Source organism: Dactylosporangium sp. NPDC000244 (genome assembly GCF_040300725.1).
GTDB lineage: Bacteria > Actinomycetota > Actinomycetes > Mycobacteriales > Micromonosporaceae > Dactylosporangium.
Genome location: NZ_JBEPEH010000051.1, coordinates 1 through 57,671, shown reverse-complemented (window position 1 = coordinate 57,671; position 57,671 = coordinate 1). Strand labels below are relative to the sequence as shown.

Below are 57,671 nucleotides of genomic sequence, written 5' to 3'. Positions count from 1 at the left end.
CCAGGCGGCGGCGCAGTGACAGGCGGCCGGAGAGGCGGGTGAGCATGTCGTCGGGGGTCACCAGGAGTATCCCTTCTGCACGAGGGCGTCCCGCAGCAGGCGGCGGGCTCGGTTCAGGCGGGACTTGACCGTCCCGATCGGTACGGCGCAGATCTCCGCGCAGGTCTCCAAGGACAGGTCCTGCAGGTAGAACAGGATCAGGATCTCGCGCTCGCGTGGCGGCAGGGCCGAGAGCGCCCCGGCCAGCTCGGCGCGGTCCAGCACCTCCGCGACGGCGTCGGGCGACGCGACGTCGGACAGTGGTTCCTCCGGGCGGGCGTACTCCTCGCGCAGCCGGTTCGTCACCGCGCGCCGCGCGATCGTGAACAACCACGGGGTGAAGCGGGCCGGGTCGCGCAGGCGCGGCAGGCCCCGCAGCACGGCCACCCACACCTCCTGCGCCACGTCGTCGGTGACGGCCGGCGGGAGCATCCGCCGCACGTACGACCAGATCGGGTCATGCCAGGCCCGCACCAGCTCGGCGAAGGCGTCGCGCTCGCCGAGCTGGCAGCGGACGACCAGGCGTTCATCGGTCATCACTGCCTCCTCACCCAGCACAGTCGGGACCCAGGGTCGCCAGGTTCACGCCGGTCGGCGCGATTCGCGGTGCCACGAGCAACGCACGGGTCTCAGTCTGCGCAACATCGCGCCCGGATCGTGGAATGACGGCCCGTTCGAGCCCGGATCGCCGCAGGAGCACACTGGGCGGTGGCCGCCGACGACGAGCGGGCCGCGGCTGTGGCGCAAAGCGGCGGCCGGCGAGCCACGGCTGCGGCGCACGGCAGACGGCACAAAGCGGCGGCCGACGAGCCACGGCTGCGGCGCAAGACAGAGGCGGCCGACGTGCGCGCCAAGGTCGGCCGGTCTCGGCCGGGGTGCGGGAAACCCGTAGCAACTGTGCGGCTTAGGGCGGTCACCCGAGCCCGCCGCTGCGGCGACGCTGGGACGTCGGTCGCGGCGAAGGGAGCGCAATGCGCGGCAGGAGCCCGTTGTGGGCGCGGCTGTGCCTGATCGCCGGTGCGCTGCTCCTCACGGTCAGCGCCGGCTCGCTCGTCGGCGGCAGCATCCTGCTGGCGCACTACGGTGGCCAGGTCACCCACCCCGGCGGCCTCGGCTCGGCGGCGGCCGGTCACGACATCGACGGACCGCTCGACCTGCTGCTCGTGGGCATCGACGAGCGCGACGGCAACGCGGCGATGGGTGCGCGAGCCGACTCGATCATCATCGCCCACGTGCCGGCGAGCCACGACATGGTGTACCTGACGAGCATCCCCCGCGACACGCGGGTCGTGATCCCGGCGGACGCCCGCACCCAGTACCGCGGCGGCACCGACAAGATCAATGCCGCCTTCGAGTTCGGCTACCAGCACGGCGGCGGCCGCGACGAGGGGCTGACGCTGCTCGCCGAGACGGTCAGCGGCCTCGCCGGGGGCCTGAAGTTCAGCGGGGCCGCGATCGTCAACTTCGACGGGTTCAAGGACCTCGTCGACGCGCTCGGCGGCGTGCACATGTGCGTGGACGAGCGCACCACGTCGATCCACACCGGATGGAACACGCGGACCGGGCAGGAGGGGGAGCCGTACAACTTCAACGCCGCCGGCATCCCGACCACCCTGAAGCCGAACATGCGCCCGCAGGTGTACGAGCCCGGCTGCTCGGACATGGCCAGCTGGCAGGCCCTCGACTACGTGCGGCAGCGCGACAAGCTCGCGGACAACGACGGCGACTACGGCCGGCAGCGCCACCAGCAGCAGTTCATCAAGGCGATGCTCACCAAGGCCACCAGCGCCGGCGTCCTCACCAACCCGCAGAAGGTCGACCACATGCTCAACTCGATCGGCAAGGCGGTCTCGTTCTACAACAACGACATACCGCTCGCCGACTGGATCCTCACGCTGCACGGCATCACGCCGGAGCACCTGGTGACCCTGAAGGCCAACGGCGGCCACTTCAACAGCGAGGTCGTCGACGGCCAGTCGTACGAGGTCCTGGACGCCACCACCAAGGCGCTCCTCGCCGCCATCGGCCAGGACCGGGTCGCCGAGTTCGTCGCCGCCCACCCCGAGCTCGTCGGCGACGCCCCGGGCACCGCGTGAGCGCGAAGGTCTCCCGGCGCTCGCTGCTGCTCGCCCTGGGCGGGATCGGGCTGCTGGCCGGGTGCGGCGAGGACCACGCGAGCTGGCACGGCGGCGACATACCCGGCGACTCGCGCCCGGGCGACGCCGCCTCGCCGGACCCGTCCGGTTCGCCGCTGGTCATCCCGCCGGCGAACCCGCCGACGCCCGGGGTGTGCCCGTCGCCGGGTGGGCTCGGGCCCAAGGGCCCGCAGTACACCCTCCCCTGCCACGGCACCGAGATCGCCCTCACCGTGGACGACGGGCCCGACCCCGCCTACACCCCGAGGATGCTGGCGCTGCTCGCCCAGCAGGGGATCCGCGCCACGTTCTGCATGATCGGCCGCAGCGCCGCCGCGCACCCCGACCTCGTCCGGCGGGTCCTCGACGGCGGCCACCACATCGCCAACCACACGTTCAGCCACCCGATGAACATCGCGAAGCTGCCGGCGAGCGCGGTGCGCGCCGAGATGGCGAAGGCCACCGACGCGATCGCCAAGGCGTCGGGCAACGGATACCGGCCGACGCTGTTCCGCGCTCCCGGCGGCGCCTGGTCCCAGACCGTGCTGGCGCAGTGCGGCACCCAGGGACTGCGCGCGCTGGACTGGACCGTGGACCCGCGCGACTGGAGCCGCCCCGGCGTCCAGCACATCGTGTCCACGATCCTGAAGCAGACCCATCCGGGCTCGATCATTCTCGAGCACGACGGCGGCGGCAATCGCGAGCAGACTCTCACCGCGCTGGGTGTCGTCCTGCCCCGGCTCCGTGACGCTGGGTATACCTTCGCCCAGCCGTGAGGGGGACGTGCGGCCGGCACCGGCGTGCCGGCCGCACCTTTCCCGGAAGTGGCGACGGCTAGAAGTGGAAGTCCTGCGTCGTCACTTTGCCCGAGCCCATCGACGCGATAGCCGGCGCCCCGACCGACATCATCACGGCGAGCAGCGCGGCGGCCGCGATCCGGACCAGCTTGCGTTGCACGTGTACCTCCTTCTCGTGTGCGTTGCCGAGCCCGCAGCGTGCGACGCCCCGCTTAGCGGCGAGTTGGAGGCCACTTGCAGCGGACCTGGCGCCGTGCCCCGGCCGGGGTCTCACCCGTCCGCCAGGTCGCGGCACTCGCCCCGGTCGTAGGGCAGGCCCACCTCGCGGAAGGCCCGGTTGACGGCGCCGAGGCCCGGCGTCCACACCTCGTCGTTGTCGGCGAGGGCCGTGAGGAAGCGACGCTGGACCGGCGACAGCGGGCCGGGCTCGCGGCCGGCGAAGAATGGCCGCAGGAACGGTCCGACGTCGAAGGCGGCCGTGTGACGGCTCGCGACGGGCGCGACGGCAAGGGCCGCGGGCAGCAGGCGTTGCGGGTCATCGGTGCGCGCCGTCGCGGCGGCGATGAGGGTGAACCGGATGTGCTGGTCGAACTGCGGCGGAGGCTCGGCGAACCAGGTCTCCGGGGCCAGCGGGTCGGCCAGCGCCGCGAGGATCTCGTCGAGGGCGGCCGGGTCGTCGGCCAGGGCGGGCGCCAGCGCGGCGCAGGCCCGCACGCCCGGGTGCGGATCACGCAGATGGGCGCGGGGCGCGCCGCCGACCTCGCCGATGGCCAGGACCATGGCGGCGCGCTCGTCCGGGCCGGCCTCGGCCACCCGCGCCGCGAGCTGCCGCTCCAGCGGGGCCGGATCGGCCAGGCCCGCGCCGCAGGCGGCGACGGCGCGGGCCGCCTGCACACGCACCGCCGATGCCGGATCGGACAGGGCGGCGACGGCCACGGTGAGCAGGAGCGGCGTCACCTCCCGGCAGCCCAGCACACCGCGGCGGAAGAGCGCGTAGGACAGCGGGCTGTCGGCGTACACCTCCGAATAGTCGTCTCCGGACGCCAGCACCGCGGCCAGGGCGGCGTCCGCGTCGAACCCGGGCGGCGGGGCCAACGCGTCGCGCCACGCGTCGAGCCAGGCGTCGGAGTACGACCGGCCGGCCGTGGCCACGTCGGCGAGGAAGTCGACCAGGCCGGCGCGCAGGTCCGCGTTCGCGGCGCCGGACAGCCGCGGATCGTGCACCAACCCGGCGACCGTGGCGGCGGCCGGGGCGGTGGCGGTCAGCGGTATGCCCTGGTGGATCACCTTGTTCCGCAGGTGCCCGAGCGCCGCACGCCGGCGGTCCGCGTCGGCGCCGACCAGCGCCGCCAGGTGTCCGGGTGTGTCCACGGCCCGCCCCAGGGCATGAAACAGCGTGGCGAACCGGTCCGCGTCGGCCTCGATCACGGCGCGAGCCTAGCTGTCCGCCGCCTGCATCGATTCGTCCTGGTCGAGGGCGGTCACGGTCAGGCCGAGCTGTTCGGCGATCACCGCGAGCGACCCGTCGATCAGCTGCAGGTCGCGCAGGGCCAGCTGCGGCGCCGCGGTGTCGGGCAGGGGCAGGGCCGCGGCGAGGGCGGCGAAGCGCGACGCCGAGCGCACGTACGAGCCCGGCGAGTCCCGCCGCAGCGCGGCGACGAGCGCCTCGATCGAGGCCTGCAGCGTGTCCGCCGCGAGCCGCAGGGCCTCCGGCGGCAGGGCGGCGGGAGTCGCGTCGGCCAGGAGGTTGCGGGCGTAGTTGCGCGAGGCCGAGAGGCTGTTGGCGAACAGGATGCGCGCCGACGGGACCGGCAGCAGCGGCACGCCGAGCGCCGCCAGGGTCGCCGTCAGCGCCTGGTAGGCGGCGTCCAGGCGGCGCACCTCGGCCCGCAGGTCGGAGCCGGTGTCGAGGACCCGCGGGTCGGAGCCGGTGCCGAGGACCCGCGGGTCGGAGCCGGTGTCGAGAACCCGCGGGTCGGAGCCGGTGCCGAGGACCCGCGCGTCGGAGCCGGCGCCGAGGACCCGCGCGTCGGAGCCGGTGCCGAGGAGCTGCCGCACCGCGGAGTCGACCACGGCGGACAGCGCGGTCAGGTACTCGCGCGTCGCGACCCGCACGACCCGGCCGGTGCGCAGGGGCATTACGGCGAGCACGGTGAGCAGCGCCACCGCGGCGCCGATGGCCGTCTCGCCGAGGCGCAGCAGGAGCAGGTCGTCGGAGTACTCCCCCAGCTCGACGTAGAGCTGGGAGACCGCGATCGTCACGGCCATGACGAACCACGCGTAGCTGGAGCGCATCAGGTAGAGGCCGAGGAACAGCGCCGCCACGATGACCGCCAGGGCGGCGTACACGTGCGGGCCGATCGCGTGCGCGAGCAGGGCGCCGACGAGGACGCCAGCCACGGTGCCGATCACGCGTAACGAGCCCTTGCGCAGCTGCTCGCCGGCGTTGTGCGCGCCCATGAACGTGACGAAGGCGGCGATGACGGCCCAGTACCACCGCCGATGGTCGACCGCGTAGCCCAGGACGAGCGCGACGGTCGCGGCCACGGCCATCTGCCCGGCGACCCGCACGTTCGGGGGGATTCCGGAGCGGCCGAAGCGCCGGACGGTCTGCGGCTCCTCGGAGGCGGTCTGGCTGACCCCGGCCGAGCCCGGCAGGAAGCCGCCCGCGAGCTCGGCGGCGGCGGCGAAGAGCACGTCGGGCTCGTCGGAGGGGAGCCCGCGCAGGCCGTACAACGCCTCCGCCCCGGCGCGCAGACAGCCGCCGAACCGGTGCGCGACGATGCGCTGCGGCCCCTCGGGCAGCTCCTCCAGCACGGCGCGGCCGGCGGCGTCGGCGCGGGCGGCGTCGAGCTCGCCGACGGCCGCGAGCCCCTCCCGCACCAGGTCCCGCAGCGCGGGCGGCAGGTCGGCGCCGGCGAGGGTGACGGCGAAGCGGGCCAGGTTGGTGACGGCGAGCTCGAGGTCGAACAGGCGCTGGTGCACGATGCCGGGGCTGGTCCCGGCCGGCAGCGCGCCGGGGCGCTCGAGGTAGGCGTCGGCCATGAGCGCGGCCTCGTTGAACGCCAGGGTGCGCCGGCGCAGGCGCCGGACGAGCCGCTCCCGGCGGCGGGGGGCCGGGGACTCGGTGAGCGCGAGCGCGGCGGCGGCCACCGCGCGGGAGCGGGCGCCGAAGGAGCGGCGCAGCCGGGCCAGGGTGCGGTCGTTGCGGATGCGGAACAGAGTGAGCTGCAGGCCGACGGTGACGATGACGGCGAGGACGACCTCGACGGCCAGCCAGCCGAGGGACCGCAGCGTGATCACGCCGTGCAGGAAGAGCCCGAAGAAGGTACCGATGAACGCGAAGCTGCCCCCGAAGAAGCCGCGGGGGCCGAACCGCCGCAGGTAGGCGCCGCCGGTGAGCACGACGATCACGGCTACGAAGCCCCAGAGCTGGTACGGGGCCAGGGCCAGGCCGAGCGTCATGCCGCCGAGCACCGGGATCGGGATGAGCGCGAGGTTCAGCGCCTGCTGCCGCGGGGTGTCGAACATCGGCGCGGCGAACACGCCGCAGAGGGCGATGACCGCGCCGAGCATGAGCGGGACGACGGGCACCGGATCGTGCCGGGCCTGGACCAGCAGCCACTCGGCGGCCATGGCGGCGATCATGGTCACGGCGACCTGGGCCGCGAGGCGCACTCGGATTCCGCCCGGATCGTACGCCCGCAGGCGATCGATGAGCGGGTTCACCACCCGAACCTACCATCGCGGATCTTCACCGGAGCCAATGATTAGGTTAGCCTAACCTCGTGGATGAGGCGTTCTCGGCGGTCGTGCGGCGCAGCACCGAGGGTCGGCACCGCGAGGCCGAGCGGGCGGCGTTCCTCGGGGACCTCGTGCGCGGGCGGCTGCCGCTGGCCGCCTACACCGCGATGGTCGCCCAGCACCTGCACATCTATGCGGTACTGGAATCAGCCGCGACAGTCATGCGCGACGACCCGGTCGCGGCCGCGTTCATCCACGACGAACTGACACGGCGACCGGCGCTCGAGGCCGACCTGCACGCGCTGCTCGGCGACGGCTGGCGGGACCGGACGCCGCCGAGCCCCGCGACGCAGCGGTACACGGCCCGCCTCCGCGAGGTGTGTTTCGACTGGCCGGGCGGGTTCGTGGCGCACCACTACACGCGGTACCTCGGCGACCTCTCCGGCGGGCAGTACATCGCCGCCGCCGTGCGCGCGGGCTACGACACGACCGCGACGAGCTTCTACGCGTTCGACGGCCTCGGCCACCCGGCCGCGTTCAAGACCCGCTACCGCGAGGCCCTCGACGCCGCGCCGTGGACGGCCGCGGAGCGCACCCGGATCGTGGAGGAGATCCACATCGCGTACGAGCTCAACATCGCCGTCCTCGTGGACCTCGGCCGCGAGTACGCCGCGGACCAGGCCGCCTGACCGGATGAGGAGAGCCATGACACAGCCGTTCACCCCGGAGGTCGTCGAGGCCGTCAGCCGGCACATGAACGCCGACCACGCCGCCGACAGCCTGCTCATCGTGCGGGCGCTGGGTGGGCGGCCGTCGGCGACCGCGGCGGCGATGACCGGCCTGGACGGCGACGGGATCGACTTCACGGCCGTGGTCGACGGGGCCGAGGTGGCGGCCCGGGTGCCGTTCGGCCGCCCGCTGACCGAGCGCGCCGAGGTCCGCCCGGAGGTCGTGCGCCTGTACCGCGAGGCCTGCGAGGCCCTCGGGGTCGCCCCGCGCGCGAAGGAGTGACCTTCGACGGCTCGCGGCGCCGAGCGGTGGGCCGGCGAGGGCGAAGAAAACCGTGACGATCTCGCCGCCCGGTGGTTCGAGGCCACCGGCCGGTGGGTAGCGCTCGGGCGATGCCGCCTGGCCCGGGTCCGCCGCGCGCGGATGGGTGAGGTGCTGCTTCGGGAGGGCGGTGGTGGCAATGGGGCAGACCGCGCGTCTGGGCCGGATCGCCGGCATCCCGGTCGGCGTGCACTGGTCCGTCTTCGTGATCATGCTGCTGCTCGTGCAGGGGCTGGCGGTGGTGATCCTGCCCGGCGGCGCGCCGGGGCACGCGACGGCCGTGTACTGGGGCGTCGCGGTGCTCGTGGCGGTGGTGTTCCTCACCGCCCTGCTGGCCCATGAGCTCGGCCACTCGCTCGTCGCCCGGCACTACGGGGTGCGGGTCCGCGCCATCACCCTGTGGCTGCTCGGTGGCGTCTCGCAGCTGGACGGCGAGGCTCCGCACGCACGCGCCGACCTGCTGATCGCGCTCGCCGGGCCGCTGGTCAGCCTGGCCGGGGCCGGGGTGTTCGCCGCCGCGGCGGCGGTGGTGCGCGCTCTGGGCGGCGGTGCGCTGGCGGTGACCGGGCTGGTCTGGCTGACCGTCGTCAACGTCCTGCTCGGGCTGTTCAACCTGCTGCCCGGCGCGCCGCTGGACGGTGGCCGGGTCCTGGCCGCCGTCCTGTGGTGGGTCCGGGGCGACCGGGCGGCCGCCCGCCGCGCCTCGGCCCGCGCGGGGATCGTGCTCGGCGGCGTGCTGATCGCCGCGGGCTTCCTCCAGGTGCTGCTGACCGCCAACTTCCGCGGGTTGTGGCCGGTGTTGCTGGGCTGGTTCCTCGTCCTGGCCGCCCGGGCGGAGGCCGTCGACGCGGTCGTGCGCAACACGCTGGCCGGCGTTCGGGTCGGTGACGTCATGACGACCCCGGCCGTGTGCGGCTACACGAGCCAGTCCGTCGCCGACTTCGTCGCCACGGTGGCCCGCCGCCACCCGCACCGCACCTTCCCGGTCCTGGACCTCGACGGCCACGTGGCCGGCCTGGTCAGCCTCACCCGGCTGGTCAAGGTGCCCAGCGCCGACCGGGAACGGGTGCGGCTGGCCGACGTGTCGGCGCCGGTCGACCCCGCTCGCCTGCTGAACCCGGCCACGACGCTGGTCGACGCCGCCGCGGCGCTGCCGTCCGGCGGGCACCGGCTGGCGCCGGTCGTGACCGATGGCCGGCTGACCGGGATCGTGACCCACGGCGACGTGGCCCGCGCCACCGAGCTGGCCGAGCTGGGCATCGCGCCGCACCGCGACGGCCCGGCCGAGCAAGATCGCCCGTAGGGGCATCCTGAGCCGTCGAGCCCGGGTCGAGCTCGATCCCGCCGAGGAGCCCCACCGGGGGCGGGCGCCGCGGTCAGATGCTGCGCAGCTCGCGGTCGCGCCACGCGGCCGACCAGGAGGTGCGGCCGTTGGTGCGCAGCAGCGAGCCCTCGTAGATGCGCGCGCCCAGCAGCAGCGCCCCGGCCGCCGCCGCGGCGAGGATCACCAGGGCCACGAACGGTTCCCAGGTGGCCGCGGAGCCGTCGAAGAGGCGGACGGGCATCGCGGTGGGGGCGGAGAACGGGACGTACGACAGGATGCGCATCGCCGTCGGGTTGTCGCCGAGGAAGATGACCGCGAAGAACGGCAGCATCACGAGCAGCTGGACGGGCATGCCGGCGTTCGACACGTCCTCGAGGCGGTTCACGAGCGCGCCGACGGCGGCCCAGAGCGCGGCCAGCATGATGAAGCCGAGCACGAAGAACGGAATGAACCAGCTCATCGCGGGGGCGAGCAGCGGCAGCAGGTCGCCGGCGTCGTCGGTGAACTGGGAGCCGACGATGCTCACGACCGCGATCAGGGCGACCTGGGCGAGGGCCAGGAGGCCGCCGGCCGCGACCTTGCCGATGAGCAGGGCCCGGACCGGCACCGCCGCGACCAGGATCTCCACCATGCGCGTCTGCTTCTCCTCGACCACGCTCTGCGCGATCTGGATGCCGAAGGTCAGCGAGGTGAAGAAAAACACCAGGGCGAACATGAACGGGACCAGGAACTTGGCGAGCTCGTCAACCGCATCAGGATCCAGCAGGTGTACCTCGGGAGCCACCGACAAGGACCGCACGACATCGCCGGGCGCGTCCCGCATCGCGACGACCTGAGGCTTGCCGCCCTGGTCCACGACGGCGGCGTCGGCGTCCCCGTCGCGCACGGTCTTCTCGGGATCGGCGACGACCTTCACCTCCAGGCCCGCATCGCGCAACTTCTGCTCGTACGGCGAGGCCTGCACCACCGCGACCGAGGACGCGCCGGAAGCGAACACGGCCGGCAGCACCGACGAGCCGAGCGCGAACAGCAGGAAGAACAGGGTGCTGAACAGGAACGTCTTGTCGCGCAGCTTCACCTTGAGCTCGCGCGCGGCGACGAGCCGGACGGCCTCCAGCAGGTTCATCGGGTCACCTCTCGGAAGATCTCGGCCAGCGAGGGTACGACGGGACCGAACGAGCGCACCGGGCCGCGGGCGAGCGCGGCCTGCAGTACCACCTGATCGTCCGCGGTTTCGGCGAGGTCGAAGACGGCCCGGTCGCCGTCGAGGTCGACGACGGTGACCCCGGCCTGGTCGCGCAGCCAGCCCGTGTCGCCGTCGACGCGCAGCTCGTAGCGGGGCTCGGAGAACTGGGTGCGCAGCTGCTCGCGGGTGCCGGTGGCCCGGATGTGCCCGCCGGCGATGATGACCAGGTCGTCGCAGAGCCGTTCGACGACGTCGAGCTGGTGGCTGGAGAACAGGACCGGCACACCGGCCGCGGTCCGCTCCCGCAGGACCCCGACGACGGTGTCGACCGCGTGCGGGTCGAGGCCGGAGAACGGCTCGTCGAGCACGAGCAGCAGCGGGTCGTGCACGAGGGCGGCGGCGATCTGGGCGCGCTGCTGGTTGCCCAGCGACAGCTGCTGCAGCGGGTCGTCGGCGCGCTCGCCGAGGCCGAGGCGGTCGAGCAGGTCGGCGGCGTTGCGCTTGACCCGCTCCAGCGACAGGCCGTGCAGCCGGCCGAGGTAGACGAGCTGCTCTCGGACGCTCATCTTCGGGTACAGGCCGCGCTCTTCGGGCATGTAGCCGACCTGCCGCCGGAACTGCGTGCTCAGCGGCGTGCCCTGCCACGTGACCGAGCCGGAGTCGGCCGCGAGGACCCCGAGGATGATGCGCATCGTCGTGGTCTTCCCGGCGCCGTTGGCCCCGACGAAGCCGGTCATGCGACCGGCCCCGACGTCGAACGTGACGTCCGAGAGCACCTGCCGGTCGCCGAAGCGCCGGTTGACCCCCTCCACCCGCAGTGCGTCGCTCATGACCATCACGGTAGGCGCCGCGCGGCCCCGGCGAATCCGGCTGGCGATTTACCCCCGGAGTCCGTCGCGCGACGGACCCGGCCTCACCACGCCGTGCTCGTAGGCGAAGACGACCGCGGCGGTGCGGTCCCGGAGCTGCAGCTTCGTCAGGACCCGGCTCACGTGCGTCTTCACGGTGGCCTCGCCCAGGTGCAGGCGCGCGGCGATCTCGGCGTTCGTGGCGCCCCCGGCCAGCTCGACCAGCACCTCGCGCTCGCGCGGCGTCAGCTCCTCCAGCCGCGCGTCGGCGCCGCCCGCGGGCCGCCGTCCGGGCCGCGCGAACGCCGCGATGACCCGCCGCGTCAGCTCCGGCGCGAGCAGCGCGTCCCCGCGCGCGACGATCCGCACCGCGTCGATGAGCGCCTCGGGCGTGCCGTTCTTGAGCAGGAACCCGCTGGCCCCGGCCTCGAGCGCGGCGAAGAGATAGTCGTCACGGTCGAACGTGGTGAGCATGAGCACGGCCGGCGCCGGCCCGGCCGCGGTGATCTCCCGGGTCGCGGCGAGCCCGTCGACGCCGGGCATCTCGACGTCCATGAGCAGCACGTCGGCGGGGGTGCTTTGGGCCAGCTCGACGGCCTGCCGGCCGTCGGCCGCCTCCCCGACCACGCTCAGGTCGTCCTCCGTCTCGAGGATGACCCGAAACCCCGTGCGGACGAGCTGGTGGTCGTCGGCGAGCAGCACCCGAATCATGCCCGCGACCTTAGTATCCTCTCGCCTCATGGGTGCGATGGTGTTCACGGGCGGGCCGATCTGGACCGGCGACGGCTCCCGGCCGCAGGCGCTGGCCACTGCTGGTGACCGCATCATCGCCGTCGGCGATCTTGCGGACGTGCGCGCGGCGGTGCCGGGGGCGCACGAGCTCGTCGACCTCGCGGGCCGCCTGCTCATCCCCGGCCTGCACGACGCCCACGTGCACCCGGTGCAGGGCGCCCTCGAGCGGCTGCGCTGTGACCTGTCCCACCTGCACGACCGGGCGGGCTACCTGGACGCCGTGGCCGCGTACGCCGCGGCGCACCCCGGCCGCGCGTGGATCACCGGCGGCGGCTGGTCGATGTCCGCGTTCCCGGGCGGGCTGCCGATCCGCGAGGACCTCGACGCCGTCGTGGCCGACCGCCCCGTGTTCCTGCCCAACCGCGACCACCACTCCGCGTGGGTCAACTCGGCCGCCCTGCGCGCGGCGGGCATCGACGCGTCCACCCCGGACCCGCGCAGCGGGCGGATCGAGCGCTCGGCCGACGGCTCCCCGTCCGGCGTCCTGCACGAGGCCGCGATGGACCTCGTGACCCCGCTGCTGCCGCCGGACACCGCGGCCGACTACGACCACGCGCTCATGGAGGCGCAGCGGTACCTCTTCTCGCTCGGCGTCACCGGCTGGCAGGACGCGATCGTGGGCTCGTACGCGGGCTCCCGCGACCAGTTCGGCACCTACGTGTCCGCGGCCGAGTCGGGCCGGCTGCGCGCGCGGGTCGCCGGGGCGCTGTGGTGGGACCGCGACCGCGGCCTCGACCAGCTCGAGGACTTCCGCGCCCGGCGCCGGCTCGAGGGCCGGTTCGTCACCCGCACCGTGAAGATCATGCAGGACGGCGTGGCCGAGAACTTCACCGCCGCGATGCTCGAACCCTATGTCGGCAAGGATTTCTGCGGTACGTCCAATGTGGACCCGAGCCGCCTGTCGTCCTATGTGGACGCGCTGGACGCCGCGGGGTTCGCGGTGCACTTCCACGCCATCGGCGACCGGGCCGTCCGCGAGTGCCTCGACGCGGTGGCGGCGAGCGGCAACACCCAGCGCCACCACATCGCCCACCTGCACGTGGTGGACCCGGCGGACGTGCCCCGCTTCGCGGCGCTGGACGTGACCGCGAACATCCAGTCCCTGTGGGCCACGCACCACGAGCAGAACGACACCCTCTGCGCGCCGTTCTTCGGGCCGGGGCGGGTCGGGCACCAGTACCCGTTCGGGGACATCGCGCGGGCGGGCGGCCGGTTGGCGGCGGGGAGCGACTGGCCCGTGTCCACGCCCGACCCGTGGCCGGCCATGCACGTGGCGGTACACCGGACGGAACCTCCGGGCTCGGCGGAGTCCGCGTGGCCGATGGCGCAGACGCCGATGCTGCCGGAGCAGGCCCTGACGCTGGAGCAGGCGCTGCGGGCCTACACCGCCGGCTCGGCGTACGTGAGCCACCTGGACGAGCGGATCGGCACCCTGGAGCCGGGCAAGGCCGCGGACCTGGTCGTGCTGGACCGCGACCCGTTCGCGCCGGGCACCACCCTGCACGACACCCGGGCCGACCTGGTCTTCGTGGACGGCTCGCCGGTCCACGAGCGCTGAGGCGTCCGATCCTGTCCGGCCGTGTCCGAGATCGCGGGCGCGGCGGCGCGGTCATCGTCCACGATGCCGCCATGACCAGACATCGCCTCGCCCGGGGCCTCGCGTGCGTGCTGGCGTCCGCCGCCGTGCTCGCCGCCGCCCCGGGCCCCGCGTCCGCCGACCCCACGCCCGCCCCGTCCTGCCAGGTCCAGCTGATCGCGTTCCCGCCCGGCTTCGAGGCCGTGATGACCGTCAAGAACACCACCGCGGCCCCGCTCACCGGCTGGCGGCTCGCCTTCCGGGTGGACCCCGCGGTGACGATCTACAGCGGCTTCGGCGGCACCATCGCCCGCGACGGCGCCTCCGCGACCGTCACGCCCGCCCCGTGGTTCACGACCCTCCAGCCCGGCGTCCAGGCGAACATCGGCTTCGGCGGCTCGGCTGTACCTTTCACGCCACCCACCGCCTTCACGCTCAACGGGGTGCCCTGCGCCCCCTCCGGCTGGTAGCCCGCCCGTCCCCACGCCGGGTACCGTCCCGGCATCGGTCCCCACGCCGCTCCGGCCGCCGGCATCGCAACGCTCGCCGACCTGGGCCGGGCCCTCCGCGACCTGCGCCGCCGGCACGCCCGGGCCGGCGGCGCCGGCGAGCTGACCTACCGCGAGCTGGCCGCCGCGACGGGCTGGTCCCGCGGCGTCATCGGCGGCTACCTCTCCGGCCAGGTCCTGCCGCCGACGGACCGCTTCGACGCGCTCGTCCGGCTGCTCGGCGCGACCCCGGCCGAGCAGGGCGCCCTGGCCACGGCCCGGGACCGGGTGGCCGACGCCCGCCGCCGGGCGCCGGTGCGGCCCGGCGTACCGCGGCAGCTCCCCCTCGACTGCGCCGGCTTCACCGGCCGCGAGGCCCCGCTCGCGGCGCTCTCCGACGCCGGCGGCAGCGTCGCGCTCATCGTGGGCACCGCCGGGGTGGGCAAGACCGCGCTGGCGGTGCACTGGGCCCACCGGTCGGCCGGCCGCTTCCCCGACGGCCAGCTCCACGCCGACCTGCGCGGCTACGACCCGGGCCGGCCGCTCCCGGCCGCCGACGCCCTGGCCGGCTTCCTGCGCGCCCTGGGCGTCGACGGCCCCGGCATCCCCCGCGACGAGGCCGAACGCGCCGCGCTCTACCGCACCCTGATCGCGGGGCGCCGCCTGCTCGTGCTGCTCGACAACGCGGCCGGAGCCGACCACGTGCGCCCCCTGCTCCCCGGCACCGGGTCGTGCCTGACGCTCGTCACGAGCCGCGACGACCTGACGGGCCTGGTGGTCCGCGAGGGCGCCCGCCGCATCCGCCTGGACCCGCTCGCCGCCCCCGAGGCGACCCGTCTCCTGCGGACCCTGCTGGGCGCGCGGGTCGACGCCGAGGTCGAGGCCGCCCACGCCCTCGCCCGCCGGTGCGCGGGCCTGCCGCTGGCGCTGCGCATCGCCGCCGAGTTCGCCTCCGCCCACCCCGGCCTGGGCCTGGACGAGGTGGTCGCCGACCTGGACCGCCTGGACACCGGCGACGCCCGCAGCGCCGTGCGGACCGTGTTCTCGTGGTCGTACCGCCACCTGACCGCGCCCGCCCGCCGCCTCTTCGCGCTGCTGGGCCTGCACCCCGGCCCGTCCCTGAGCACCGCCGCCGTGGCCGCCCTGGCCCCGGACGCGCCCATCGCCGAACTGGTCCGAGCCCACCTGGTCACGAGGGTCGGCGCCGACCGCTACGGCATGCACGACCTGCTGCGCGCGTACGCCGCCGAGTCCGCCCGGGTCGCCCTCTCCCCCGACGAACGCCGCTCCGCGCTGACCCGGCTGCTGGACCACCACGTCGTCGAGGCCCGGGCCGCCGCCGCGACGCTGTTCCCGCACGACCTTCCCGAAGTCCCGCCCATGCCCGGCGGCGCGGGCACCGCCCGGCGGGCCCTGGACCAGGAGCGGGCCGGCCTCGTCGCCCTCGCCGGGCACGCCGGCGCCGAGCACGCCATCGCCCTGTCCGAGGCCCTGTGGCGCTATTTCGAGGTCGGCGGCCACGCCCGGGACGCCCTGGCCGTGCACGGCGCCGCCGCGCGGGCGGCCCTGCGCACGGCCCCGGCGGGCGCGCCGGAGCGGATCGCCCGGGTCCTGACCAACCTGGGCGGCACGTTCTGGTGGCTCGGCGAATACGCGAGGGCCCGCACCTGGTACGAGCACGCGCTGGCCTGGCACGACCGCGGAACCGACGTCATCGGACGGGCCCGCACCCGGGCCCGGCTGGGGCTGGCCCACGAGCGGCTGGGCGAGTACCCGCAGGCCCGGGCGTGCCTGATCGGCGCCCTGGCCGGGTACCGCGCCGCCACCGACCCCCACGGCGAGGCCTCGCAGCTGCTCAACCTGGGCGGCCTGCACCGCCGCCTGGCCCGCTACGGGCTCGCGCGCCGCCACCTGCGCCGGGCCACGGCCCTCTTCGCCGCGCTCGGCGACGTCCGGCTGGAGGGCTACGCCCTGGGCAACCTCGGCGTGGTGGAGAGCCTGGCCGGCCGGCACGAGGAGGCCCTGCATCACCTGCGGCGCGCCCTGACGGCCTGCCGCGCGGCCCGGGACCGCGGCGGGGAGGGCAGCGCGCTGGCCGCCCTGGCCGCGGCCCAGCTGCGCCTGGAACGGGGGCCGGAGGCGCTGGACGCGTTCGAGCGGGCCCTGTCCATCGCCCGCGAGACGGGCGAGCGCAGCCTGCACATCGAGGCGCTCAACGGCCTCGGCGCGACGCTGCACGCCCTGGGCCGCCCCGCCGCCGCGGCCGCCCGCTACCGGGCCGCCCTGGATCTGGCCCGCCGGGCCGGCGACCCCGACGAGACCGCCCGCGCGCTGGCCGGCCTGGCCGGCCTCGGCGAGCGCTGAGGCGTCACATGCCGGTGCGGGTCCAGCGGCGGACGGTGTAGTGGATGCGCGCCTCGCCGGCGAGCGTGCGCGCGGCCACGCCCGCGAGGGAGCCGAGCAACCACACGCAGGGCACGAGCACCAGCCCGGCCGTTACCGACAACACCACGTCGACTCCTGTTCGCAAGCTTCTGGGCACCGACCATCGTCGCGCCGACGCGTGACCATACCGGGTGCCGGACGGTCGCCTCCAGGGTGCTATCGATCACTGCAAGATGGGCCAAGAAGCTGGTCGGCATCGTGCGCAAGCGGATCTGACCCGTCGGCGCGCCGACGGCCCCGGGCCGGACCGTACGATCGGCGGATGGAGCTGTGGGAGCGGTCCGCGGCCCTCGACCGGCTCGATGACCTGCTGCGCCGGGCCGGCGACGGCGGGCGGGTCGCGGTCGTGTCCGGCGAGGCCGGGCTCGGCAAGTCCGCCGTCGTCGCCGAGTTCGCCCGGCGCTGCGGCAGCCGCGCCCGAATCCTGTGGGGCGCGTGCGACCGGCTGGTCACGCCGCGCGTCCTCGGGCCGCTGCGGGACATCGGCCGGCAGACCGGCGGCGCCCTCGCCGCCCGGCTGGACGCGGGCGCGGCCCCGGGCGAGGTGTTCGCCGCGTTCCTCGACGAGCTGTCGGGGCCGCGGCAGCGGGCGCGGCCGGTCGTCGTGGTCGAGGACGCGCACTGGGCCGACGAGGCGACGCTGGACTGGCTGATGTTCCTCGGCCGGCGCGTCGACCGGGTCGCGGCGTTGCTCGTGCTGACGTACCGCGACGACGAGCTCGGCCCGGAGCACCCGCTGCGCGGCGCGCTCGCCTCCCTGCCGAGCCGGGCCGTCGACCGGATCGCGCTCGCCCCGCTGTCGCCGGAGACGGTCGCCGAGCAGGCCCGCCGCGCCGGGCGCGATCCGGTCGTGGTGCACCGGCTCACCGGGGGCAATCCGCTGCTCGTCACGGAGTTGCTCAAGACCGGGGCGGCCGAGGTGCCGGCGGCGGTACAGGATCTGATTCTGGATCGGATGCGGGCACTGCCCGCGGCCGCCCGGGAGCTGGCGCAGCTGGTGTCGGTCGTCCCGACCCGCGCCGACGGGGCGCTCGTCGCGAACGCGCCCGACCAGGTCGACGAGGCGATCGCGGGCGGGGTGCTGGTGCCCTCCGGCGACGGCGTGGCGTTCCGGCACGAGCTGCTGCGCGGCGCCGTCGAGGACGCGCTGTCGCCGGCGCGGCGGGCGGCGCTGCATCGGCGGGTGCTCGAGGTGCTGGCCGGGGTGGCGGGCGTCGACCCGGGCCGGCTGGTGCACCACGCCGTCAACGCGGGCGACAGCGGGGCGGTGCTGCGGTACGGCCGGATCGCCGGGGCCGGCGCCGGGCGGCAGGGCGCGCACCGCGAGGCCGTCGCGCACTACCGGGCCGCCGTCGAGCACGCCGCGCGGCTCGCCCCGCCCGAGCGGGCCGCGCTGCTGGAGGAGTACGCCGGGCAGGCCTACCTCGCCGGGCCGCACGACGAGGGCCTGCGCGCCCTCCACGCCGCGCTCGCCCTGCGCGAGACGCTGGAGCAGCCGGACCGGGTCGGCGAGAACCTGCGCTGGATCTCCCGGCTGGCCTGGTGGACCGGCGACGCGCGGCTGGCCCGGCGGGCGGCCGGCCGGGCGGTGACCGTGGCCGCCGAGCTGGGCGGGGAGCGGCAGCTCGCCGCGGCATACGGGAACCTGGCGCAGCTGTCCTGCCTGACGTACGAGCTCGACAAGGCCGTCGCCTGGGGCGAGCGCGCCCGCGCCGTCGCCGAGCGGCTGGGCGACGTCGACACCGCGCTGTCGGCCACGATCAGCGTCGAGACGGCCCGGCTCGCCCTGGGCGCCCCCGGCGCGCGGCAGGCCCTGGAGACCGCGCACCGCACCGCCGCCGATCACGGGCTGACCGAGCACGCCTCCCGCGCGCTGGGCAACATCGCCGGCATCCTCGCCGACGAGCTGGCGCAGTACACCGACGCGGTGGCGGCCACCGAGGCGGTCGACGCGTACGCGGCCACGCAGGACCTCGACGGCTGGGCCCTCTTCGGGCTGGGCGTCCGATGCCGGCTCCGGCTGGAGCGCGCCGAGTGGGACGACGCGCTCACCGACGCCGACGAGATCATCGCGCGCTGCGGCGGGGCCGGCATCAACGCCGTGCTGCCGCTGGCCGTGAAGGGCCGCATCCTGGCCGCCCGCGGGCACCCGGACGCGCCGGCGACGCTCGACGCCGGGCTGCGGGAGGCGCTGCGCGTCAACGCCGTGCAGTTCGTCGCGCCGGTCGCCGACGGCCGCTCGGAGTACTTCCTGTGGGCCGGCGACCCGCAGGCGGCCCAGCGGGAGGCGCTGCGCGGGCTGGAGCTCGCCGCGACCGTCGACGGCCAGCCCTTCGTCACCGGCCGGCTCGCCTACCGCTACCGGCGCGCCGGCGGGACCGGCCCGCTGCCGGAGAGCATCGCCCGCCCGTACCGCCTGATGATCGACGGCGAGTGGCGCGCGGCCGCCGACGAGTGGGCGAGCCGCGGCGCGACGTACCTGCGGGCCGAGGCCCTCGCCGCCGGGGACGAACCGGCCGCGCTGGAGGCGCTGCGCCTCTACGACGACCTCGGCGCCGCGAGGCCCGCCGACCTCCTGCGGGCCGAGCTGCGCCGGCGCGGCGTCGCCCGGGTGCCGCGCGGCCCGCGCCGGGCGACCGCCGCACACGCCGCCGGCCTGACCCCGCGCCAGGCCGACGTCCTCGGCCTGCTCATCGAGGGCCTGACCAACGCCGAGATCGCCGCCCGGCTCACGCTGTCGGCGAAGACCGTCGACCACCACATCTCGGCGGTGCTGGCCAAGCTCGGGGTGACCAGCCGCGCCCAGGCCGTCGCGGTCGCACACCGCCGCAACCTGGGCGGCGCCGGGCGCCTCCCCTGACCCGCTACCGTCCGCCGCCGGCGGGGATGTCGATGACCACCTGTCCCTGCGCGTCGACGGTCGCCGGGTAGACGGTCAGGTTCGGCTGGCCCGTGGTCGAGCACCCCGTCGCCAGGTCGAACGCGTGCTGGTGCAGGGGGCACACCACCTGCCGCAGGTCGGTCAGGCCGTCGGCCAGCGGGCCGCCCCGGTGCGGGCAGATCGCGGACACGGCCCGCACCGAGCCGCCGCGCAGATGGAAGACCGCGACCAGCGCGCCGTCCACGTCGTAGGCGCGGCCCTCGCCCGGCGGGATCGACGTCAGCGGGCCGAGCACCGTCCGCACGATCACGGCCGCCTCACCGACTCGAACTGGCCGGGCGTGGCCGTCGCGTGGCGTTCGAGCCACGGGTCGCGGTAGGCCGCGACCGAGTCGGCGATGGCGGCGTCGAGGCGCTCGGCCCAGCCGAAGGCGTCGTCGACGATCGCGAGGCGGAGGTGGTCGATGCCGAGCCGCGGGACCCACGCGTACGTGCGCTCCAGCCAGTTCGCGCTCTCCCGGTAGTACTGGATGAAGCGCCCGGTCAAGGTGAGCACCTCGGCGGGGGTGGACACCGTGGCGAGCAGGTCGCCCTTGCGCACGTGCGCGCCGGCCGCGCCGCCGACGTAGATCTCCCAGCGGCCGCCCTCGATGGCGACCACGCCGAGGTCCTTGACGTAGGCCTCTGCGCAGTTGCGCGGGCAGCCGGTCACCGCGAGCTTCAGCTTGCCCGGGCCCTCGATGCCCTGGTACCGCTCCTCGATCGCGATGCCGAGGGCCGTGGAGTCGCCGAGGCCGAAGCGGCAGAACTCGGCGCCGACACAGGTCTTCACGGTGCGGAAGGATTTGCCGTACGCCCACCCCGACGGCATCCCGAGGTCCTCCCACATCGCCGGGAGGTCCTCCTTGCGCACCCCCAGCAGGTCGATGCGCTGCCCGCCGGTGAGCTTCACCATCGGCACCTCGTACTTCTCCGCGACCTCGGCGATGCGCCGCAGCTGGGCGGGGGTGGTGACGCCGCCCTTGAGCTGCGGCACGACCGAGAAGGTGCCGTCGCGCTGGATGTTGGCGTGCACGCGGTCGTTGATGAACCGCGCGTCGCGCTCGTCGACGTAGTCCGCGCCCCACATCATGCGCAGCAGCGAGGCGAGCCCCATCTTGCTCTTCGCGTCCTCGGCCCCGCCGGGCGCGAGCGCCGCGAACACGGCCGACACCGACCGCAGCCCCTGCGCACGGATCGCCGCCATCAGCGATGCCTTGTCCATCGGTACGCCCGGCACGTACCACGACGCCGAAGGATCCTCGTCCGCCGCGCCGCCCGCGGCCCACTCGACGATCTGGGCCACCCGCGTCTTGCACGAGCCGCAGCCCTTGCCGGCGCGGGTGGCCTCCATCGCGGCGCCGACCGACCGGGCGCCCGACGAGACGGCGTCGCCCAGCGCGCGCTTGGTGACCCCGTTGCAGTTGCACACCTGCAGGTCGTCCGGGAGCCCGGCCACGTCGTCCGGGGCCGAGCCGAGGTCGAACAGCAGCTCGGCGCGTTCGGGCGGCAGGGGGAGGCCCTCGTGGTACGCCTGCGTCAGGGAGGCCGCCTTGCGCACGTCGCCGACGAGGGTCGCGCCCACGAGCCGGCCGTCGCGGATCACGACGCTGCGGTAGACACCGCGGCGCGGCTCGGCGAACACCACCGTCTCGTCGTCGTCGCGCTCGCCCTCGCGCAGGCCCATCGAGGCCACGTCGACGCCGGCCACCTTGAGCCGGGTGGCGGTGCGGGTGCCGTGGTACTCGGCGGCCGGGTCGGCCCCGGTGATCTGGTCGGCGAGGACGCGGGCCTGCTCCCACAGCGGCGCCACGAGGCCGTAGGTCTCGCCGCGGTGCTGAACGCACTCGCCGACGGCGTAGATGTCGGGCTCGTCGAGGGCGCGCATCCGGTCGTCGACGACGATCCCGCGCTCGACCACGAGCCCGCTCGCGGCGGCGAGGTCCGCGTTGGGCCGGATGCCGGCCGCGACCACCACGACGTCGCAGGGGATGTCCCGCCCGTCGCCCAGCCGGACGCCGGTGACCGCGTCGCGGCCGAGGATCTCGGTGGTGCGGGCGCCGGTGACGACCTCGATGCCGAGCGCCTCGACGCTGCGGCGCAGGATCGCCCCGCCCTGCGCGTCGAGCTGGGCGTGCATGAGGTGGCCGCCGGAGTGCACGAGCGTCACGTGCGGCAGGTGCGCCTGCAGGCCGCGGGCCGCCTCAAGGCCGAGCAGCCCGCCGCCGATGACGACCGCGCGCTCGTGCTGCCGCGCGTAGCGGATCATCCCGCGGGTGTCGTCCAGCGTGCGGAACGCGAAGACGCCCTGGTGGTAGCCGCGGCTCGGGTGCCGGATGCCGGGGATCGCGGGCACGTGGGCGCTGCTGCCGGTGGCGATGACCAGCTTGTCGTACGCCCGCTCGGTCCCGTCCTCGGCGAGTACCACGCGGGCGAAGCGGTCGATGCGGGTCACGCGGACGCCGGTGCGCAGCTCGATGCCGTGCTCGCGGTACCACTCCAGGTCGTTGAGGAAGATCCCGGCCTCGTCCTCGGCGCCGCTGAGCACGTTGGACAGCAGGATGCGGTTGTAGTTGCCGTAGGGCTCGGCCCCGAACATCGTGATGTCGAACAGCTCCGCGCCGCCGCGCCGGAGGATCTCCTCGACGGTGCGCGCGCCGGCCATCCCGTTGCCGACCACCACCAGCCGCTGTTTGCTCATGCGACCTCCGCTTCGCTCCGGTCGCACGAGCTCGGGGCTGTGCTCATGATGAGCGGCTCCTCCGCTTCGCTCCGGACCGCTCATGACACCTCCACCAGCCCGAGGTCCACGACGACGGTCGCGCAGACGCCGGCGGGCGCGGCGGCGTGCAGCTCGATGCCGGAGCCGGGCTCGAGGTCCTCCACGACCCGCAGGGCCACGTGGGTGTCCGCCTTCGCGCCGACCGGGAAGTACCGCATCGGGTGCCCGTCCCGCATGAGCACGAGGCACACGAGCTCGGCGGCGGCGTTGCCGGCGCGCAGGTACACCGGCTGCGTGACGGCCCCGTCCGGCACCACGTAGGTGAGTGCCGCGTCGAGCGGCGACGGCGCGTCCAGACCCTTGCCCTCGAAGGTGTAGACGCCTTGCAGGAAGCGGGGAGTGCTGCGCATGCCGCCCATGCTCGCCACCCGGTGTTGCCGGGCCGTCGCCCGCTTGTTACCGCACCCTGCCCGGTCTGCTCACAACGGCGGATCCGCCTCCGAGAGGGCCGCGGATGTGCTGTGCTGAGGGAGTGCGGAATCGTCGGCTGGGTCGGCTTCGACCATGACGTTCGCGCACACCGGCCGACGCTGCGCGCCATGACGGCCACCATGGCGCTGCGCGGGCCGGACGGCGAAGGGGTGTGGCTCGGGCGGCATGCCGGGCTCGGGCACCGGCGGCTGTCGGTGCTCGACCCCGGAACCGGGGCGCAGCCGATGCTGGCCGTGCGCGACGGGCGGGTGCTGGCGGCGGTGACGTACAGCGGGTTCGTGCACAGCCTCGGCGGCCCGCGCACCGACACCGAGGAGGTGCTGCGCGCCTACCTGCGCTGGGGCGAGGACTTCGCCGGGCACCTCGAGGGCATGTTCGCGCTCGCGGTGTGGGACGAGCGGCGCGAGTGCCTGCTGCTGGTCCGCGACCGGCTCGGGATCAAGCCGCTGTACTACCAGCCCGTCCCCGGCGGCGTGCTGTTCGCGTCGGAGCCCAAGGGCATCGCCGCGCACCCGCTGGGCCGGCTAAGGGTCGGGCTCGACGGGCTGCGCGAGCTGCTCGCGAGCGTCCGGACGCCCGGGCATGCGGTGTACGCCGACCTGCGCGAGGTCCGCCCCGGCGAGCTCGTGCGGGTCGACCGCGACGGGGTGCGCGCGCGGCGGTACTGGCGCCTGGGCGCGGCCGCGCACACCGACGGACCCGAGTCCACTGTGGATACCGTGCGGGGGTTGGTGGAGCGGGCGGTACACGCGAATCTGCGCACGGCCGTCCCGCTGTGCGCGCTGCTGTCCGGCGGCCTCGACTCCACCGTGGTCGCCGGCCTGGCCGCGCGGGAGCTGGGCTCGCTGCGCACGGTCGCGGCCGAGGTGCCCGGCTCCACCGACGGCCCGCACGCCCGTGCGGCCGCCGAGGCGCTCGGCGCCCGCCACGAGTCGGTGGTCCTGGACGCGGCGGCGATCGCCGACCCGCTCCCCCGGGCCGAGGCGCTCGCCGCCCTGGAGTTCCCGACCGGCCTCGGCGATTTTCACACGTCCTTGTACCTGCTGTTCCGCGCCGTCGCCGAGCATTCGACGGTGGCCCTGTCCGGCGAGGGCGCGGACGAGCTGTTCGGCGGCTACCCGTGGTGCCACGACGAGCGGGCGCGCGACGCCGGCACGTTCCCGTGGCTCGTCCCGCCCTACCTGGTCCGCGCCGACCCCGACGGCCCGCCGGCGGACGTGCTCGATCCCGGCCTGAGCACCGCGCTGGACCTCGTCGAGTATCGCGACGCCGCCTACCGGGACGCACTGTCCGAAGTGGACCACGTGGACGACGAGCCGCGGCCGGACCGGCGCATGCGGGAGGTGCGCCACCTCCAGCTGACCCGGCTCCTGCCGATCCTGCTGGACCGCACCGACCGGATGAGCGCCGCGTGCGGGGTCGAGGTCCGCGTGCCGTTCTGCGACCACCGGCTGGTCGAGTACGTGCACAACGTCCCGTGGTCGCTGCACACCGCCGACGGCCACGAGAAGAGCCTCCTGCGCGCGGCCCTGCCCGCATTGGCGCCGCAACGCCGCAAGAGCCCCTACCCGGCGGTGGCGGATCCGGCGTACGAGCTGGCCCTGCGCGCCCAGCTCATGCATGCCCTCGAGGACTCGTCCAGCCCGGTGCTGCCGCTGCTCGACCGCACGCGCGCCTGGCACCTGGTCGTGGCGCCCATCGCCCCGCCCGGCCACGACGCGGGCCGCCGAGCCCTGGAGCTCGTCCTCGGCCTGGACCTCTGGCTGCGCCGCCTTCCGGTGACCCTCTCCCTCTGAGCGCCGCGCGTCGTCGCCCGGGCCCGGTCCCGCCTCACGGCACCCGATACGGAATCGATGATTTTCGGTGGAATCGACCCCGTCCCATCGGCCGACCCGAGGGGTCCGTTTGCGCGCTGTGCCCGCAAAGTCGCGTGCGGTATCACTGAGGAGGGGCGACTAGGGCGGGAGGTCCTTGGTGACGCCGACGGGACCAGAGTGGTCGATTGCCCGCGTGCTGGGCAAGAACGGCCCGGTGGGGCTGGCGTTTCCGGTCGACGACGTCCATCTCGTCACCTGCGCACACGTGATCAACGCGGTGCTGAACCGTCCGGCCCGGGAGCCCGGGAAGCCGGACTCCGCCGACGTGGTCGTCACGTTCCCGTTCGCCGACGAGGACGGCGCCCCGGCGCAGCGGATCGCCAAGGTCGTCGGCTGGCTGCCGGGCAACGGCACCTTCGACCTCTTCGACCTCGCGCTGATCGAGGTCGTCGGGGGCCTGCCGGCCGGTGTCGCCCCGCTGCCTCTCGCGGCGGCCAGCACCGCCGGGCCCGTGCGCATGTGGGGGCCCACGCCCGGGCGCGCGAACGAGGGGCACGTCGGCGGCCAGATCATGGGCAGCACCGACCGGAGCCGCCTGCAGGTCGACCAGCCGACGGCCGGCACGTTCCGGGTCGGCCGCGGCTTCAGCGGCGGCCCCGCGTGGGACCCGGGGACCGGGCAGGTGGTCGGCGTCGTCCAGGCGGCCGGGGCCGAGGACACCGCCAACGACGTGTACATGATCAGCGCCGATGTCGTGCGCGGCCTCGTGGAGCACTGCATCGACCGGCCGGTGGCGGCCGGCCCGGCGGCCGCCGCGCCGTACATGGTCCGCCCGCGAAGCGGGCACGTGGTCGAGCGGATCGAGCTGCTCAACAGCGTGATCGACCTGCTGGAGCAGCAGGGGCCGGGCACCGTCGGCCTGACCACGGCGCTGCAGGGCGCGGGCGGGTTCGGCAAGACGACGACGGCCGAGGAGGTGTGCCGGTCATCGGCCGCGCAGCGGATGTTCCCGGGCGGCATTCTGTGGATCACCATCGGCGAGAGCGCCACCGGCGTCGAGCTCTCCGCGAAGATCAACGACCTCAGCGAGGCGCTGAGCGGCGTGCGGCCGGCGCTCACGGACCCGGAGCAGGCCGGCTTCCGGCTCGGGCAGCTGCTGGCCGACGAGCGCCGGCTCCTGGTGATCGACGACGTCTGGCAGGCCACCCAGCTCACGCCGTTCATGTTCGGCGGGCCCAACTGCTCGCGGCTCGTCACGACGAGGATCCACGCGGTCCTGCCGGACAACGCCCGCACCATCGTGGTCGACGCGATGCGCAACGCCGAGGCCCGCGAGATGCTGCAGGCCGGCGTCGGCAGCATTCCGCACCTGCTCCTCGACGACCTGCTCGCCGTGACCGGCCAGTGGCCCGTGCTGATGGGCCTGGTCAACGCCACCATCAGGAGCCTGATCCGCGGCGGCCGATCACCGGCCGAGGCCGCCGACGTGACCGCCCGGCGCATTCGCGACCGCGGCCCGACCTCGCTCGATCTCACGAACCCGCGCCGCCGGGCCGAGGCGGTCGCCGCGACGCTCGAGGTCAGCCTGTCCGGCCTGTCGTCGGAGTACCTCGACCGCTACCTCGAGCTGGCGGTCTTCCCGGAGGACGTCGACATCACGCGAGCCACGCTCGTGTCGTTCTGGAAGGCGACCGGCGGCCTGGCCGACTTCGACGTCGATCTCGTCTCGGCCCGGCTCGTCGACCTCTCGCTCGCGCTGCCCGGCCGCGAGGACCGATCCGCGCTGCGGCTGCACGACGTGATCCGGACCTACCTGCGCCAGCGCGCCGGTGCGCGGCTCACGCAGATGAACCGGTTGCTGCTGGAGGGCGCCTGGAGCGAGATCCCGGCCGATCCGGTCACGGGCGAGACCGGGTGGTGGCTGATTCCGGCCGCGAACCGCTACCTGTGGGATCAGCTCATCTACCACATGCGTGAGGCCGCACTGCCGCAGCTCGCCGTGTCGGTGCTGTGCGACCTGCGGTACGTGATGGCCAAGCTCGACCACCGGGGCCCGGTGGCGCTCGAGTCGGACCTCACCGACTCCGGCGACCGGACGGTGGAGACCATGCGCCTGTGCGTGAGCCGCAACACGCACCTGCTCGTCGACGTCGAGCCGCGCAGCGCCCTCGTGTCGACGCTGCTGAGCCGGATGGCCGTGTACTCGGACCTGCGCAGCTTCGTCGCGGCCTACCAGGAGGACCGGGTCGAGCCGCTGACCCTGCCGAGCTGGCCCCTGCCGGACGAGCCCCATCCCGCCCTCGCGCGCACGATCCAGATCCAGGCCGACGTCGTCTCGCGGTGCTTCGCGGACCCGAGCCTGGCCTGGTTCGGGGTGCTCGCCTCGGACTCCGTGGTGCGGCTCTTCGACATGTCCACCGGCCAGCTCATCCACGCCCTCGTCGGGCACGACGCCGCCGTGCTCGACGTGGCGGCCAGCTTCGACGGCGCGCTGCTGGTGACGGCGAGCGCCGACGGCACGGCGAAGCTCTGGTCGACGCGGACCGGCGAGGCCCTGTGGACGGCCACGCAGAACGGCGTCGTCCCGTGCTGCGCCATCGCGCCCAACGGGCGCTGGTGCGTGACCGGCACCGACGACGGCGACGTCATCGTCCGCGACGCCGGCACCGGCATGCCGATGCAGCAGCTGAGCGCCTCGTTCCGGCGCATCACGAGCGTCGCCATCGCCCCGGACATGAGCTGGATCGTCACGGCCGCGGACTCGCGGGCGCGCATCTGGGACGTCGCGACCGGCGAGTGCCTCGCGACGCTGACCGACCACGAGGACGAGGTGTACCTCGCCGTCGTCTCCTCCGACGGGCGCTGGCTGGCCACGGCCTGCGCGGACGGCCGGGTCCGGCTGTGGGACGCGGAGACCTGGGAGCTGCGGCACGTCTTCAACGTGTTCCCGGCGACCTCCCGGTTCAGCGCGACGGTGGGGCGGCGCGGCGCGACGCTGGCGATCGCCAACGACTGTTCCTGGCTGCTGACCGGATCGTCCGAGGGGACGGTCAGCATGTGGGACCTGACCGGCGGCACCGGCAAGGAGATCGCGACGCACCACGTCAGCACCATCAACACCTGCGCGATCAGCCCGGACGACACGTGGTTCCTCACCGCCGACGCCAACGGGCTGATCCAGATCACCGACGTGGAGACCGGCCACGCCGAGGAGCTGCTGCGCGGGCACCGCGCCGCGGTGAGCAGCTGCGTGATCACGGCCGACGGCGGTTCGGTGATCAGCGTCGGCGAGGACCGTTCGGCGCGCGTGTGGAAGGTCAAGTCGAGCCGCTCCCACGTCGTGCTCGCCAGCCACACCCGCGGCGTGCTCAGCTGCGGCTTCTCGCCGTCGGGCACGACGCTGGTGTCGTCCGACAGCATGGGTACCGTCGCCGTGTGGGACCTGGGCACCATGCGCCGGACCAGGACGCTCACCAACGCCGGCGAGCGCGCCTCCTGCTGCCGCGTCTCCCCGTCCGGCGCGCTCGTCGTCGCCGCGTTCGACAGCGGGGCCGTGCGGGTGTGGTCCGCCGAGACCTCGGAGCCGGTGCTCCAGTTGAACGTCAAGCATCACGGCGCCGTCACCTGCGCGGTGTCGGCGGACGACACGCTCCTCGCGATCGGCTGCGCCGACGGTGTCACGCTCGTCTACACCCTTCCCGGCGGCCGGCTGCGCCACACGCTGAAGGGCCACGACGCCATCGTCAACGACTGCGCGTTCTCCCCCGACGCGAGCCTGCTGGTGACGGCCTCGAGCGACGGGACGGCGCGGATCTGGAGCGTCGAGCGCGGCAAGCGGATGCACGTGCTGAGCCATCACCAGGGTTGGGTGAGCTCGTGCGCGATCTCCGCCACCGGGCGGTGGCTGTTCACCGCCGGCGCCGACCACAAGGTGCGGTGCTACGACCTGAAGACGGGCGAGTACCAGCGCACGTATACCGGGCCGATCGGCCGGATCAACTCGTGTGACGTCAGCGTCGACATGCGGCTGTGCGCGGTCGGCGACGACGGCACGATGGTCGTGTGGAACGCCCGGACCGGCGTCATCATGCGGGCCCTGGAGGCGCACAGCGTCGCGGCGTACGCCTGCCGGTTCAGCCCCGACGGGCTGCAGGTGGCGACCGCGAGCCAGGACCACACGGTCCGGATCTGGGATGTCAGCAACGTGGGCGCGGGCGAGCACTCGCTCGGTCACGTCGGCGCCATCCGGGACTGCGCCAGCGGACCGGACGGCGCCTGGCTCGTCACGGCCGGCTCGGACCGGACGCTGCGAATGTGGAACACCGAGACCGCCGAGCAGCTGATCAACCGCGAGTCCGGGCCGAGCGCCCTGCACTCGTGCGCGGTGTCGGCGGACGGCTCGGTCGTGCTCAGCGGCGGCGAGGACCGCAAGGGGCGGCTGTGGCAGGCCCGCGGGCTGCGGTTCGCCTCCGGGCTGGCCGGTCACAGCAGCCGCGTCACCGCGGCGGCGGTGAGCGCCGACGGCCGGTTCGCGGCCACCGGGAGCGCCGATCACACGACCATCCTCTGGCGCGTCTCGGACCGCTCGCAGGTGCGCCGCCTGTTCGGGCACCGGGGTCCGATCAACGCGTGCGTCTTCACCGCCAGCGGCCGGTGGATCGCCACCGTCAGCGGTGACCGGACCGCGCGCATCTGGGACCCGAAGACGGGCGAGGAGCGGCACGTGCTGACCGGGCACGGGGCATCCGTGCTCGACTGCGCCGTCAGCCCCGGCGGAACGCTGCTGCTGACCAGCAGCGCCGACGGCACGGTGCTGGTCTGGGAGACGACGACGTTCACGCCCCTGGTCCAGCTGGTCGGTCACCTCGGCCCGGTCACGGGCTGCGACATCAGCGTGGACGGCCGCTGGGCGCTGACGTGCAGCGCCGACAGCACCATCCGCATCTGGGACGTGTTCACCGGCGAGTGCGTGAGCGGGCTGCGGGTCGAGCAGCCGCTGAGCGCCTGTTGCTGGCTCGACACCGAGCCGTATCCGCAGTTGTGCGCCGTGGGCGGAGCCGACCTCTACGTCTGCCGGTTCCGCCCCGCGGCGTGAGCGCGATCAGCAGCCCGGCAGGGTCCCGGCGCAGCGCTTGGCCGCCGCCGGGGCCAGGCTCCCGGCCAGGCCCGAGGAGTCGGTGCCGATGCTGGTGTCGTTGAGCCAGATCACGTAGTCGCCGCGGCGGGCGGCCACGATGTCGGCGGTCACCGAGATGCCGATGTCCGTGCTGCCGGTCATGCGCAGGCCCACCGACTCATCGCCGAGGCCGGCCGGGGGCTGGGTCGCGGCGAGGGTGAACTTCACGCTGATGCCGGCGAGTTGCTGCTCGAAGCTCTTGCAGCCCTCGACCGTGCTCGCCAGCGCCTTGACGGCCTCGGTGGCCTGGCCGGCCGGGAAGCGGACGACGGCGTGGGTGAGGTACGGGCCCATCGCGCCCTTCGCGTACGTCACCGCGGCCGACACGGTCTCGTCGGTCGTCATCGGCTCCAGGGCGGGGCAGCCGGGGAAGCTGCCGCCGCCGATGCTCACCTTGCCGTTGTGGCTGCTCGCCACGGCCACGGGGGTGAACCCGCCGCCGGGGATGTCGGCGTCGGTGAGCAGCGCCGCGCGCAGGTCGTCGGCCGCGTTCGAGGTGTCGGCCGAAGCGCCGGGCGATGCGCCGGTGCCCGGGGCGCTGGGCGCCACCATCACGGGCTCGGCCGAGGACGCCGCGGCCAGGCGGGCCATGCCGGTCAGGCGCACCGCCGTCTCCGCGCTCGCGTGCTCGGAACAGCCGGTCAGGGCCAGGGCGCCGAGGAGCAGCAGCGCCGCCCCCTTCGTGCGATTCACCGCTCGTCTCCCTCCGATCGGGGGCCTGTCAAGCCCGACCTTACGGAACCGGCGAATGCGATGTGTCCGAAATTTCGGATTTGCGCGCCTTATGAGGGAATCCGGTAGCCGTGGAACCGGACGGGCCTGCGCACCACGAAGCCGAGCCGCTCGTAGACCCGGATCGCGCCGGCGTTCGCGGCGACGACGTGCAGGAACACCCGCTCGCCCCGCCCGGCGATCCGGTCGGCGGCCGCCCGCACCAGGCGCGCGGCGAGCCCCTGACCGCGGGCCTCCTCGGCGGTGCACACGCTGCTGATCTCGGTCCAGCCGGGCGGTCGCAGCCGCTCACCGGCCATCGCCACCAGCTCGCCCCGCGAGCGCACGCCGTAGAAGGCGCCCAGCTCGATGGTCCGCGGCCAGAAGGGCCCGGGACGGGTCCGGGCCGCGAGCGCCAGCATGTCCGGCACGTCGGCCGGTCCCAGCTCCACGACGCCGGGGTCCGGCCCCGGTGCGACCCGGTCGAGGATCATCTGGAAGCCGTCCAGCTCGAACACGGGCTCCCAGCCGCCGGGCGGCGTGACGGAGGCGCTGAAGAGGTCGGCGAACCCGCCGGGGCCGAGCAGCCGCGCCAGGTCCTCCCAGTCGGCTGCGCTCGGCTCGGACGGCACGGAAACGAAGGTGGCGACGCCGTCCGCGTAGGTCGCGGCCCGGCCCAGGCGACGGGCGAGGTGCGCGTGCGGGCCGCGCAGCGACTCCCCGACCGGGTCGTCGAGAACCGCGATTGCGTTGTGTTCGATACCGCGACGATACACGTATCGGCGGTGCTCGATTGCCGGTAGGTTGAGGCGCACCGAGCGGACATGGAAGGCCATTCGCGTGAAGATCGTTGCGTTGTCCTGCACCCAGAAGCGTCTCCCGTCGCTGACCGACGCGCTGCTCGAGGCGGCGATCACCGGCGTCGTCCGGGAGGTCGGCGACGCGGAGATCCAGCGGATTCGGTTGATCGACCACCGCATCGCGATGTGCGAGGGCGAGGACACCTGCCTCGATCCCGAGGTGGGCCGGTGCACGATCGACGACGACTTCGAGCACGTGGTCGGTCTGGCCGAGGGCGCGCAGGCGATGCTGCTCGCCATGCCGGTGTACGCGGGGAACGTCCCCGCGGTGCTGAAGATCTTCCAGGAGCGCCTGAAGAGCTTCATGAACGCCGGGCAGCGCCCGTTCGGCAACCTGCTGGTGGGGACGATCGTGCATTCGCGCACCATGCTGACCGAGCCCGCGCTGGGATCGCTGTTCCCGTGGTACCTGCGCCTGCGGAACAAGAACGTGGCGTCGGCGTGCTTCACCCAGCACGAGCACCAGGACCTGACCCGCACCGCGGCGCACGATCTGTGTGTGGCCGTCGGCCGGCAACTCGGCATGACGCTCGACGGCAGCCGGTCGCCGGCCACCGTCCGCACGGCGCTGCCGCTGGTTCAGTCGCCGGCTCGTCCGAGATGCGGCGACCCGGCCCCGTCCGCCCCAGGATCGTGAGGGGATTCCGCGCGCCAGGTGCACCCGTCGCCCGCCTGCTCGCAGGACACCGTGACCTCCGGCTCCACGTAGCGGGCGGCGATGGCGGTGTTGAGCTCCTGGCAGTACGGGCACGGTGAGGTGAACGTCAGCACGACGCCGGCGCGGGCGGCCCGTTTGCGGTACCGGAGGATCCCGCAGTCGGCGTTGCGCAGGACGGCGCCCGAGGGCCGGGGCTCGCTGGTCACCGCCGAGTCGTACAGCAACAGCTGATGCCGCAGCCGGGTCATGAAGTGATCCGTGGCGGACACCCCGGCGGGCCGTTGCGCCGCCAGCAGCTCCGCGGTGATGCGGGAGTTCGCCTGGATCCACGCGGCCAGGCCTTCTTCGCCGTGCTCGCCCAGGATGAACTCCTCCGCGGCCGCCTGGGCCTCGAAGAACCGCTGGCGCCACAGGTCGACCTTCTCGGCCGGGTCGAGGGGCGACGGCTCACCGGTCATGGTCCGCGTCCGTCCCGGCGGCGCGGTCGAGCTCGGCGAAGACCTCCTGGGCGACGCGCAGCCCGTTGTTGGCGACCGGCCAGCCACCGTAGTAGGCGAGCTGGATGATGACCTCGACGATCTTCTCCCGCGACATCCCGAGGTGCAGGGCGGCGCCGATGTGGCCGCGCAGCTCCCAGTCCGTCCGCGCCAGCGCGACCGCGCTCAGCGCGACCAGCTCGCGCTCCTCGACGCTCAGGTGCGGGCGGGTCCAGATCTCGCCGAACAGGTGGTCGACGGTGATCCGCAGGAACTCCGGGTAGGAGCCCGGGCGGGGTTCGCGGCCGAAGACCTGCTGGAACATGGCCTCCCCCCGCTCGTGCCGGGCAGACGGCTGCATCATCGATCAACTCCTTCGCGTTGGCCGAACAGTTGTCAACGTCCACGACGCCACGAAGGCGACGGCCAGCAGCGCGGCGCCGCTGCCGAAGGCGGCCGGAACACTCGTCCGCTCGGCGATGAGCCCGACGACGACCGGTCCGGCGACGGCGCCGACATCGGTACACATCGAGAAGACGGCGACCCCACTGCCGGCCCGGCCGGCGACGACGTCGCCGACCAGCGCGGCCGGTGCGGCGTTGAGCAGCGCCGATCCCGCCGCGTACACACTGAGCAGGACGACGAGCCAGGCGTAGCTGTCCACGAGCGCCAAGGCGGTGATCGCCGCCGCGGCCACACCGGTCCCGGCGATCATGGCGGGCCGGCGACCGGCCCGATCGACCATCCGGCCGGCCGGCATGATCAGCAGCGCCTGCACGACGGCGGATATCGTGAACGCCCACCCGACCCACGTCACGTCGTGCCGCCACGCCACGACCACGATGGGGACCAGCGCGCTGCGCAGCCCGAACAGGACCCATCCCTGCGCCAGCGCCGCGAGGCAGGCGACCAGGTAGCGCCGATCCCGCAGCAGGACCGGGAGCCGGGCCACGTCACGGCCGGGCTCCGCACCCGCGGCCCGGCCGGTGCGGAGCACCGCCAGGGTCAGCACCGCGGCGGCCAGCAACAGCACGGCGTACACCACGAACGGCGCGGACAGGGTGATGAGCGCGAGGAGCCCGCCCAGTGCCGGTCCGCAGACCCCGCCGAGCAGGAAGCCCACTTCGAACACGGCGCTGGCCCGGCCCCGCTGGCCGGCCGGCGCGATCGCCAGGAGGGTCGCCAGCGCGGACACCGAGAACAGCACCGAGCCGACGCCGCCGAGGCTGCGGAACACGAGCAACTGCCAGTAGGAACCGGCGAACGCCGTCAGGGCCGAGGAGACGGCACAGAGCAGCAGGCCGGCGACCAGGACTCGCCGCTCCCCGAAACGCATGGCCAGCCGGCCGCAGAACGGGCTGGTGACCAGGCGCATCAACGCGAACAGGGCGACCAGCGCGCCGATCTGCGTGGGCCCGGCCCCGAACGTCGCGGCGTACACCGGGAGCACCGGGAGCACCAGGCCCAGGCCCAGCATGACGCAGCCACCGACGACGCTGAGGACGTAGACCTCACGAGGAAGACTCGGCTGGGGGGCGGCAACGGGTGAAACGCTGCCGGGGACGGCCGTCGTCACTGCGCGGTCACAGGATGATGCTGAGCTTTCCGTGCTCGTACAACGTTTCGTGGTCGAGCACCACGACCCGTCGCCGAACCCGGAACGACTCGCCGTCGACGACGAGCTCGAGCCGGCACTTCCCGACGTAGGCGTCGGAGCGCCCGTGCCCGAACCGGTACACGATGAAGTTCGCCGCCACGTCGAGGTGCGTGCCCCGATCGGTCAGGATCTCCACGTTGCTGATCATCCGATTCGTCCGCGACCGAGGGTTCTCGCACCACACCTCGCCGTTGAGGAGCTGCTCGATCCGCTGGCGGAGCCGGGCGGCGTCGTCGTCGATGAGCCCGAGCGCATCGGCCGTCTCGCCGCGCACGTCGGTGGCCGGCACCCAGTAGCGGATGTCGTCGGTCAGCATCTCGTCGTACCACTCCCGCAGCCGCCACTCGTCCAGCAGCCGCGCCTCACGGAACAGGAACTGGCTCACCCGGTGCCACAGCCGGACCCGGGCCGCCTCGTCGACCGTCAGCTCGATGGTCATCGTGCGCCCTCGAGGTGACCGTCGTCGCCGTGCATCAGCCGGTCCCACTGCCGCCAGAACTCGCGGGCGGGCAGCTCGTCGGTCGTCTCCGGGACCGCCTTGTCCATCCCGCGCGACAGGTCCGAGTAGCGGACCGTGCGGTTGCGATAGCCCCGCTGGCACGACTCGATGATCTCGATGTCGTCGGGGGTGGCGAAGCCGGCGGGGCCGAGGAACGTCAGGTAGTGGCTCTTGCGCAGCTCCCGGATGTCCGGATCCTCGTCCTTGGGGGCCAGGGCGACCGAGGTGATGGCCATCCGGTCGGCGCCCACCGGGTCGATCTTGCGGATGGTGATCGCGATCGCGTCGATGATCATCAGGTTGGGGAAGATCAGCAACGCGCGGTTGGTGCCGGTGATCCGCTCGGCGCGCTCGGGGCCGAACCGGTCGACGAACCGTGCGGCCGTCGCCTCGATCCGCGGCCGGACCTCGGTGCCGAACATCGGCGTCCAGTAGGCGAGCGGGCGGGCCGCCGCCGGCGGCAGCTCGTTGGCTCCATGACCCAGTCCGAGGGCGCGGCCGAAGCCGCCTCGTCGTCGTGGTGGCACCGACCCCAGCGACTCCATGTAGCCGACGTAGCGCTTGTGCAGGGCCCGGAAGTGGTAGATGTCGACGCTGTTCTCCATCATGAGCTTCCAGTTGGCCCGGGCCCCGTGCAGTTGCGCGCCCTGGATCACCTCCATCCCGGCCTCGGACTGGTCGTCGATCAGATCGAGGTACTCCGTCGCACCCGCCAGGTACTCGGTCAGGGTGCGCGGCTGCTCGGGATCGAAGGTGGCAAACACGAACCCGCGGTAGCTGTCACTGCGGTGCCGCGCCAGGCCGAAGTCCGCCTTCCGGAAGCCCGGCCCGTAGCCGTCCGGGATCGGGACCCCGACCAGGTCGCCCTGGTTGGAGAACGTCCAGTCGTGATACGGGCACCGGAACGACCTGGCCTGCCCGGCCGGCTGCGAGCAGATCATCGCCCCGCGGTGCGGGCAGCTGTTGGCGAACACCCGGATCACCCCGTCGGACCCGCGCGCCATGACCACCGGGCGCCCGCCGACGTCGCGGGCCACGTAGGAACCCGGTGCGGGCACCTCCGACTCGTGCCCGACGTACAACCAGCAGCGATCGAAGATCCTGGTCATCTCCCGTGCGGCAAGGTCGTCGTCGGTGTAGGCGCGGCGATCCACCCGGAACGAGAGGCGCTCGAGATCATCGACCACGATCGGGTCGTCAACCGGCCGTTGCAGCTCGATCGTCACTGCTTCCCTTTCGCTGGAGCGTCTCGACCGTGCCGATGACCAGCTCGGCCGTGCGCAGGGCGGAGTCGCCGCACTCCGGCTGCGCGGCCCGCAGCCGGGCCCGGTAGTCCCGGGCGGGATCGAGCAGATCGGTGACGGCGTCGGCGACCGCCTGCTCGGTGACGCCGGCCGGCTCCAACGCCGTGCCGAAGCCCGCGCTGCTCACGAAGTACGCCTGGACGGGCTGGTCGACCGCCAGCGGGATCACCAGCATCGGTGTCGCCGCGCGGATCGACTCCGCCACGGAGTTGTACCCGCCGTGGGTGACGAACACATCGGCCCGCTCGAGCACCTCACGCTGCGGCAGGTAGGGGGCGGTGAGCACTTCGCCGGGCAGCGCGAGCTCCTCGGCGAGATCTCCCACCGCCGCGATCACCTGCGCACCGGTCGCCGCCGCTCCGGTGATCACCGTGCGCAGCAGGTCCGGCCGCCGGTAGAAGATCGTGCCGAAGGAGACGTACACCAGCGGCCGGTCGGGGTCGATCCGATCCAGGCCCGCGAAGGCGACCTCGTCGCCGCGGGTCCCCGCCGCACCCGGCAACCCGACCAGCTGCACACCGTCGTCGGTGACCCCGTCGTCTCCGACGAGGGCGGGAATCGTCGGCATCATGTTGAGCATCGGCGAACGCGCCGAATGGGTCCGCGTCGACCACAGCACCCCGTGCCTGGTCAGGTAGTCGCCGACCTGCTCGTCGTACGCCCAGCGACCCCGTCGGTGCTCGCTCGGGCACACTCCGCCCAGGTTGGCCCAGATCATCCCGTACGGCACGCCGGAGGCCTGCACCCCGGCCATCGCCGACGCCGTGACCGGCAGCGAGTCGACGAGCACGAAGTCCGGCGCCGTCGCGCGGATGGCGTCGGCCGTCCGGCCCGCCACCGGCGAGGACTGGAGCATCGGGCCGATCTTCGCCGGGTCGCCGCTCCACGGCGCCATCTCGACCTGCCCGATCGCGTGGACCTCCGTCGCGCCCAGGGCCCGGCGGCGCTGCTCGTCGAGCGCGCCACCGTCCGCGGACAACAGCAGCAGCGCGACCTCACTGCCGGCGGCTCGCAGCGCGTTGACCACCGGAATGTACGGATTCAGGTGCCCATGCTGAGTCGTGGTGAGGAGCGCGACGCGCATCGGATCTCCGATTCATCGAGAGAAGACGGCCAGCAACGAGTCGAGACGCGGCGCACGAATGGGCGCAGCGCCCCGCACGACGGCTCTACGCATTCGTCAGCATCAAAGCGTGCCGGGATGCGCACTCGATGTCAACGCCTCGCGACTCTCAGCTACGAACACCCTGCTGAACGCGGCTTCGGCCGCGTCCAGTTTGGACGGCTAGGCTTTCGGCATGAGTGTGCGGTCCTTCATCGCGACGGTCGAGCGCGACGTCGACGCGCTGCACAGCCTGGTGTTCCGGCGCGGCGGCGAGGTGGTGGCCGAGGGCGCCTGGCATCCGTACACCCTGGACACGCCCCACCGCCTGTTCTCGCTCAGCAAGAGCTTCACGAGCACCGCGGCCGGGTACGCGGTCGCCGAGGGGCTCCTCGACATCGACGAGCCGGTGGCGAAGTACTGCGACGGCCGCGGCGACCCGCGAATGCTCGTGCGGCACCTGCTCACGATGACGACCGGGCACGTGGTCGAGCCGCAGCCGTCCGGCGCGGACTGGCTCGAAACTTTCCTCGCCGCGCCGGTCGAGCGGGAGCCGGGCACCCACTGGCTCTACAACACCGCCGCCACCTACGCCCTGGGCGCGATCGTGCAGCGGCTCACGGGGCAGCGGCTGGTCGACTACCTGCGCCCGCGCCTGCTCGACCCGCTCGGCTTCGGGCCCGTCACGTGGGAGCAGTGCCCCCAGGGCCGCGACGTCGCCGGGTGGGGCCTGTCCGCACGGACCCACGAGGTCGCGCGGTTCGGGCAGCTGTACCTGCACGACCCCGACGGCACCCTCCCGCCCGGCTGGGCCGAGCAGGCGACCCGAGCCCAGGCCGACAACGACGACGGGGGCGACCTGCCCGACTGGAACCAGGGCTACGGCTTCCAGTTCTGGCGCTGCCGCCACAACGCGTTCCGCGGCGACGGCGCGTTCGGCCAGTTCTGCGTCGTCATCCCCGAACGCGACGCGGTGCTGGCGATGACCGGCGGCACGACGGACATGCAGCGCGTGCTCGACCTCGCGTGGGAGCACCTGCTCGACGACCTCGAGCCGTGCGAGATCGGGCCCCTCGCGCTGCCGACCGTCCCCGGTGGACCGTCGAATGTGGAGGGACGGTTCGTGGTCGCCGAGCCGCGCCGCCACCGCACCGGCGACTGGCGGCCCAGCCACGAGCACACGCCGACGATCCGCGCGGTGACGCTCACCCCGGGCCGGGTCGTCATCGAGGACGCCTTCGGCACCCACGAGCACCCCTACGCCCACGACGGCTGGGTGCCCAACGGCGCCACGGCCGCGACGGGAGCCTGGAACGGCGGCGCCTTCACGCTGCGGGTAGCCTATGTGGACGGACCGTTCATCAGGACGTACACCTGCGAACTCCACGGGGACGAGCTCGTCATCGACCCGAGCGACAACGTCTCCTTCGGCCCGACCGGCTATCCACGGGTGCGCGCCACCCGGGCGTGAGGACCGGAACCTCCCGTACTTTCGGCTTGTTCGGACGCTCGACGCTGGAGCTGATCTCGGCGTTCGCCCTAGCATGACCGGTGATGAGCGAGTGGACCCCGGCCGTGCTGTCCACGGCCGAAGCGGGACGGCACCGGTGCGACCTGTGTCCGCACCGATGCCGGCTCGGGCCCGGCCAGGTCGGCTACTGCCAGGTTCGCCGCGGCGCCGAGGCGGGGCTGGAGACGCTCACCTTCGCCAGCTCCGTCGAGCACCTCGACGCGGTCGAGCGTAAGCCGCTGTACCACTGGCACCCCGGCCGCCGCGTGCTGACCCTGGCCGCGCCGGGCTGCTCGTTCCGCTGCGACTACTGCATCAACTTCCGCATCTCGCAGTACGGCCGACCCGGCGGCCAGGACTGGGACGCCACGCCCGTCGACCCGGCCGCGGCCGCCCGCAAGGTGGCCGACACCGGCGCGGCGGGCATCGCGCTGTCCTACACCGAGCCCTCGCTGGCCATCGAGCTGACGCTGGCGCTGGCCGCCACCGGCACGCCCGTGGTCTGGAAGAGCAACGGCTACCTGACCCCGGAGGCGCTGGCGCTGGCCGCCCCTGCGGTCGCCGCCCTGAACATCGACCTCAAGGCGGTGCACGACGACGATCACCGCCGCCTCACCGGCGGGGAGGTCGCCCCGGTGCTCGCCGCGATCGCGGGCTTCCGGGCCGCCGGCGCCTGGGTCGAGGTGTCCACGCCGCTCATTCCCGGCTTCAACGACCACCCGGACCAGGTCGCCGCCATCGCCGCCGCGGTCGCCGCCATCGACCCGGCGATGCCGTGGCACCTGCTGCGGTTCAGCCCGGCGTACCGCATGACCGACCGCGATCCGACCTCCCCGACGGCCCTGGAGGACGCCGCGGCGATCGGGCGCGCCGCGGGCCTGCACTACGTCTACGTGGAGCGGGCGCTCGGCCCGGCCGGCCGGGAGACCCGCTGCCCGGGCTGCGCCGCGGTGGTCGTACGCCGCGACATCTGGTCCGCGGAGCCGCCTCTGCTGCACGCCGGCCGCTGCCCGGAGTGCCGAACCCGTATCGCCGGAGTCTGGGGGAACGATGACCGAGCATCGGTACGTTGAGAGCCTGCCCGACCTGATCTCGCCCGACGAGTACGCGGACCACCCGGACGGCGCACTGGTCAGGCTCCGCATCACGGTCACCGGCAACGGTGTCGAGGTGCTCGGTGACGCCATGCGCCCCGAGCACGTCGAGGCGCTGCTGGCCGCCGCCGGCCTCCGGAACATCCAGCAGATGCTCTGCGGCTGAGCCCACCGGCTCTGCTTACCGGCCCTCGCCGCCGGCCAGGATCGCGACGACGGCCCGTCCGACGTCGGCGGCCGTCGGGCGCGGCGGCACCCGCACGATGTAGGACGAAGCGGCGTCCCGCCCGGCGCTCTCCCCGGGCGCATGGGTCGTCACGACGCGCAGCCCGGGCCGCCCGGTGAGCCCGTGGTCCTCCGCGGCGTACCGCATGGCCAGTACCACGGTCACGGCCATCCCGGTCCCGCTCGCCGTGTGCATCGCCGTAGCCAGATCGGGCGGCTCGAGCGTCCGGGTCGTCCACAGCGCCATGAGATCCGCGGCCCTCCGCAGCGGCGTGACCTGCCCCGGCCGGTCGAGCGTGACGACGGCCGCCTCCTGCCCCTCCTTGAGCAACAGCTGCGCGATGCCGTGCGCGACGAGCCGGAGGGCGATCTCCATCGGACCGAACGCCGGCGGAGTGTTGTCGAGGACGAGCACCGTCCGCTCCAGCACCAGCCGGGGCTCGCCCTCGTGCAACCGGTACAGCAGACTTCCGCGCGCCTGCTCGAGCCGGAACAGCTCCGGCGGCAGCGCCAGCTGGGTGCGCAGCAGGTTGCGCGGCTCTCCACGGCGCCGCAGCCCGACGGTCCCCGCACTGGACCGGGCGGACGCTGCCCGGGCGTCGAGCTGAGCGCTGACCTGCCGTGGAATGTCGGTGATGGCGGCGTGCGCCCGCGGATCGAGCACGGGCAACGCCGCCGCGAGATGCCGGGAGCGCACCGGGAGCGTCGGGTCGGCCTGGACGGCCTCCGGCCCGAGCAGCGCGAGCAGCGTGACCGTCTGCTCGCTCACCTCCTCCGCGGCCGCCACGAGCGCACCGACGGGCACGGTGACCGACCGGTGCGTGGCCGACGCCGCCCGCAGCGCGCCGTCCAGTGCTTGACGCAGCTGCGGCACGGTCGCCTCGGGCGCGGCGAAGGCCGGGTCGAACTCGGCCTGTTCGGCGAGGAGGGCGGCAAAACCGACGCGAGCGGCGGATGGCCACCCCAGTGCCCGGAGCCGGGCCACGCCACGGTGCCCGGCCAGCATCGCGAGCCGCTCGCCCACTCCGTGGCCGCCGGTCAGCTGCACGAGATCGGCAACGACCGAGAGGGGGGCCGCGATACCCGCGGAGGCGAGCGCGGGCACTCCGTCAACGGCGGCCCGGACCACATCGGGCGCGGCCTGCTTGCGCTCCCCCGCGAACGGCTCATCCCCGACCTCGATGTCAACCGTGGTGAGCATTGGCCCATCGACACCGGAATACCCAAACAGATATCTCCCGCTCCCAATTTCAGCGAAGGCTAGATACTCGGTCGAATAGCTCTGGTGAAAGACCTCCGGAGCAAGTTCGGCCAGGCGTTCGCCCGTTTCAATGTCCCACAGAATGACAGGTCCGATGTGATAGCCGATTTCTGTGCCATCCTGCGACAAGCCCTGTAGCGACGCAGCGACGACCACTCCACCATCGGCAAGCCGGAGGGCGCGGATGGAGCGAATCACGTCCCCGGCTTCGATTGACATAGAACATGTTCCCGAATCCAGGTCCCAAGCTTTTACAGCTCCGTCCAGACCGCCACTGACAAGTATCTCAGAACCACCTCCAGACGCCACAAACTCGATACTGTAAATTCCTTTTGTATGACCAACCAGTCGATGCATCAGGCTGCCGTCGGAGTAGTTCCATACCCAAATTGTCGAATCAGCTCCGGCCGCCGCAACAACCATCCGACCATTCATAAGGACCACCGCCGCAACCGAGAATATGGCCTCGTTCACGTTCTGGAACTCCCGGATCAACGCACCGGAAGCCACATCTCGCAACTCAACCCCATACCGGCTCGGCCCACCCGATATTAGAACTTCGGCGCCATACGGATCACGCGCCAATCGGGCTGCATAGCGCAGTCCGGAGAAATCTTTCAAGAATGATCCGGAAATCGGATCCCAGAGCCGCACCACGTCCTGACTCTCCGACACCGCAAGGAGCGCAGACCCGTCCGAACGCACCAAAGTGGACAGATACCACGCGACGTCGTTCGACCTGTCAAATTCGTGCATACACTCGTGGGTTGAGGTGTCCCAGACCCGCGTCACATCGCCGCCGGTCACGAGTAACGGTGAAGAGCCTGGGCGCTCAATGAATTCCACCGCCCTCGAATCGCCGTCACAACGCAAACCAATCGGATCAGTTCCGACAGAAACCCGCCTCGGACCGCTACGCGAAGGAGCTTGCTTCGGCCTCGGCCCGGTCAGTTCCCATATCCGCACGGCGCCGGATACATCCCCCGTCGCCAGCAGCAGGCGACCGTCACGAGCCTGGCCGATCTCACTGCTCCAGATCGTTTCCGAGGCCGGCACCAGAGTGCGAATCTTCACGCGATCATGAAAGTCCCAAACACCTATTTCTCCGTTTTCACCAGCAACGACGGCGACTCTCGGACAGTTTGGCACAATTGTCGCGGCCTCAACGATAGAGCCCACCCAAACAGGGGGCGCCATGACGGCTTCTCCCTCAAGCCGCAATACGCTGGAGAAGCCATCCGTGCCAGCAACCAGGAGCGTGGATAGGCCATCTGATCCTTGCTCGAGTCTCAGTCGGAATATTTCACTAACCGAAGCCTCCAGGCTATGCCTGACCTGACCCGTTTCACAATCCCACACCCGCACCCGACCTTCTTGATCTCCGGTGACCACGAGCCGAGCGCCACGCTCTGAGATCATGCAATCGATCGCCTTCACATCGCCGCGATGCTGGTCGAAAACAAGGCGGAGTTCATTCGACCGCAAATCGAATACCCTGACCTCGCCAACACAACCGGCAACCAGAGAAAGACTGCCGTCGGCCATCGAGACAAAGCGCACCGAGCTGGCCTGAGCACGCGACGGAAAGGTCTGAAGCAATTCGCCGGAAAGCGCGTCCCATAGCCGCACCGATTCGTCGAACGACGCGGTCGCAAGTAGCACTGAACCATCTTCCGCGGCGTGTAGTGCCACGTCGTAAACACCATCGGAGTGGCCCTCAAAAACCATGTGGCACGATCCCGATTCCGGATCCCAGAGACGCACTGCGCCGCGATGGGAGCCGGTGGCGAGCAGCGATCCCCCGCCGGGAAGGCCTACCATCGCGAGTGCGCGAACACCGGGGCGACCATCACGGCCGCCTTGCGGCTCGAAACTGTCCTGCAGGTTTCCGTCAAGGGTGTGCAGCAAGACCGGATTCAGGTCGTCGGCACTCAGGACCGGCGCGGTGATGCGAGCCGGCGCCAGAGATGACCGGCGGACGCTCGCCGCATGGCTGGCCGCCCACTTCGCCAGCGGGCTCGGTCCGACGCCATCGTGCGCATCCATCAGCGTTCTCCGTCTCCGGTCCCGGCGATCAGCAACTCGGCAATTGCTCGCGCCACGTCCGGCACCGCCGCCCGAGGCGCCAGATGCACGCCAAACGGGCCGGACATCGCCGGCCGCGGTCGTTCGCCCGGCGCGTGCGTCGTCGCGACCCGGAGGCTCCGGCAAGGAGTCAGGCGATGGTGACGCGCCACGTGATGCGTGGTGAGCACCACCGTCGCGGCCAGGCCCGCGCTCCCGGCGGTGACGAGCGCCTCGCGGAGATCCGGCGGGTCGTAGCACCGCGTCGTCCACAGGCCCACGAGATCCTCGGCCCCGCGCAGCGGCGCAAGCCGTCCCGGGCGGTCCAGCGTGACCATCGCAACCTCCTGCCGCGCCCGCAGCACCGCGCCGGCCAGGCCGAATGCCAGCAGCCGCAGCGTGGCCTCGACCGGGCCGAACGTCGGCGGGGTGGTGTCCAGGACGATCACGAGCGGTTCGACGAAGATCTGCGGTTCGCCTTCGTGGAGGCGGTACAACAGGCCGCCGCGCGCCTGGAGCCAGGCGTACAGCCGAGGCGGCAGGGCCAGTTGGCTGCGCAGCAGGTCGCGTTGCGGACCGTGCCGCCGCAGGCCGACGGTGGCCGAGCCGGCTCGCGCCGACACGGCGTGCGCATCCAGTTCGGCCTCCACCCGACGCGGAAGGTCGGTGATCGCCGTCGGGGCAACGAACCCGATCTCCGGCAGGTTGTCCGCCTGACGGCGCAGGCGCAGCGGCATCATCGGATCCGCGGCGACGGCCTCCGGCCCGAGCAGGGTGAGGAGCGTGAGCGTCCGGTCGGTCACGGCCTGCGCGCCGGCTATCAGGTCCGCGATCGGCACGGGTGCGGGCCGTGCGCCGGCCGGCGGCCGCTCCAGCGCGGCGAGCAGTTCGCTCCGAAGCCGCGACAGGTCCGCTCCCGGCGGCGCAGGGCGCACGCTCGACGGCGCCTCCTCCAGCAGCAACGCGGCGAGCCCCACCCGTGCGGCCAGGGGCCAGTCAAGCGCACGCAACCGCCGGAACCCAGGGTGTCCGACGAGCCCTTCGAGCGCACCCGAACCCTCGCCCGCGCCGATGAGGTGCGCGAGATCCTCGACCAGCCCGAATGCCGCGTCGAGCCCGGCGCCGGCCAGAAGCGCGAACCGCTGGGCCACGACCTCGCGATCCCGGCCTCGGCGCCGCCCGCCACCATCGCCCGGCGTCGACCCGGCGGTAGGACCGGCCAGCACGGTCACGACCACGTCCTCGCCGCGCGGATGCGATGCCCAGATCGTGCCGTCGCGCCGGGCGGAGAGCCCGAACGGTTCCATCGAGTTGTACCGCTGCCATGAGGTTGCCCCGAGCGCAAACAGCCGGTCGCCGGTGATCGCGTCGTACAGGAGCGCTTCCCCCACCGGGCCTGTCAGCAGAAGCGCCCCGCCGTCCGGAAGTGCCGCAAGACGTATCGCCCCCTTCGGGGGGCTTTCGAACGCGATACGCGCCCGGGTCCCGCGTTCGACGTTCCAGACGCTGATGCCGTCCACGTCGAATACGCCGAGCAATGATGTGCCGTCGCGCAACTCGCACAACGCGACAGAGCTGACGTTACTCGCCTCGAATCGCTGCAGTTCCTCACCCGTCGGCAACCCATACAGCACGACGGCATGCCGACCGCCGACGGCCAGCACGGAGGACCCGTCGCCCAGGCGGCCGGCCGCAATCGAGAAGACCGTGCCGTCGCCCGAAAACTCCACGTGCGGATCAAGCTCGGGGTCTGCTCCGCTGTCGGCGATCCTCCAGCGTGACACGCCGGAGGAAGTAGTTACATAGAGCGAATCCGCACCGTCCGTTTCGGTGACGAAGGATGCGGAGTACCCGGTCAAGGAGACTCCTTCGGGCCCGACCCTGTGTAAGTACTCACCGGTTGCCGGATTCCCGAGATACACCGCTCTTTCGTTCTCGCTGACGATCACCGCATCGGAGCCGTCCGGCAGGGGCGTGGCCGAGACGCCCAGAAACCAGCCGCCTGGTGTGAGCGTGCGCAGCAACCGCGTTCCGCCGTCGAGGTCCCAGATACGGACGGCGTCGGGGGTACCCGTGGCCAGGAGCAGCGCGTCGTCTCGCCCGTGCAGGAATACCGTTTGCGTCTCGCCGTCGACGTGATCGGGAAGGCTGAACTGGCGGAGGACTTCGAGTTGGCGGTCCGTGCCGGCATCCTGCTCCGCTGGTTCCAGCAGCGACCAGACGTCGACGGAGCCGTCGATGCGCCCGGCGGCGAGCAGCAGCCGGCCGTCGTCAAATTCCGCGAGACGGGCCGACCAGTAGGCCTCCGTCGGCCCGTCGACGTGGCGGATGGGCTCGGCAGTGATCGGATCGATGAGGTCGATCCGGCCGTTGTCGCCGAGGGCGGCCAGGAACGACGGATTCCGCCGGTTGCGGGGGCAGTCCGCTCCGGTCACGAATCCGCCCGAGACGAACCGTTGAAGCCGTTCGCCGGTCTGAGGGTTGGATATCAGAAGATCCGGATCGCGCCCGCCGGTCACCAGCCGGAGCACTCCATCGCCGGCGATGATGAATCGGACGATCCCCGAGGCGTCGACCTCGATTTCACATCGTTGCTGATCGGCCGAGGCGTCCCAGACCTGCGCCTGCCGGGAGGAACCCACGGCGAGCAGGACCGTTCCATCGGCAGCGACGTTCACATCGAGGCCGGACAGATCTCCCGAACTGGCCTGGAGAGAACGAACGAGGGTGGCAGTGGCCGCGTCCCAGAGCTTGGCGTAGCCGTCGTCCGAGACCGTGGCCAGCAGGAGCGTGCCGTCGGAAGCGACCGCGAACTGCACGCCGGTCACTTCGTCCTCATGCGCGTCGATGGTCCGAAGCGGCGCACCGGTAGCCGGATCGAGAAGCCGAACGCGTCCCTGCCGATCGCCCAGGGCCACCAGTGATCGCCCGTCCGCGGTCGTGATCGCTGCCACGGCGTCGACCCGAGACTCGTCCAGCGAGAAGTCGTGCCGCTCGTGTCCGGTCAGCGGATCCCACATGCGAACCGTGCCGTCGCGGCATCCGGTGAGGATCGCAACGCCCACGTCCGCGGACCGGAGGACGGCCAGCCCGCGCACACCGAGATCCGAATCCGAGTCCTCTTCGCCCCGGGCCGCCTTGAACGTGTGCAGCAGCCGCGGGGCGAGGTCGGCGACCGAACGCGCGGCCCGGGCCACCCGTGGCCGGGTGGAAACGGTCGCGGCGTGAGCCTGCGCCCAGGCCCGCACCGCGTCGTCCGGATCCGGCGCTGCGCTCATACGGTCGTGGCGAACACGGTCGGGGGCAGGTCGCGGCTGCGGTACCACAGCAGCCTCCGCTCGCGCACGGTCGCGCTCACCGACACCAAGGCCTGCGGCGTCACCCCCACCGGGCACCGCAGCACCAACCGGAACGCGAACACGCCGGCGAGCGGGTTGTGCGTCGTCGCGTAGAGGTGCCAGGCCGGATCGGAGGTGAGCAGGTTGTGCGCCCTGATGTGGGGATCGCTGGTGGTGACGGTGGTCTGTCGCTCGACACTGCCCAGCGACACCGAGACCGGCTCCATCTTGAGCTCGGGCGCGAACTTGAAGGTGTCGGTGGCCTCCTGGGCGTCCACGACCCGCTCCGGTGCCATCGACCACGCGACCGGCGGATCGCCCGGGGTGCCTGCCGACGACAGCAGGAGCGTCAGCACCGCCTGCGTGAATGGCGGGTCGTCGGAACCGGTGGTGAGGGAGAGCGCCAGGCGCGCCATGTGGTACGTGTACCGGCTCGCCTCGGCGAGGGCGAACGTGCGCAGCTCACCCTCGAGCGAGTCCGGCGCGATGGGCACCGCGATCGGGCCGCCGACGCTCACCCGCCCGCCGAGGTCCGCCGCGGCGGGGCCCTCGTCGCCGGGCGCGCGAACCTCGATCTTCTCGAGTTCCATCGTGACCGGGCGCAGGTCCAGGGCCGGCTCATCCATGCTGTCTCCTTCGAGCGTCATCGTTCCCGTTCGGCCGCGCGTTCGTAGAGCTCGCCGGCGCGGTAGGCATCGCCGCGGCGGCGGTGGAGTTCCGCCGCCGTGGGCAGGTCACCGGCGGCTTCGGCCGCGAGCGCCTGCTGCAGGAGCTCCTCCACCGGTATCGGGGTCGCCATGCGGTCCAGGAGACGGCGGAACGGAGTCTGCGGGCGCGGCGCCTGCGGCTGGGGGTCCAGGTCGCGCAGGGCGGCGACCGTGGCGTTGGGCAGCTGCTCCACGATCGGTGGCCCCGCCGAGGCCCAGAGGGTCCACACCGGACGCTGCTCGTCGAGTCGGAAGCGCAGGCCGCGGTCGCCGAGCAGGACCACCGCGTGGCCCGGATCGGGTGCGAACAGGCGGCGGCGCGCCGTGGGCGGCAGGTCCGGGTCGAGGCGGCGGCCGCGGCCGATGTACAGCAGGCCGGGGCCGATGCAGGTCAACGGGCGGCCGACGGCGAAGGTCTCCAGCAGGCCGCCCGGGGCGAGCATCAGGTGGGCGTCGGCGCCCGGGACGATCAGGGCGAGCTCGGCCAGCGGGTGGCCCTCCAGGAGCAGGCGCAGCTCGCCGAGTTCGGCATCGTCGAGGAGCAGGGCGTCGCAGCGGCGGTTGGCGGCCGGATCGGCGATCACACGCACGGTCGGGGACGTCGAGGTCTCGTCGAGCCGAGCGGGGGGTGCCGTCTGGTCGCGCAGATGAAAGCCGGGCGCGGTCATCACCAGCCCCGTGGCGTCCTCCGCCGGGGCGAGCGGCTCAAGCCACCAGCATCCGAACGCGGCGTCGGCGAGCACCCAGAGCCTGTCCTCGCCGACCAGGGCGGCCAGGTGCTGGTCCGGCATCGGCGTGGCCCGGCTGTGCTGCAGGAGCAGGTTGCCCTCGCGGCCGCAGGCGCGGGCCACGAGGGTCACCGGCAGGCGGGCGAACGCCTGCAGAAGGGTCGGCGCGATCGCACCCTGCGCGGCGGTCAGGTCGAGCCGGACGTTCGCCGGGCTCGCCGCGGTCGCTTCGCCCCAGAGCGGTCGCAGCCGGACCGGCTGGTGCCGGACGTTCAGCCCGGCATCGAGGGCACGGCGCACGGCGTCGGCGGTCACGGCGCCGGGCAGGATGAGCGTCGACGACTGGGCCGGATGGGATCGGACCGGGTGAAGTCCGGCCGCGCGGACCAGGTCGAGCAGCGGGCACTCCAGCAGGGTCGACGGCTCGACGGCGTCAGCCGGCCCGGCCGACGGGTGCTGGCCGAAGCCTCTGTCCCGGACGAAGCGGCCCTCGACGAGGACGAACAGCGTGCCGCCCGTGGCGTGGACCACCGAGCGGGCCAGATCGAGCTCGACGGAGGCGTGCAGCCACCACTCGTCGGCGCGGGTGTAGGCGCGCACGTCGCCGTCGCGATGTGCGCCGACGAGACGGCCGGCGCAGCCGAGCGCGGCGGAGGCCGTGCCGAAGCGGGCGAAGATCTCCGACCGCCGGGGCGCCGGGACCGGTGCCGGTCGGCGCCCGGGCGGCGGCTTGGGCGCGTCGGGCGAGGGGCGCTCGGCGGCCTGCCGGGCCGGCTCGGCGATGCGCTCGATGTCGAGCGCCGGGCGCCGATCCCGCCGGGCGGGTGGTGGGTTCTCGGGCGGGTTTCCGCGCCGCCGCCGCCCGGTCACGCGGCCCGCCCGGCGACGGCCGGCTCGGGATCGGGCGGCAGCACGATCGGGGTGCCGAACTCCGCGGCGGCCCAGGTGATGAACCGCTGCCGGGCGCCGGGACGCCGACCGCGGACGGCCGCCGCGTGCACGAGCGCGGCCTGGTCCATCCGGCCCATGCCCTTGGCGACGCTCGTCGCCCACTCCGTGACGCGCACGTCGCTGACCGGGTCCGGCCCGGCCAGTGCCTCCTGAACGTTCAGCAGCGTGGCGAGGGCGGCGGTGTCGCGGGCGCGCTCGGCGATGTCGCACCGGGCCTCGACCAGCTGCCGCAGCAGGATCGGGGCCGACCAGACCGCCGGTGGCGCCGGTGCGGGTGGCGGAGTGTGGCGGGCGAGGCAGGCGCGGGCGTCCGCCGGGCGGTCCAGGACGTGCACGAGCAGCCAGCCGGCCTGGTGCTGCTCGGTGGCGCGCTCGAACATGGGCACCGCGCTGGCCGGATCGCCGATCTCCAGGTACAGGTCGGCGGCCTGCCGGAAAAGTCCGGCGCGCCCGTAGCAGCGGGCGGCTTCGGCGTGCGCGCCGGCATCCCGGTAGCACTGGGCGGCCTGTTCCCAGAGGCTCACCGGGCGCCGCCCTCCCGCAGCGGAGCCTGCCGTGCCGCCGCCGGCGTCTCCTCGACCGGGGCGGCGATGGTGCGGTCGGGTTCGGGCTCGACGTCCGCGAGCTCCTCGACGACCCGCCCATGGGGGTCGACGACCTCGGCCAGCCTGCGCGCCGCGCGCTCGTGGCGCGCGTCGTGGTCGGCGGTGCGTGGCCCGTCGGGCACGTCCTCGACCTGGAAAACCTCCACCTCGCCGGTCTCCACGCGATACCGGAACTGCACCCTCAGTTGCATGGTCGGTCTCCTCGGTGGTCTCAGACGCGCATCGTGAACTGGATGTCGACGACGCCGTCGCGCTCGCTGAACGTCAGCCCCTCGGCGTTGTTCGCGCGCGCGTAGGCGAAGAGCGCCTCGCGAATCGCCTCGCCGAGCGCGCGGTAGAAGATGGTGCGAGCGTGGATGCCCGCGGCCGCGAGCTGCTCCATGGCCTGCGCCCGCAGGGCCTCGGTCCGCTCGGCGATCCGCTGCCGCAGCAGCTCCTCGGCCCGGCCGCGGGCCTCCGCGGTCAGCTGGGGATCGTTGGCCGCCTCGGCCGCGGCGGCCTCGGCCTCGAGCCGCTCGCGCCGCCCGCCCTCGAGCTGCTGCTGGGCGTTGTGCTCGGCGGCGCGCGCGGCGTCGTCCTCGGTGATGCCGCCCCACAGATCGTCGTAGTACGTGCCGGTGCCGGTGGCCGTGAGCGTGCCGTCGAGCCGGCCACGGGCCGTGGCCACCGCCTCCGCCTCGGCCCGCACCTCGTCGGAGAGCCGGACCGTGATCTCCAGCTCCTGTTCGGCGATGTGGTAGGCGAGGTAGCCGTCGTCGAGCGCGAACCGGAACACGTTGCCGTCGCGCTCCCAGCCCTCGGTGCGGTCGAGCACCTCGATGAGGGCGGCGAGGGTCGGGGCGCCGATACTGTCGTCGAGCGCCTCCCGCACGGTGGCCTCGCCCACCGCGGTCGCGGACACCGACGCCAGCCGGCGCATCTCGTGCTCCCACGCCTCGTCCAGCTGCCGGCTGGCCGTGACCTCGACACGTCTGGGGTTGCACATTGGCATGACCTCCGGTCAGTCCTGGAAACGCTGCTGACGTTGCTGAAGCGCCGCGGCCTGCAGGCGCCCGATGGTTTCGAGCAGGTCGGCGCGGTCGGAATGGAAGTCGCGCACGTCGGCGAGCCAGCGGCTGAGGCGACGCTGCAGCTCCCGCAGCTCCTCCAGCGACTCGACGCCCTCGATCTCGTTCTCGGTCTTGGCCAGGAGGGCCTGCAGCTCCGTGAGGTCCGTGACCGAGCCCGCCCGTTCGGGCTCGCGCACATCGTGGTCGCGCAGGATCTGGCTGATCGTCTGCTCGTCGCCGGGCAGCGCCCACAGGTGCGCGAGCACGGAGAGGTCCTCGGGCTCGGCCCGCTTGCGTGCGTGCAGCAGGGCAGTGGCCGCGATCGCCTTCTGCGCCTTCACGGCCCGCCGGTCGGAGAACACGACCTCGCCGGCGCGGAAGGCCCGCAGAATCGAGATGAGCTGATACCGTACCGGCTGAAGATCGACGGCGGCGACAGCGTGCTGCAGCCGCTCGAGACTGCCGAGCGGGAAGTCGGGGCGGTCGGGCAGCTCGGCCGGGCCCTCCAACGCGGCCTGCTCGTGGGCCCAGCCCAGGTCCAGCACCGTGCCGATCGCCTCCTCGGAGACCGGCCGCACGGTGTACCGGAACAGGAACCGATCGCAGAAGGCGCGCAGCATCGGGTCGTCCGGGATGTCGTTGGCCGCGCCGAACAGCGAGATGAGTGGCGCGTCCTCCTGCAGCGGCCCGTTCTGGAAGTGCCGCTCGTTGATCAGCGTCAGCAGCGTGTTGAGAATCGCGCTGCTGCCGTTGAACACCTCGTCCAGGAACGCGATGTGGGCCTTGGGCAGCATGCCCTCGGTGTTCAGCACGAGGTCGCCCTTGTGGAAGCTCGGCACGTGGATGGTGCCGAAGAGCTCGTCGGGCTCGGTGAACTTCGTCAGCAGGTACCGGAAGTACTTCGCCCGCAGCATGGCGCTGAACCGCTCCAGCACGCCGGTCTTCGCGGTGCCCGGAGGGCCGATCAGCAGCACGTGCTCGCGGCACAGGGCGGCGAGCGCAACGATGTCCACCGCGGCGTCGCGCTCCACGAAGTGGTCCTTGATGCGCCGCAGCTGCATGTTGAACGCGAGGACGAGCTTGCGTACCTCAGGATCGAGCTCGGTCGTCACGCGCTGGTCTCCAGTTCTGGCTCAGCGGCCGCCTCGGCCGGCGGCACGTAGAGCACCACCGTCACGTCGTCACCGGTGCTCCCGGCCGCGGGGCCCGGACGAACCGGCGGCGTCGCGGCGGTGCTCTGGTCCTTGGTGTGCTCGCCCCGGCGCAGCCGCCCGACAACGGTCCCGAGATCGGCCGGCCGGACCACGCCATGCGGGTCGTTGAGCAGCTGATGGGCCCGGGCGTCGCGGAAGATCGAGCGGATCTGGTCGCCGTTCATGCCGTGGGTGACATCGCCGATCCGGTCGAGCAGCATCGGCGAGACGTCGATCTCGAAATGGTCGGCGTGCTTCGTGGCGATCTCGCGCCGGGCCTCCGGATTGGGCAGGCCGATGGCGATGGGCCGGAAGCGGCTGGGGCGCAGGAGTGCGTCGTCGATGATGTCGAGGCGGTTCGTGGTGCCGATGATCAGCACCGGTACGTCGGGCCGGAACCCGTCCATCTCGGTCAGCAGCTGCGCCACGATCGCGTTGCCGGCCCGGGATCCACCGTCCTGGCCGCCGGAGCGGCGCCCCGCGATCGAGTCGATCTCGTCGAAGACGATGACGGAGGGGGCGTTGCGACGAGCCTCGGCGAAGATCTCGCGAATCTTGCGTTCGCTCTCGCCGACGTACATGTCGGTCACCTCGGGCCCGGAGACCACGAGGATCGTGGCGTTCATCTTGGTGGCCACCGCCTTGGCGAACAGCGTCTTGCCGGTGCCGGGCGGGCCGAAGAAGATGAACCCCTTCGGCACCAGCTCGGAGCGGTACTTCTTGGGGATCTTGTCGGGCTCGTTCAGCAGCGTGATCGCGGCCTCCAGCTCCTCCCGGACCTCCCGGTAGCCGCCGATGTCGTCGAGTGAGACGTTCGGTACCTCGAACGAGCTGGCCGTCGTGTTGGCCTTGAACCGCCGCAGGACGTTGAGCAGATCCTGGAAGTCGCCGCCGCTCGGATGGGCGCGGCCGGCGTAGATCATCGCGTGCCGGAGCCGGACGGCGCTGAGTCCGGCGATGTGTTTGTGCAACTGGATCGCGTCGAACCGGTCGAACCGCTCGGCCTCCGCCCGGGTCACCAGCGCCATGCCGGTCGGCATCGGCTTGCCCGTCTCGGACATGACGTCCTTGGGCAGGATCTCGACGTCGATGCGCACCGCGAAACGGTTCGCCAGCACCTCCGGGATCACCAGCGACGGGTCGACGAAGGCGAGCAGCACGACCTTGCTGCGTTCGTACAGAACATCGATGAGCTCCCGCGCCTCGGCGCCGAGCGTCGCGTCGCTGCCACCGGCCAGCAGGTCGAGGTGCGCGACGAGGATCATGTCGCGCTTGCCGCAGTCCCGCACCGCCGCCTGCAGCTCGATCAGGATCTGCTGACGGCGGCCGCCGGTCGCGTCGGCCGGACGGCGAGCGGTGGCCGCCTCCGCGGGCACGGTGTACACCTGCCGCCCGCAGCGCCCGGCCACCTCCAGCGCGAGGTGCTCGACCAGCAGCTTCTCGCAGCGAACCAGCACCGAGAGGTCGGCCTGCAGGAACTGCACCGCGTTCTGGATCTCTTCGTCATAGGCGATCCGGACCGCGGTGGCATCGTCGATGACCTCCGGGTGCCGGTCCTCCGGGCGCGGCGGCTCGCCAGCCGCGGGTAGTGCGAGGGCGTCCTCGGGCTCGGCGGCTGCCCCCGCCGGGGCACTCGCGGCCGGCAGGACGCCCGGCGGCAGGTACACCGCCTGGTCGGGTGCGGCCCGGCCGACCTGGACGCTGAGATGCACCACCGGCGTGTCGAGCAGCGGCTGCAACGGCTGCAGGCCCAGGGCCGGCTGCTCGCGCAGCAGCTCGGCGAGCGTGGTGCGGCCGTCGTGCTCGGCCTCGGCGAGCCGGTCGTTGAACGTGTCGGCATCGCCCATCGGCACCACGGTCACGGTGGTCCGCGCGGCCATCAGCCACCTCCTGGGATCGTCAAGCTGGCTCGGTGCCGGCGGACGAGGTCGAGCACCGGCCGGTACCACGTCCGGTCGAGCAGGATTCGACCGGCGATCGTGGTGCCCGGCGCCGCCGGATCACCCGAGCCGCTGGCGATCCGCTCCTCGATGCGGAGCCCGAGTCCGTGGCGGCGCTGCTCGTCGTCATCGGCACGCAGCATCGGCAGCCAATAGAGCAGCACCGCGACCGTGTGCGGGCTCGGCCGGCCCGTCAGGTCCCGGCGGGCCGCCTCGACGGCGGCGTCCCACCCGGATCGGTGCCAGAGGAACGCCCCGACGTACACGTCGAGCAGCACGGCCGGCCGCTCCTGGCGCAGCTGATCCAGCACCTGGGCCCGCCAGCGCAGCACGAGCGCGTCGGCGCTGGGGGCCGCGCAGGCGCGGACGAGCACGGCGGCGCCGCCCGGGCGGGTCAGCAACCGGTTCAGGGCATTGCGGCCCGCGGCGACCCCGTCCGGCGCGGCGGGGCGGTGCAGCACCATCGTCAGCGGCGAGGCGGTGAGCAGCTTCTCCACGAGCTCGGGCGCGGCACCGCCCGCGGGCGGCTCGGCGCTCATCGCCGGCCCGGCGACGGCGTGCCGGGCCACGCACTCGGCCCAGCCGGCATCGCGGCGGGTGAGCCGGACCGGTGGTACCGCGTCCAGCAGCCGCCCGCTGAGCTCGGGCTGTGCTCGGCCCCCGATCGCGGCGGCCAGCATCAGCGCCGCCGGACTCGCCCCACCGGCGTCGCCCAGGGGTGGCTCGCCCGCGCCGATGCGCGCGGACGCGGCGCCGGTCGCCCAACGCAGCGTGTGCACGGTCACGGGATCCGGTGCGCCGAGCGCGGCCAGACCGGTGAGCGTGCCGGTCGGCGGCGGCCCGTCGGGCTCGGCCGACCATCGCAGCACCCGGCGGGCGGTCGTCAGGGCGTCCACGACGCCCCCGGGTGGTAGGCGGCGGGCTGCATCGCCTTGCCGTTCCAGGTGTAGGCGCGCAGCACCCGCTTGCCCGTCTCGTCGATGTTGATGAGCGCGGCGAGGTGCCACGCACGACGAAACGTGCTGGCGTGCAGGTCGACGTCGATCGACGAGAGGCCGATGCCCTTCGTCGCCGGGAAGAGATGGGTGTGGTACCAGCCGACCAGCCGCACGTCGCCGCCCGTCCGCGCCACCATCTCGTTGATGCGCAGGAAGCTCTCGCCGGTGAAGGTGAAGTGCAGCAGGGAGGCGCCGGTGCGCTCGGCCGGAATGGCGGAAGTGACCTGCACCAGCTGGCCGCCGCCGACGCGGTCGCGCAGGAGCCGGCCGACGAGGAACCCGCCCTCCTCGACCTCGTTCGACAACGGCATGTCATGCAGCATCAGCGGCTCGACCGGGGCGGCCAGCACGGCGGTGACCGCCCCGGGCTCGGCCTTGACGGCCGGCTCGACACCGAGCTGGTCGAGATCGGCCAGCGGCGGTTCGGGATCGGGCAGCTCCTCGATGTGCAGCACGCGCGGGCCGGTCCGGCGCGTGTCGACATCGACCGTGCCGTGCAGGCGCGGCGCGGGCCGCTCCATGGTGATCGCCTCGAGCCCCGGGCCGGAGACGCCGAAGCCCCACTGCCGCTCGTCGGGGTGCCGAGCGGCGAGCAGTCGCTGCAACGGGCGGCCGATGACCTCGCGGACCGAGTGCGGATGACGGTAGATGAGCCGGCCGTTGCGGACGATCTGCACGGTCACATAGCCATGGCCGGAGCGCAGGTTCACGAGCGCCGGCTCGCCGCTCAGCTCGTGCAGGTCGCTGATGGGGTGGAAGTTCAGGATGAACGTGACGTCGCGCAGCGGCTCGCCGAGCGCGGATTCGAAGACCGGCACGAGGATCGAGAGCAGATCGATCCGGCTGTCCCGCACGTAGTCGTCGGTGCGGTACAGGTCAATCCAGAGACTCATTGCCGGCCTCAGCCGATTCGCTGCATCGTCGTGCGGAACACGGTCGGCAGTTCCCGCCGCACCGGGATGACCGGCGAGCCGCCCATGGCTTCGATCTCCTCCTGGTGGTAGACGGCCCACATCGCGGCGTCCGGGTCGTAGAAGTTGACCCGCGGCACGGTCGTGTCGTCCGGCGCCGCGTCGAGGCCGAACACGTCGTAGTTGCGGTAGGCGGCGATGTCGAGGATGACTCGGCAGATCTCGCCGAAGTCCTTCGCCGGATACCACGAGTCGGCGAGCTGGCCGAGACACACCAGGCCGCGCGGCGCGCCCGGCGAGGCGGTGCGTTCGCAGTCGTACGTCGGAAACACGTTCGGGTGGTAGTACGGCGTGAGCCAGAAGACCTTCGGCGCCGTCGCCGGAAAGCCGGGCACGAGCAGGATGCGGACCCGGTGCCGTTCGACGATGGTCGGCGTTCCCCCGGGTTCCGGCGGCGGGCCGAAGCTGCGCTGGTTGAAGGCGAGGTCGTAGCGCGTGGGCAGGAAGTCGGTGTCGGCGCGCACCTCGATGCCGTGGGAGCGCCCGAAGCCGACGATCTGACGACGCACCCGGCCCAGTGCCGCCTCGCGGTCGTCCGGACCGGAACTGCCGGCCCGGCTCTCGAAGCCGATCTGCAGGCGTGCGCCGTCCTGGATATTGGCATCGGCGAGGGTCTGCTCGGGGTTGAGCCGCTGCTGCTCGCCGTCTTCCCCGACGTTGTTGATGACCGTGCCGCGCGTCGCGACCGCCGGGTCTTTCCCCGTGTACCCGCTCGCCACCACCTCGCTGGCGAGCGTCGTGAGCGAGACGGCGGCCGGCGTGTCCTGCAGCCGGAAGCGACTGCCGTCGGGGCCCTGGACGACGAGATCGCGCAGCAGGTAGTGGGCGCCCTCCGGACCGGCCACGGTCCACGGCAGCTGCGAACGCTCCAGCTGCGACCGGACGTACGTCACGTCGGAGGACGAGACCGTGTAGGCGACAACGTGCTCGGTGGCCAGCTCCATCTGAGGATTCAGGCCGAGCGCGGTGAGTTCGGCGGCGGCCTGCTGCGCGGTCTGCGGATCGCGTGTCGAGAAGAAGACGTGGCAGGTTCGCGCGGTTTCCGGGGGCTCCTCGCTGATGTAGCGCTGGTAGAGCCGGTAGAGTCCCTCATTGCCCTGATAGAGCCGGGTGGCCCGCGACAACAGGCGACGGTAGCCCTGCTCCACCAACCCGGGATCCAGCCGCGCGAAGATGCCCTCCCACCAATCGATGGCGGACCCCTCGGTCGGCCAGCCGGGCAGCATCGCGGCAGGGTACTGGATGGCGGTGAGCAGGCGCCGTGACGATGGCAGGTCGCTGAACGCGGCGGCGATGAGATCCAGCAGGTCGGCGCGATCCTCGGGGTCGAGGCGGATGTCAGGCCGCGGACGCTCCGGCTCGGAGCCTTGACCTGCTAACTGGCCAGTCGTAACCAACGGTACCCTCCATCGGGCTCCCGGACCGAGATGAACTCTGCCGGCGCGACGCCGATGGCTGCCAGCGTTGCGTCCGGCGGCGCCACCCGGATGCGCTGGGTCACGTCCGGCCTGACCGGCCGGCCGCAGTGGGGACAGTCGATGACATCGGCGGCGGGTGCGTCGATGGTGTAGTCACCGCCGCAGTGGTAGCAGCTGCCCGGAACGGGAAACATCCCCCGGGCGAGCGGCTCGGCGCCGGCGGGAAGCGCGGCGAGCAGCGTGGCGACCGTCGCCGCGCTGCCGACGGCGACCTGCTCGGCGGCGATGGGTGTGCCGTGGAAGGGGCAGGAAGGGTCGCGGCGGGCGGCGAAGGGCTGGGTCCGCCCGGTGAGCGTGGCGATCTCCAGGAACCGCCAGTCGACTTCGTGGCCGAGCATCAGCCGCACCGCGGCGACCGTCATCCAGCCGGCCACCAGCGTCGTCGTGATGATGGACGCGCCGTACGGACTCGCGCCGCACCGTTCGGCGTCATCGTTCTCGGCGCGTTCCTGGGCGGTGAGCGTGCAGCCGTAGCAGGACTCCTCGGGGCTGAGCCGCAGCCGGACCTCGCCGCCCCACGGGTTCGTGCCACCGTCCACCAGGGGTGCGCCGGCGTCGGCGCACCGAGCGAGCAGGGTCATCCGGGCATGGCGGGAGTCGAGGCAACCGAGCACGACGGCGGCGTCGGCGAGCTCGCCGACGCCGACCCCGGCGGGCAGCTCTGCGTTGCGCGCCGCGACCGCGACGTCCGGAGCGAGCCGCCGCAGACTCCGGGCGGCGACAGCGGCCTTCGCCGAGCCCA

Annotated in this window: 48 protein-coding genes (1 of these 48 running past the window's edge); 15 read left to right on the top strand and 33 right to left on the bottom strand. The window is 73.1% G+C overall.

Translation table 11 applies throughout. The features are described 5' to 3' along the window. Positions 1-61: the beginning of a hypothetical protein gene (locus ABT369_RS49455; protein WP_350624150.1), read on the bottom strand. 374 nt of this gene lie to the left of the window's left edge; the window shows 61 of its 435 coding nt (coding positions 1-61); the start codon lies at positions 59-61; the stop codon falls past the left edge of the window. Further along, positions 58-576 (bottom strand): RNA polymerase sigma factor, encoded by a 519-nt coding sequence (locus ABT369_RS49450; protein WP_350624148.1) that lies wholly within the window; start codon positions 574-576, stop codon positions 58-60. The genes ABT369_RS49455 and ABT369_RS49450 overlap by 4 nt, the downstream gene beginning before the upstream one ends. A 434-nt stretch (positions 577-1,010) precedes the next feature. On the opposite strand from ABT369_RS49450, the gene ABT369_RS49445 reads away from it, so the two are divergent. Together ABT369_RS49445 and ABT369_RS49440 are read left to right on the top strand one after the other, a co-directional pair. After that, positions 1,011-2,135: an LCP family protein gene (locus tag ABT369_RS49445; RefSeq protein WP_350624146.1), complete on the top strand. Its 1,125-nt coding sequence runs from the start codon at positions 1,011-1,013 to the stop codon at positions 2,133-2,135. Then, a complete protein-coding gene (locus ABT369_RS49440) occupies positions 2,132-2,950 on the top strand; it encodes a polysaccharide deacetylase family protein (protein WP_350624144.1) in 819 nt (272 codons plus the stop codon). Before ABT369_RS49445 ends, ABT369_RS49440 begins: the two co-directional genes overlap by 4 nt. A gap of 58 nt (positions 2,951-3,008) precedes the next feature. On the opposite strand, the gene ABT369_RS49435 is transcribed toward ABT369_RS49440, so the two are convergent. From ABT369_RS49435 to ABT369_RS49425, 3 genes are all read right to left on the bottom strand, one after another. Continuing rightward, positions 3,009-3,131: a hypothetical protein gene (locus ABT369_RS49435; RefSeq protein ID WP_350624142.1), complete on the bottom strand. Its 123-nt coding sequence runs from the start codon at positions 3,129-3,131 to the stop codon at positions 3,009-3,011. A gap of 110 nt (positions 3,132-3,241) precedes the next feature. Then, positions 3,242-4,399 (bottom strand): hypothetical protein, encoded by a 1,158-nt coding sequence (locus ABT369_RS49430; protein WP_350624140.1) that lies wholly within the window; start codon positions 4,397-4,399, stop codon positions 3,242-3,244. A 9-nt stretch (positions 4,400-4,408) separates the two neighbouring features. Continuing rightward, the gene (locus ABT369_RS49425) at positions 4,409-6,700 is read right to left on the bottom strand and encodes an FUSC family protein (protein WP_350624138.1); all 2,292 of its coding nucleotides are present in this window, start codon (positions 6,698-6,700) and stop codon (positions 4,409-4,411) included. Positions 6,701-6,759: 59 nt separating this feature from the next. On the opposite strand from ABT369_RS49425, the gene ABT369_RS49420 reads away from it, so the two are divergent. The 3 genes from ABT369_RS49420 to ABT369_RS49410 all read left to right on the top strand — a co-directional run bounded on the left by ABT369_RS49420 (position 6,760) and on the right by ABT369_RS49410 (position 9,068). After that, positions 6,760-7,404, top strand: a complete 645-nt coding sequence (locus ABT369_RS49420) for a biliverdin-producing heme oxygenase (protein WP_350624136.1) — start codon at positions 6,760-6,762, stop codon at positions 7,402-7,404. Between the two features lie 16 nt (positions 7,405-7,420). Continuing rightward, the gene (locus ABT369_RS49415; RefSeq protein WP_350624134.1) at positions 7,421-7,726 is read left to right on the top strand and encodes a DUF2470 domain-containing protein; all 306 of its coding nucleotides are present in this window, start codon (positions 7,421-7,423) and stop codon (positions 7,724-7,726) included. A 178-nt stretch (positions 7,727-7,904) separates the two neighbouring features. Then, positions 7,905-9,068: a site-2 protease family protein gene (locus tag ABT369_RS49410; protein ID WP_350624132.1), complete on the top strand. Its 1,164-nt coding sequence runs from the start codon at positions 7,905-7,907 to the stop codon at positions 9,066-9,068. A 73-nt stretch (positions 9,069-9,141) separates the two neighbouring features. Here ABT369_RS49410 and ABT369_RS49405 read toward each other — a convergent pair whose 3' ends face one another. Genes ABT369_RS49405 through ABT369_RS49395 form a run of 3 tightly spaced genes read right to left on the bottom strand, consistent with a single transcriptional unit; the run spans position 9,142 to position 11,834 of the window. Further along, positions 9,142-10,215, bottom strand: a complete 1,074-nt coding sequence (locus ABT369_RS49405; RefSeq protein WP_350624130.1) for an ABC transporter permease — start codon at positions 10,213-10,215, stop codon at positions 9,142-9,144. Next, entirely contained in the window at positions 10,212-11,105 is an 894-nt protein-coding gene (locus ABT369_RS49400) for an ABC transporter ATP-binding protein (protein ID WP_350624127.1), read from the bottom strand. The genes ABT369_RS49405 and ABT369_RS49400 overlap by 4 nt, the downstream gene beginning before the upstream one ends. Positions 11,106-11,153: 48 nt before the next feature. Then, entirely contained in the window at positions 11,154-11,834 is a 681-nt protein-coding gene (locus tag ABT369_RS49395; protein ID WP_350624125.1) for a response regulator, read from the bottom strand. 28 nt (positions 11,835-11,862) lie between these two features. Between ABT369_RS49395 and ABT369_RS49390 the strand changes: the two genes are divergently transcribed. The 3 genes from ABT369_RS49390 to ABT369_RS49375 all read left to right on the top strand — a co-directional run bounded on the left by ABT369_RS49390 (position 11,863) and on the right by ABT369_RS49375 (position 16,343). Continuing rightward, a complete protein-coding gene (locus tag ABT369_RS49390) occupies positions 11,863-13,473 on the top strand; it encodes an amidohydrolase (protein ID WP_350624123.1) in 1,611 nt (536 codons plus the stop codon). Between the two features lie 71 nt (positions 13,474-13,544). Next, complete coding sequence (locus ABT369_RS49385) at positions 13,545-13,961, top strand: cellulose binding domain-containing protein (protein ID WP_350624121.1); 417 nt, start codon at positions 13,545-13,547, stop codon at positions 13,959-13,961. A 306-nt stretch (positions 13,962-14,267) separates the two neighbouring features. Continuing rightward, positions 14,268-16,343: an ATP-binding protein gene (locus ABT369_RS49375; RefSeq protein WP_350624119.1), complete on the top strand. Its 2,076-nt coding sequence runs from the start codon at positions 14,268-14,270 to the stop codon at positions 16,341-16,343. 4 nt (positions 16,344-16,347) lie between these two features. Here the strand turns inward: ABT369_RS49375 and ABT369_RS49370 are convergent, their stop codons facing one another. Next, the gene (locus ABT369_RS49370; protein WP_350624117.1) at positions 16,348-16,491 is read right to left on the bottom strand and encodes a hypothetical protein; all 144 of its coding nucleotides are present in this window, start codon (positions 16,489-16,491) and stop codon (positions 16,348-16,350) included. A 195-nt stretch (positions 16,492-16,686) separates the two neighbouring features. Between ABT369_RS49370 and ABT369_RS49365 the strand changes: the two genes are divergently transcribed. Next, positions 16,687-19,284 carry an ATP-binding protein gene (locus tag ABT369_RS49365; protein ID WP_350624115.1) on the top strand — a complete coding sequence of 866 codons (2,598 nt, stop codon included), beginning with the start codon at positions 16,687-16,689 and terminating at the stop codon, positions 19,282-19,284. 4 nt (positions 19,285-19,288) lie between these two features. Here ABT369_RS49365 and ABT369_RS49360 read toward each other — a convergent pair whose 3' ends face one another. From ABT369_RS49360 to ABT369_RS49350, 3 genes are all read right to left on the bottom strand, one after another. Further along, positions 19,289-19,615 (bottom strand): Rieske (2Fe-2S) protein, encoded by a 327-nt coding sequence (locus ABT369_RS49360; RefSeq protein WP_350624113.1) that lies wholly within the window; start codon positions 19,613-19,615, stop codon positions 19,289-19,291. Further along, positions 19,612-22,044 carry a nitrite reductase large subunit NirB gene (nirB, locus tag ABT369_RS49355; protein ID WP_350624111.1) on the bottom strand — a complete coding sequence of 811 codons (2,433 nt, stop codon included), beginning with the start codon at positions 22,042-22,044 and terminating at the stop codon, positions 19,612-19,614. The genes ABT369_RS49360 and nirB overlap by 4 nt, the downstream gene beginning before the upstream one ends. 80 nt (positions 22,045-22,124) lie before the next feature. Beyond that, the gene (locus ABT369_RS49350; RefSeq protein ID WP_350624109.1) at positions 22,125-22,475 is read right to left on the bottom strand and encodes a molybdopterin oxidoreductase; all 351 of its coding nucleotides are present in this window, start codon (positions 22,473-22,475) and stop codon (positions 22,125-22,127) included. A 111-nt stretch (positions 22,476-22,586) separates the two neighbouring features. Between ABT369_RS49350 and asnB the strand changes: the two genes are divergently transcribed. Together asnB and ABT369_RS49340 are read left to right on the top strand one after the other, a co-directional pair. Further along, entirely contained in the window at positions 22,587-24,353 is a 1,767-nt protein-coding gene (gene asnB / locus ABT369_RS49345; protein ID WP_350624107.1) for an asparagine synthase (glutamine-hydrolyzing), read from the top strand. A 214-nt stretch (positions 24,354-24,567) separates the two neighbouring features. Then, positions 24,568-29,469: a WD40 domain-containing protein gene (locus tag ABT369_RS49340; RefSeq protein ID WP_350624105.1), complete on the top strand. Its 4,902-nt coding sequence runs from the start codon at positions 24,568-24,570 to the stop codon at positions 29,467-29,469. A gap of 6 nt (positions 29,470-29,475) precedes the next feature. On the opposite strand, the gene ABT369_RS49335 is transcribed toward ABT369_RS49340, so the two are convergent. Together ABT369_RS49335 and ABT369_RS49330 are read right to left on the bottom strand one after the other, a co-directional pair. Then, positions 29,476-30,243, bottom strand: a complete 768-nt coding sequence (locus ABT369_RS49335; RefSeq protein ID WP_350624103.1) for a hypothetical protein — start codon at positions 30,241-30,243, stop codon at positions 29,476-29,478. Positions 30,244-30,332: 89 nt separating this feature from the next. Further along, on the bottom strand, positions 30,333-31,037 hold the full coding sequence (locus ABT369_RS49330) for a GNAT family N-acetyltransferase (protein WP_350624101.1): 705 nt from the start codon (positions 31,035-31,037) through the stop codon (positions 30,333-30,335). Positions 31,038-31,101: 64 nt separating this feature from the next. Here ABT369_RS49330 and ABT369_RS49325 point away from each other — a divergent pair, with 64 nt between their 5' ends. Then, complete coding sequence (locus ABT369_RS49325) at positions 31,102-31,758, top strand: flavodoxin family protein (protein WP_350624099.1); 657 nt, start codon at positions 31,102-31,104, stop codon at positions 31,756-31,758. Here ABT369_RS49325 and ABT369_RS49320 read toward each other — a convergent pair. The 6 genes from ABT369_RS49320 to ABT369_RS49295 are packed head-to-tail and all read right to left on the bottom strand — an operon-like array spanning position 31,701 to position 36,799. Further along, the gene (locus tag ABT369_RS49320; protein ID WP_350624097.1) at positions 31,701-32,237 is read right to left on the bottom strand and encodes a hypothetical protein; all 537 of its coding nucleotides are present in this window, start codon (positions 32,235-32,237) and stop codon (positions 31,701-31,703) included. The genes ABT369_RS49325 and ABT369_RS49320 overlap by 58 nt on opposite strands. Then, positions 32,227-32,619, bottom strand: coding sequence for a carboxymuconolactone decarboxylase family protein (locus ABT369_RS49315; protein ID WP_350624095.1), 393 nt, complete (start codon positions 32,617-32,619; stop codon positions 32,227-32,229). Before ABT369_RS49315 ends, ABT369_RS49320 begins: the two co-directional genes overlap by 11 nt. 3 nt (positions 32,620-32,622) lie before the next feature. After that, positions 32,623-33,831 carry an MFS transporter gene (locus ABT369_RS49310; RefSeq protein ID WP_350624093.1) on the bottom strand — a complete coding sequence of 403 codons (1,209 nt, stop codon included), beginning with the start codon at positions 33,829-33,831 and terminating at the stop codon, positions 32,623-32,625. Positions 33,832-33,838: 7 nt separating this feature from the next. Continuing rightward, a complete protein-coding gene (locus ABT369_RS49305) occupies positions 33,839-34,351 on the bottom strand; it encodes an aromatic-ring-hydroxylating dioxygenase subunit beta (protein WP_350624091.1) in 513 nt (170 codons plus the stop codon). Next, complete coding sequence (locus tag ABT369_RS49300; protein WP_350624089.1) at positions 34,348-35,637, bottom strand: aromatic ring-hydroxylating oxygenase subunit alpha; 1,290 nt, start codon at positions 35,635-35,637, stop codon at positions 34,348-34,350. The genes ABT369_RS49305 and ABT369_RS49300 overlap by 4 nt, the downstream gene beginning before the upstream one ends. Continuing rightward, complete coding sequence (locus tag ABT369_RS49295) at positions 35,609-36,799, bottom strand: glycosyltransferase (protein ID WP_350624087.1); 1,191 nt, start codon at positions 36,797-36,799, stop codon at positions 35,609-35,611. The genes ABT369_RS49300 and ABT369_RS49295 overlap by 29 nt, the downstream gene beginning before the upstream one ends. Positions 36,800-37,013: 214 nt before the next feature. Here ABT369_RS49295 and ABT369_RS49290 point away from each other — a divergent pair, with 214 nt between their 5' ends. The 3 genes from ABT369_RS49290 (at position 37,014) to ABT369_RS49280 (ending at position 39,587) form a co-directional block, all read left to right on the top strand. Next, on the top strand, positions 37,014-38,288 hold the full coding sequence (locus tag ABT369_RS49290) for a serine hydrolase domain-containing protein (RefSeq protein WP_350624085.1): 1,275 nt from the start codon (positions 37,014-37,016) through the stop codon (positions 38,286-38,288). Between the two features lie 83 nt (positions 38,289-38,371). Beyond that, the gene (locus ABT369_RS49285) at positions 38,372-39,400 is read left to right on the top strand and encodes a radical SAM protein (RefSeq protein WP_350624083.1); all 1,029 of its coding nucleotides are present in this window, start codon (positions 38,372-38,374) and stop codon (positions 39,398-39,400) included. Next, complete coding sequence (locus tag ABT369_RS49280; RefSeq protein ID WP_350624081.1) at positions 39,378-39,587, top strand: radical SAM-modified peptide, FtsH ternary system-associated; 210 nt, start codon at positions 39,378-39,380, stop codon at positions 39,585-39,587. Before ABT369_RS49285 ends, ABT369_RS49280 begins: the two co-directional genes overlap by 23 nt. A gap of 15 nt (positions 39,588-39,602) precedes the next feature. Here ABT369_RS49280 and ABT369_RS49275 read toward each other — a convergent pair whose 3' ends face one another. From ABT369_RS49275 to ABT369_RS49215, 13 genes are all read right to left on the bottom strand, one after another. After that, complete coding sequence (locus tag ABT369_RS49275) at positions 39,603-42,953, bottom strand: WD40 repeat domain-containing protein (RefSeq protein WP_350624079.1); 3,351 nt, start codon at positions 42,951-42,953, stop codon at positions 39,603-39,605. Then, positions 42,953-46,249, bottom strand: a complete 3,297-nt coding sequence (locus tag ABT369_RS49270) for a WD40 repeat domain-containing protein (RefSeq protein WP_350624077.1) — start codon at positions 46,247-46,249, stop codon at positions 42,953-42,955. The genes ABT369_RS49275 and ABT369_RS49270 overlap by 1 nt, the downstream gene beginning before the upstream one ends. Then, positions 46,246-46,935 carry a hypothetical protein gene (locus ABT369_RS49265; RefSeq protein ID WP_350624075.1) on the bottom strand — a complete coding sequence of 230 codons (690 nt, stop codon included), beginning with the start codon at positions 46,933-46,935 and terminating at the stop codon, positions 46,246-46,248. The genes ABT369_RS49270 and ABT369_RS49265 overlap by 4 nt, the downstream gene beginning before the upstream one ends. Before the next feature lie 17 nt (positions 46,936-46,952). Further along, a complete protein-coding gene (locus tag ABT369_RS49260) occupies positions 46,953-48,614 on the bottom strand; it encodes a DUF8588 domain-containing protein (RefSeq protein ID WP_350624073.1) in 1,662 nt (553 codons plus the stop codon). Then, a complete protein-coding gene (locus ABT369_RS49255) occupies positions 48,611-49,219 on the bottom strand; it encodes a hypothetical protein (RefSeq protein WP_350624071.1) in 609 nt (202 codons plus the stop codon). Before ABT369_RS49255 ends, ABT369_RS49260 begins: the two co-directional genes overlap by 4 nt. Continuing rightward, positions 49,216-49,491: a hypothetical protein gene (locus tag ABT369_RS49250; RefSeq protein ID WP_350624069.1), complete on the bottom strand. Its 276-nt coding sequence runs from the start codon at positions 49,489-49,491 to the stop codon at positions 49,216-49,218. The genes ABT369_RS49255 and ABT369_RS49250 overlap by 4 nt, the downstream gene beginning before the upstream one ends. Before the next feature lie 20 nt (positions 49,492-49,511). Then, positions 49,512-50,285, bottom strand: coding sequence for a molecular chaperone DnaJ (locus ABT369_RS49245; protein WP_350624067.1), 774 nt, complete (start codon positions 50,283-50,285; stop codon positions 49,512-49,514). A 15-nt stretch (positions 50,286-50,300) separates the two neighbouring features. Further along, positions 50,301-51,461, bottom strand: coding sequence for an AAA family ATPase (locus tag ABT369_RS49240; RefSeq protein ID WP_350624065.1), 1,161 nt, complete (start codon positions 51,459-51,461; stop codon positions 50,301-50,303). Then, entirely contained in the window at positions 51,458-53,422 is a 1,965-nt protein-coding gene (locus tag ABT369_RS49235; protein ID WP_350624063.1) for an ATP-binding protein, read from the bottom strand. Before ABT369_RS49235 ends, ABT369_RS49240 begins: the two co-directional genes overlap by 4 nt. Then, positions 53,422-54,378 (bottom strand): hypothetical protein, encoded by a 957-nt coding sequence (locus ABT369_RS49230; RefSeq protein ID WP_350624061.1) that lies wholly within the window; start codon positions 54,376-54,378, stop codon positions 53,422-53,424. The genes ABT369_RS49235 and ABT369_RS49230 overlap by 1 nt, the downstream gene beginning before the upstream one ends. Further along, complete coding sequence (locus ABT369_RS49225) at positions 54,366-55,373, bottom strand: JAB N-terminal domain-containing protein (RefSeq protein ID WP_350624059.1); 1,008 nt, start codon at positions 55,371-55,373, stop codon at positions 54,366-54,368. The genes ABT369_RS49230 and ABT369_RS49225 overlap by 13 nt, the downstream gene beginning before the upstream one ends. Before the next feature lie 8 nt (positions 55,374-55,381). Continuing rightward, positions 55,382-56,848 carry an effector-associated domain EAD1-containing protein gene (locus ABT369_RS49220; RefSeq protein ID WP_350624057.1) on the bottom strand — a complete coding sequence of 489 codons (1,467 nt, stop codon included), beginning with the start codon at positions 56,846-56,848 and terminating at the stop codon, positions 55,382-55,384. Continuing rightward, positions 56,827-57,671: ThiF family adenylyltransferase (locus ABT369_RS49215; RefSeq protein WP_350624055.1), on the bottom strand; the 845-nt coding region annotated here is incomplete at its 5' end. The genes ABT369_RS49215 and ABT369_RS49220, both read right to left, overlap by 22 nt.

Coding starts and splice junctions, on each gene's coding strand:
- ABT369_RS49450 (WP_350624148.1), bottom strand. CDS start 576: ATGACCGATGAACGCCTGGTCGTCCGCTGCCAGCTCGGCGAGCGCGAC.
- ABT369_RS49445 (WP_350624146.1), top strand. CDS start 1,011: ATGCGCGGCAGGAGCCCGTTGTGGGCGCGGCTGTGCCTGATCGCCGGT.
- ABT369_RS49415 (WP_350624134.1), top strand. CDS start 7,421: ATGACACAGCCGTTCACCCCGGAGGTCGTCGAGGCCGTCAGCCGGCAC.
- ABT369_RS49410 (WP_350624132.1), top strand. CDS start 7,905: ATGGGGCAGACCGCGCGTCTGGGCCGGATCGCCGGCATCCCGGTCGGC.
- ABT369_RS49405 (WP_350624130.1), bottom strand. CDS start 10,215: ATGAACCTGCTGGAGGCCGTCCGGCTCGTCGCCGCGCGCGAGCTCAAG.
- ABT369_RS49400 (WP_350624127.1), bottom strand. CDS start 11,105: ATGAGCGACGCACTGCGGGTGGAGGGGGTCAACCGGCGCTTCGGCGAC.
- ABT369_RS49395 (WP_350624125.1), bottom strand. CDS start 11,834: ATGATTCGGGTGCTGCTCGCCGACGACCACCAGCTCGTCCGCACGGGG.
- ABT369_RS49390 (WP_350624123.1), top strand. CDS start 11,863: ATGGGTGCGATGGTGTTCACGGGCGGGCCGATCTGGACCGGCGACGGC.
- ABT369_RS49385 (WP_350624121.1), top strand. CDS start 13,545: ATGACCAGACATCGCCTCGCCCGGGGCCTCGCGTGCGTGCTGGCGTCC.
- ABT369_RS49365 (WP_350624115.1), top strand. CDS start 16,687: ATGGAGCTGTGGGAGCGGTCCGCGGCCCTCGACCGGCTCGATGACCTG.
- nirB (WP_350624111.1), bottom strand. CDS start 22,044: ATGAGCAAACAGCGGCTGGTGGTGGTCGGCAACGGGATGGCCGGCGCG.
- ABT369_RS49350 (WP_350624109.1), bottom strand. CDS start 22,475: ATGCGCAGCACTCCCCGCTTCCTGCAAGGCGTCTACACCTTCGAGGGC.
- ABT369_RS49320 (WP_350624097.1), bottom strand. CDS start 32,237: ATGACCGGTGAGCCGTCGCCCCTCGACCCGGCCGAGAAGGTCGACCTG.
- ABT369_RS49315 (WP_350624095.1), bottom strand. CDS start 32,619: ATGATGCAGCCGTCTGCCCGGCACGAGCGGGGGGAGGCCATGTTCCAG.
- ABT369_RS49305 (WP_350624091.1), bottom strand. CDS start 34,351: ATGACCATCGAGCTGACGGTCGACGAGGCGGCCCGGGTCCGGCTGTGG.
- ABT369_RS49295 (WP_350624087.1), bottom strand. CDS start 36,799: ATGCGCGTCGCGCTCCTCACCACGACTCAGCATGGGCACCTGAATCCG.
- ABT369_RS49290 (WP_350624085.1), top strand. CDS start 37,014: ATGAGTGTGCGGTCCTTCATCGCGACGGTCGAGCGCGACGTCGACGCG.
- ABT369_RS49285 (WP_350624083.1), top strand. CDS start 38,372: ATGAGCGAGTGGACCCCGGCCGTGCTGTCCACGGCCGAAGCGGGACGG.
- ABT369_RS49280 (WP_350624081.1), top strand. CDS start 39,378: ATGACCGAGCATCGGTACGTTGAGAGCCTGCCCGACCTGATCTCGCCC.
- ABT369_RS49275 (WP_350624079.1), bottom strand. CDS start 42,953: ATGGATGCGCACGATGGCGTCGGACCGAGCCCGCTGGCGAAGTGGGCG.
- ABT369_RS49270 (WP_350624077.1), bottom strand. CDS start 46,249: ATGAGCGCAGCGCCGGATCCGGACGACGCGGTGCGGGCCTGGGCGCAG.
- ABT369_RS49265 (WP_350624075.1), bottom strand. CDS start 46,935: ATGGATGAGCCGGCCCTGGACCTGCGCCCGGTCACGATGGAACTCGAG.
- ABT369_RS49250 (WP_350624069.1), bottom strand. CDS start 49,491: ATGCAACTGAGGGTGCAGTTCCGGTATCGCGTGGAGACCGGCGAGGTG.
- ABT369_RS49245 (WP_350624067.1), bottom strand. CDS start 50,285: ATGTGCAACCCCAGACGTGTCGAGGTCACGGCCAGCCGGCAGCTGGAC.
- ABT369_RS49235 (WP_350624063.1), bottom strand. CDS start 53,422: ATGGCCGCGCGGACCACCGTGACCGTGGTGCCGATGGGCGATGCCGAC.
- ABT369_RS49225 (WP_350624059.1), bottom strand. CDS start 55,373: ATGAGTCTCTGGATTGACCTGTACCGCACCGACGACTACGTGCGGGAC.